This is a genomic window from Pseudomonas sp. NPDC077186, assembly GCF_044543505.1.
In the GTDB taxonomy this organism is placed as follows: Bacteria; Pseudomonadota; Gammaproteobacteria; order Pseudomonadales; family Pseudomonadaceae; genus Aquipseudomonas.
The window spans coordinates 1-56241 of sequence record NZ_JBITWE010000005.1 but is presented as its reverse complement, the minus strand read 5'-3'; the positions used below and the strand labels follow the sequence as shown (position 1 = coordinate 56241).

The following is a 56241-nucleotide window of genomic DNA, read 5'->3' as shown; positions in this document are numbered from 1 at the left end:
GCGCCGTGAGCACCTGGGTTCGATAGTCGTTGTTCGCGGTGCGCACGGCGCACCCTACGACCCGCTTGATCCTACCGCCTGAGCTGTCCCGCGACACCCTATGGCGTGACCGCAGGCCGCTTGGGGTTCTATCCTTGCAGCGAACCCGCCTGCCCTCACCCGGCGCTGCGCGCCAGCTTCTCCCGCGGAAGAAGGACAGCAGGAAGGCGTCGCCTCGCGACTTTCAAATCCAAGGATGCCCCATGCGCCGCGTGCTGAACGACCTGAAGATCATGATCCTGGCCAACCTGTGGATAGTGCCGGTGGTGGCCGCGCTGGTCTGGGCGCTGTTCCAGTTCGTCGCCCCGCCGCCGCCGATGAGCGCCAGCATGGCCACCGGCACCCAGGGCGGCGCCTACCAGCAGTTCGCCGAACGGCTCAAGGAGGAACTGGCCAAGGAAGGCTTCGAGCTGCACCTGGTGCCCACCTCCGGCTCGCGCGACAACCTGCAGCAGTTGCTGGCCGACGCCCCCCAGGTGCAGATCGCCCTGGTGCAGAGCGGCCTGGAACGCCAGCTCGCGCCGGCCGAGCAGCAACGGCTGGAGAGCCTGGGGGCGATCTACCAGGAACCGCTGTGGCTGTTCTATCGGCGCGAGGCCAGCCTCGACCGCATCGCCGACCTGCTGCCGCTGCGCCTCGGCCTCGGCGGCGAAGGCAGCGGCACCCGCGCCGCCAGCGACGCCATTCTCGGCGCCAACGCCATCGCCCCAGAGCAATACCCCGCAACCTGGCAGAGCGTCGGCGGCGGCAAGGCGGCCCGCGCGCTGCTGGCCGGCGAGCTGGACGCGGCGTTCTTCGTCGGCCCAGCGGAGAACGCCCTGGTGCAGCAGCTGGCGGCCAGCCCCGACATCGCCCTGGCACACTTTCGCCGCGCCGCCGCCTACGAGGCGCGCCTGCCCTTCTTCAACCGCGTCACGGTCGGCGAAGGCCTGCTCGACCTGGCCAGCAACGCGCCGGATCGCGACATCGTCACCCTCGCCCCGGTGGCCACCCTGGTGGTCAACGAGGAGTTCAACCCCGGCCTGGTGCCGCTGTTTCTCGCCGCCAGCCGCGAGGTGATGAAGAACGGCACCCTGCTCGACGCCGCCGGCGCCTTCCCCAGCGCCGAGCCGCGCACCTTCGAGCTGCACCAGGATGCCGAGCACTACTACGCCAAGGGCCTGCCGATCCTGCAGCGCTACCTGCCGTTTCGCATCGCCTCGCTGGCCGACCGCTACATCATCCTGCTGATCCCGCTGATCGTGGTGATGATCCCGCTGGTCAAGGCGGTGGGGCCGATCTACCAGTGGCGCATCCGCGCGCGCATCTACCGCTGGTACAAGCACCTGCGCGAGATCGATCGCAAGCTGCACGCCGGCTCCCTGCCCGCCGAGCTGGACAGCGAGATCGAACGCCTGGAACGGCTGGAGGACGAACTGGCGGCGGTCGAGGTGCCGCTGTCCTACTCCAACGAGCTGTACGAGCTGCATATGCACCTGCGCTACGTGATCGAGCGCTTGCGCACCCTGCAACAGCGCCGGCAGGGCTGAGGTCGCCCTGCCGGATTACGCCTGCGGCTGGCTCACCCTGCGCAATGACGCTTTATCGCGGATAAATCCGCTCCTACGGTGCGGGTGGATCGCGCTTTATCGAAGCCCACGACATCCAGGCTACGCACGCTATCGGTGGGAGGGGCTTTAGCCGCGACCGTCGCCGCTGCAGCGCCTCCCACGGTTGCACTCCGCCTGCGGCCGCCACGGCGCAATCGTGGCCCCGGATGCAATTGCCCCGCTTCGGGTAAACTGCGCCCCTGTTCGACTTGCCCAACGAGACCGCCATGCCGATCCGCCACTGCATCGTCCACCTGATCGACAAGAAACCCGATGGCAGCCCCGCCGTGCTGCACGCCCGCGACAGCGAGCTGAGCGCCTCACCGGCCATGGAGAACCTGCTGGCCGACCTCAACGAGAGCTACAACGCCAAGCAGGGCAAGGCCTGGGGTCTGTTCCACGAGGAATCCGGCGCCTATCCCTTCAGCGGCTGGCTGAAGGCCTACCTCGACGGCGAACGGGACTTCACCGCCTTCAGCCGCCAGGCCGTGGAACAGCTGCAGAAGCTGATGGAAGAATCCAACCTGTCCACCGGCGGCCACGTGCTGCTGGCCCACTACCAGCAAGGCATGACCGACTACCTGGCCATCGCCCTGCTGCACCACAGCGAAGGCGTGGCGGTGACCGAGGCACTGGACGTGACCCCGGCCAAGCACCTGGATCTGGGCCAGCTGCACCTGGCCGCGCGCATCAACATCAGCGAGTGGCAGAACAACAAGCAGTCCAAGCAGTACATCTCCTTTATCAAGGGCAAGAACGGCAAGAAGGTCTCCGACTACTTCCGCGACTTCATCGGCTGCCAGGAAGGCGTCGACGGCCCGGGCGAGACCCGTACCCTGCTCAAGGCCTTCAGCGACTTCGTCGAGAGCGAGGATCTACCGGAGGAGCAGGCGCGCGAGAAGACCAAGACCCTGGTCGGCTACGCCACCAGCCAGGCCAAGCTGGGCGAGCCGATCACCCTCGACGAGCTCTCCGGACTGATCGACGAAGAGCGTCCGCGCGCCTTCTACGAGCATATCCGCAACAAGGATTACGGCATGGCCCCGGAATTTCCGGCGGACAAGCGCACCCTGAGCCAGTTCCAGCGCTTCACTGGTCGCGCCGAGGGCCTGTCGATCAGCTTCGAGGCGCACCTGCTGGGCTCGAAGGTCGAGTACGACGAGGGCCACGACATGCTGATCATCCGCCAGCTACCGACCCAGCTGAAGGATCAGCTCAAGCGCCGCCAGGACTGACGCGCGCCCCGGCTGGGCTAGACTGCAAGAACACGCCGCGAGGTGCGCCCATGCCCTCGTCCCCTGCCTTGCGCCGCCACTGCGCCGCCGCCCTGCTGGGCCTCGTCCTGCTGGCGGCCGACGCCTCCGAGGAGCCGCCGATCGAGGCGCTGCTCAGCGACGAGGAGCGCTTCATCAGTGCCAACGCCGAGTTCACCCTGCTCCACGAGATGGGCCACCTGCTGATCGCCGAGCTGGATCTGCCGGTACTCGGGCGCGAGGAGGACGCCGCCGACCAGTTGGGCTTCCTCAGCCTGTTCCTCAGCGCCGACCGGCAGCGCGACGCCGGCTTCTATGCCCGGCTGCTGGACATCGCCGACTACTGGCGCCTCGAATGGCAACGCCCCAAGCCCGACTACGAGGAGGTGCACGCCTGGGCCAGTCACGGCCTGGACGCGCAGCGCTTCTACAACCTGGCCTGCCTGATCTACGGCAGCGACCCGGATCGCCTGGAGTGGGTGCCCAAGGTCACCGGCCTGCCGATGGAGCGGGCGCTCTATTGCGACCAGGAATACCAGCAGGTCAGCCGGGCCCTGGCCTGGGTCAAGCGCCAGCACGGGCGCAGGCCAGGCGAGCCGCACGGCCATCGCATCCGGGTGATCTTCGATGCGCCCGCACAGCGCATCGCCAACGGCGCACGCCTGCTCGCGCTGCTGCAGGACAGCGGCGAGGTGGAGGCCATCGCCGCCCGCGCCAGCGCCGTTTATCGCCTGCCGCGCGACCTGATCCTGCGCGTGGTCAATTGCGGCGCCGCGGATGCCTGGTACAGTCGAGACGCTGGCGAGTTGGTGCTGTGCTACGAACGCCTGGCACATTTCCAGCTGCTCGCCGCCCAGTTGCCGCGCCTGCGCCTGAACGGCGCAGCCATGCTGTGCCCGGCCTGCCGGCCACCCCGCTGAAGGAACCCGCCCATGAGCCAGCGCCTGCCCAACGCCCTGCTCGACGCCTGTCTGTGCGACGTGCGGGCGCCGCTGGCGGGCGATCCGGCGCGCACCTTCGGCCTCGACAAGGCCGCGGCCAAGGCCCGCCTGGAACGGCTCAAGCCCTGGCTGCAGGAGCAGCAGACGCGCCTCTGGGCCAACCGCCGCCAGGCCTTGCTGCTGGTGCTGCAAGGCCCCGATTGCAGCGGCAAGGACGGCGTCATTCGCCGCGTGCTAAGCGCCTGCAACCCGCAGGGACTGGTCGTGCACAGCTTCCAGGCGCCGAACGCGGCCGAGCGCGGCCAGCACTTCCTGCAGCGCTACCGCCAGCGCCTGCCTGCCCCCGGCCTGCTCGGCGTATTCAACCGCAGTCATTACGAGGCGCTGATCTGCGACCCGCTGGACGGCCTGTGCGGCGACGACGAGCTGCCGGCGCGCCTGGCCGCGGCGCTGGCATTCGAGCAGGGCCTGGCGGCGCAGGGCATCGTCGTGCTCAAGTGCTACCTGCAGATCGACCAGGCCGAGCAGTACCGCCGCCTGGTCGAGCGCCTGGAAAAACCCGAGAAACGCTGGAAGCTCAAGCTCAGCGACCTGCAGGCGCACCAGCAGTTCGGCGAACGCCAGCGGCGCTGGAGCGCGCTGCTCGCCGCCAGCCACAGCGGCGCCGCGCCCTGGTACCTGATCCCGGCGCACAAGCGCTGGCTGCGCGACCTGCTGGTGGCCAGCCTGCTGGCCCGCGAGCTGGAAAGATTGCAGCTGCAGTGGCCGGATCGCCCGGCACCCTTTACCCTGGCGCAACTGCAAGCCGCCACCACGCACAAGGACGCGCCCCGATGAAGAAAATCCTGCTGATCCTCGCCGCCCTGGCCCTGTGGCAGAACTGGGACAAGCTCGAGCGCTGGCTCGAGCCGGCGCAGGCCGGCAACGCCGGCGGCGAGGTCGTGCTCTACGCCACCAGCTGGTGCGGCTACTGCGCCAAGACCCGCGAACTGTTCGCCGCGGACGGCATCGCCTACCGCGAGGTGGATATCGAGAAGGACAGCGCCGGCAAGGCGAAGTACCAGGCCCTGGGCGGCCGCGGCGTACCGCTGATCGATATGCGCGGACGGATCATCCACGGCTACGACCAGCGCGCCATCCGCGCCGCCTACTGAGCGACGCGCTGACCATCCAGGCGGGCTAATCGCCTCGCGCTGCCGGGAACAGGCGCCTAGCGCGCCTCGATACGAAAACCCAGGCGCGGGAAATGCACGTGCACCAGGCCGGCCCGCGCGTCCTCGCGGCGCAGGATCAGCTCCTCGCGCCCGGCGAAGACCAGCTCGCCCGCCACCGGATCGACGCCATAGTCCACCGCGGCGATGCTCACCTGCTGGCCGTGGGCGAAGCCGTTGGGCTCGACGAAGTCCTCCTCCGGCAGCGCCGCCGGGGTCGCCTCGCACGCCACGGCGATGGCCTGCTCGGCGCTCATCTCGCTCAGCGAGCCGTGGCCGAAGCCCAGCACCCGGCCGAGCCAGGCGGCGACATCCGGGTAGTCGTCGACCAGCGGCGCGGTCACCGGGGTGCCACGCAGGAACCACAGGCAGTGGGCCACGGCGAAGTCGGCCAGCGACGGCTCGCCGAACAGGAAGTCGCCCGGCTCGCGCTGCAGTTGCTGCTGCAGGCGCCCCATCAGTACCGGCCAGTGGTGCTTGGCCTGCTCCAGCGGCAGGCGGTTGGCGCTGCCGCCGGAGAACAGCGCGCTGCGGTCGGCGACGAAGGCCTTGACGAACTCCGGCGGTAGCTTGGCGAAACGTAGGGCGATGGATTCGGGCTGGAACACCAGCGCCACGGCGTGCTGGAACAGCACCGAGTCGGCCCATTGCGCCAGCAGGCTGACGTTGAACTCCTGGCCTTCGGGCAACAACGCCGGGGTGGCCTTCTCCGCCTCCAGGCGGCGGGCGATCAGCGCGGTGTCGCAGTAGATATCGGCGCCCACCTGCAGCACCGGGGTCTTGCGGTAGCCGCCGGTCAACGCGGTCAGATCCGGCTTGGGCATCAGCGGCGGAATCGTCACCGAACGCCACGACAGCTGCTTGAAGCCCAGCATCAGGCGGGCCTTCTCGGCAAAGGGCGAGGTCGGGTAATGGTGCAGGATCAGCTCGTGCATGGCGCGCTCCGCGTCGGGGTCGAAAGGCCCAGCTTAACCGCCTGGCCCGGGCGCGCCCACCGCCTCAGGCGAATGGGGAAGCATCACCGGCGGCAATCAGCGCTTCCTTGGCGCGCTTGGGCAGGCGCTTGATCGCCCGCTCGCGGCGCAGCGCCTCGCCCTTGCCGGCGCAGGCCTCGACGTAGGCCAGCGCCTGCGCCGGGCTGGTGTGGAAGAAGCGCGCGCCCTTGCCCGCCTGGTGCTGGGCGAAGCGCCGCTGCGGGTCGTCGCTGATGCCGCAGTACAGCGCGCCGTTGGCGGCGCGTACCAGGTAGACGAACCAGGCCTTGTCGAGCGCCGCGTTCATCCGCGCTGCGGCCACCATTCCCGCGCGCTGCGCCACAGGCAGACGCCGACGAAATAGGCGCTGGCCAGCAGCCAGATGGCCAGCAACCAGGGCTGGTTGAGCGGGTACTGCAGGATCAGCAGGGCGCTGGCCAGCATCCACAGGCTGGTCACGGCGATGTTCAGCGGCATGAACTGGCGCACCCGAAACGGATGCAGGAACTTCATCTTGGTCAGGGTCAGGCCGGCCAGCAGGACGATGGTGCCCAGCGCCAGCCAGGGGTGGAAGTCGAGGAGGTAGAAGTACAGCACCACCACGTTCCACGCCGCCGGGAAGCCGACGAAGTAGTTGTCCTGGCTCTTCATGTTGAGGTTGCAGAAGCAGAACAGCGAGGACACCAGGATCAGCCCCACGGCGAACAGCGCGGTGAAATCGGGCAGCGGGATAAAGCGGTAGAGGAAGATCGCCGGGATGAACACGTAGGTGAGGTAGTCGATCACCAGATCCAGGGTCGAGCCGTCGAAATGCGGCAGCACGCCCTTGACGTCGTAGCGCCGCGCCAGCGAGCCGTCGAGGCCATCGACCAGCAGCGCCAGGCCGAGCCACAGCAAGCACTGCTTGGGCTGGCTGTCGAGCACGGCGAGCAGGGCCAGCAAGGCGAGTATCACCCCGCTGGCGGTGACGGCATGGACGCCCCAGGCCTTGGCCTGTTTCACGGCTACGAGCAATTCGGTCACGGCAGGATCTCGGCTGAGGGTGGCTGGGGGCGGCAACAGGCGCCCGCATCCCTAATTGAAGGCTATGACCGGCAAGCCTACCACTGCGTTCAGCCGCACGCTTCAGCCGGCCGCCTGGCGCCCCTGGCGAAACTGCGCCAGGCCCTTGGCCGCCTGCCGGCGGATCGCCCCCTGCACCGGCGGCGCCCAGCCCAGCAGCAGGCCCTTGGCACCGAGCGCCTGGCCGGCCCAGCGCCACAGGTCGAACTGGTCACGGTGCTCGACTATCAGTCCGCCCTCGAAGCGAAACTGCGCCTGGATGCGGTTGACCACCTGGCGCCCGGTGGCGCTGAAGCGGTAGCGGGCGACCCAATGGGCGCTGCCCTGGCGGTCGTCGGCCTGCACCGCATCGAAGCTCAGCGAAAAGCCTTCGGCGCGGCTGCACAGCATGCGCCACATATCGCCGGCCGCGGCGCCACGCAGGTCGGTGAACACCGGGTCGGAGAATTGAATGTCCGCGGCGTAGCAGGCCGCCATGGCCTCGGCATCCAGACGCTGGAAGGCCGTATAGAAACGCTGGATCAGTTCGGCATTGGGGTGGTTCATAAGTGCTCCAGGGCTGTAGGGTGTCGCGGGGCCGCCTAGGCCATGCGCACCGACGAACGACGGGGTTGCTGTGCGCTGCGCGCGGCGCACCCTACTTGCGAAAAAGGGAGCCCAAAGGCTCCCTTGTCGTTTAACGCACCCGCCTCAGTGCAGGATCTGGCTGAGGAACAGCTTGGTGCGCTCGTTCTGCGGGTTGGTGAAGAAGGTGTTGGGCTCGGCTTCTTCGACGATCTCGCCCTTGTCCATGAAGATCACCCGGTTCGCCACGGTGCGGGCGAAGCCCATTTCGTGGGTCACGCAGAGCATGGTCATGCCGTCTTCGGCCAGGCCGATCATGGTGTCGAGCACCTCTTTCACCATCTCCGGGTCGAGGGCCGAGGTCGGCTCGTCGAACAGCATGATCTTCGGCTTCATGCACAGCGCACGGGCGATCGCCACGCGCTGCTGCTGGCCGCCGGAGAGCTGGCCCGGGTACTTGTGCGCCTGCTCGGGGATGCGCACGCGCTCGAGAAAGTGCATGGCGACTTCCTCGGCCTGGCGCTTGGGCATCTTGCGTACCCACATCGGCGCCAGGGTGCAGTTCTGCAGCACGGTCAGGTGCGGGAACAGGTTGAAGTGCTGGAACACCATGCCCACTTCGCGGCGGATCGCCTCGATGTGCTTGAGATCGCTGGTCAGCTCGGTGCCGTCGACCACGATGCGCCCCTGCTGGTGCTCTTCCAGGCGGTTGAGGCAGCGGATGGTGGTGGACTTGCCCGAACCGGACGGGCCGCAGAGGACGATGCGCTCGCCCTGCTGCACGCTGAGGTTGATGTCCTTGAGCACGTGGAACTGGCCGTACCACTTGTGCACGGCCTGCATGAGGATCATCGGCTCGGCGCTGGAAGACTTCTTGATGGCTTCACTCATAACTCACTCCTTCGAGCTGATTCAGGGGCTAGCGAGCTAGAGCCAGGCAAGGCGAAAACGGTCGAGGAAGCGCAGTTTACGAGTAGTAAATGAGCATTCCGAGAGTGTTTTCAACGCCGCCTGGCCGACGCGCAGCAGGTCCTGAACAGCTCCTAACGTTTGTGACCGGTATCCAGCTTTCTCTCCAGATGCAGGGAGTAGCGGGACATGCCGAAACAGAAAATCCAGAAAATCAGCGCGGCGAACACGTAGCCCTCGGTGGCCATGCCCAGCCAGGCCGGGTCGGTGGTCGCCTGCTTGATGCTGTTGAGCAGGTCGAACAGGCCGATGATGATCACCAGGCTGGTGTCCTTGAACAGCGCGATAAAGGTGTTGACGATGCCGGGGATCACCAGCTTGAGCGCCTGCGGCAGGATCACCAGGCCCATCATCCGCCAGTAGCCCAGGCCCATGGCCGCAGCCGCCTCGTACTGGCCCTTGGGGATGGCCTGCAGACCGCCGCGCACCACCTCGGCGATGTAGGCGGACTGGAACAGGATCACCCCGATCAGTGCGCGCATCAGCTTGTCGAAGTGCATGCCCTCGGGGAGGAACAGCGGCAGCATCACCGAGGACATGAACAGCACGGTGATCAGCGGCACGCCGCGCCAGAACTCGATGAAGGTGACGCAGATGACCTTGATCGCCGGCATGTCCGAACGCCGTCCCAGCGCCAGCAGGATACCCAGCGGCAGCGCGCCAGTGATGCCGACCGCGGCGATCACCAGGGTCAGCATCAGGCCGCCCCACTGGCTGGTGGAGACCACGCCGAGGCCGAACACGCCGCCGTGCAGCAGACACCAGGCGATGATCGGGTAGATCACCAGGAAGGCCAGGCCGTACAGCGCCTTGCGCGGCATCTGCGGCACGAACAGCGGCGCCGCGCCGATGATCGCCAGCCACAGGGTGGTATCGACCCGCCAACGCAGTTCGCTCGGGTAGAAACCGTACATGAACTGGCCGAAGCGCTGCTGGATGAACACCCAGCAGGCGCCGTCGCCGGTGCAGTCGGCGCGGGTGGTGCCGCTCCAGGTGGCGTCGATGAAGGCCCACTGCAGCAGCGGCGGCACGATCAGCCAGATCAGGTAGAGGGCGAACAGGGTCAACAGGCTGTTGAACCAGTTGGAGAACAGGTTGGCCTTGAGCCAACCCAGCGCGCCGACGCTCATGCGCGGCGGCGGCAGGTCCGGTTTGAAGGTATGGGTCTGCATGGCTGCTCCTTACCGCTCGATCAGCGCAATGCGCTTGTTGTACCAGTTCATCAGCAAGGAAATGCTGATGCTGATGGCCAGGTACACGCTCATGGTGATGGCGATCACCTCGATGGCCTGACCGGTCTGGTTGAGCACCGTGCCGGCGAACAGCGAGACCATGTCCGGGTAGCCGATGCCGGCCGCCAGCGAGGAGTTCTTCGCCAGGTTGAGGTACTGGCTGGTCAGCGGCGGAATGATCACGCGCAGGGCCTGCGGGATGATCACCAGGCGCAGGGTGATACTGGGGCGCAGGCCCAGGGAGCGCGCCGCCTCGGTCTGGCCGTGGCTCACCGCCATGATCCCGGAGCGCACGTTCTCGGCGATGAAGGCCGCGGTGTAGATGGTCAGCGCCAGGGTCAGGGCCATCAGCTCGGGGATCATCACCCAGCCGCCGCGGAAGTTGAAACCGGTCAGTTCCGGCACGCTCCACTGCAGCGGGTTGCCGCCGATCAGCACCGCCAGGCCGGGGATCACCAGGATCATCGCCAGCGACGCCCAGAAGGCGTGAAACACCTTGCCGGTGGCCTCGCGCCGCGCCTTGGCCCAGCGCCCCATCACGACGATGGCGACGATGGTCGCCAGCAGCACGCCGACGAACAGGCCGAAGCTCTCCGACGGACTCGGCGCCGGCAGGTACAGGCCGCGGCTATTGAGGAAGAAGGTCTCGCCGATCTCCAGGCTCTGCCGTGGCCCCGGCAGGGTGAGGAACACCGCGAAGTACCAGAACAGGATCTGCAGCAGCGGCGGGATGTTGCGGAAGATCTCGATATAGACGGTGGCCAGCTTGCTGATCAGCCAGTTCGGCGACAGCCGCGCCACGCCGAGGATGAAGCCGAGGATGGTGGCCAGGACGATGCCGATCACCGACACCAGCAGGGTGTTGAGCAGGCCGATGACGAACACCCGTCCGTAGGTGTCGCTTTCGGTGTAGTCGATCAGGTGTTGGGCAATGCCGAATCCGGCACTGTTACCCAGGAAGCTGAAGCCGGAAATGATCCCGCGCTTCTCGAGGTTGGCCTGGGTGTTCTGGAACAGGAACCAGCCGAGCGCCACGACGGCGACCACGGCGATGATCTGGAATAGCCACGCGCGCACCTGGGGGTCGGTCCAGACCGATCCTCGCGGGCGCGGGGCATTAGCAGTAGTTTGCATAACAGCCCTCTTGGAAGCCCCACACCCGCGGACGCAGGCATGGGGTTCACGTCATCAGGAACGACCGGCGCGCCGAGCTGGCGCGCCGGTACAGACGATCAACGCACCGGCGGTGCGTACTGCAGACCACCTTTGTTCCACAGGGCATTGAGGCCGCGTTCGATCTTCAGCTCGCTGCCGGCACCGACGTTGCGGTCGAAGCTCTCGCCGTAGTTACCGACTTGCTTGACGATCTGCACCGCCCAGTCCTTCGGCAGCTTCAGGTCCTTGCCGAACTCGCCTTCGGCGCCGAGCAGACGGGCGACGTCGGGGTTCTTGGTGCTCTTGGACATTTCCTCGACGTTGGCCGAAGTCACGCCCAGTTCCTCGGCGTTGAGCATGGCGAACAGGCTCCAGCGCACGATGTCGAACCACTCCTCGTCACCCTGGCGCACCACCGGGCCCAGCGGTTCCTTGGAGATGACTTCCGGCAGCACCACGTAGTCGTCCGGGTTGGCCAGCTTGATGCGCTGCGCGTACAGCTGCGACTGGTCGGAGGTCAGCACGTCGCAACGGCCGGCTTCGACCGACTTGGCGCTCTCGTCGGAGGTATCGTAGGTGATGGGGGTGTACTTCATGCCGTTGGCACGGAAGTAGTCGGAGAGGTTCAGCTCGGTGGTGGTACCGGCCTGGATGCACACGGTGGCGCCGTCCAGTTCCTTGGCGCTGGAAACGCCCAGCTTCTTGTTCACCAGGAAGCCCTGACCGTCGTAGTAGTTGGTGCCGGTGAAGTTCAGGCCCAGGGCCGCGTCGCGCGAGCTGGTCCAGGTGGTGTTGCGCGAGAGGATGTCGACTTCGCCGGACTGCAGCGCGGTGAAGCGCTCCTTGGCGGTCAGCGGACTGTATTTGACCTTGGTCGCATCGCCGAACACCGCAGCCGCTACGGCGCGGCAGACGTCGACGTCCAGACCCAGGTAATTGCCTTTCTCGTCGGCGTAGGAGAAGCCCGGCAGACCATCGCTGATCCCGCACTGCACGAAGCCCTTCTTCTGCACCGCATCCAGGGTGGCGCCCGCCTGCGCGAAGCCGCTGACACCGAGTACAGCTGCGGTGGTCAGCACAGCCAGGGTGGATTTCACCATCTTCATTAAAACCTCCAGTTGCTCTTGTTGTGTTGGAGTCTCGGTCCTGCTTCCCCACCCTTATGAGGCACGCGATCCGCTGGCAGCAGCGGTATCGACGGGAAGGTCGGACCTAAGGCGTGAGTCTAGTCGGCATTTCCCTCTGCTGGCCAACTGCCCCCGCCCTGCCCATTGGTCGAACGGGCCAGAGACGGATCGTCATCCGTCGGCGCGAAGGTTCGCGCCGGCGAACTGCTAAGGAACCCCACACAGCAGATTCCTGCCTGTTGAGCGTGCGGCGATGGCACAGTGTTACCGTTACCACACGCGTCGTCAGTTCGAGTCAGCTATAGCAAGCCCCGTACCAGCGCCTTGCAAAAAGCAGCATACGGACTGGTCAAGAGCAAAAGTTGCACCCGTGCGACAACTTATTCACAGATTAGCCAAGCCTCGAAAAGGGCGCCGCCCCAATTTGAAGCGCACGCACCACACCGGAGCTACCAATGACCGCACCCATGATCCTGCAGCCCCCACAACCCGCCAACGCCAGCGTGATCTGGCTGCACGGCCTGGGTGCCGACCGCTACGACTTCCTGCCGGTCGCCGAAGCCCTGCAGGAACGGCTGCCCAGCACCCGCTTCGTCCTGCCGCAGGCGCCGACCCGCCCCGTCACCATCAACGGCGGCTGGAGCATGCCGAGCTGGTACGACATCCTCGCCATGAGCCCGGCGCGCGCCATCGACCAGGCGCAGTTGGAAGAGTCGGCGCAGCAGGTGATCGAGTTGATCGAAACCGAGCTTGCCGACGGCATCGAGCCGGCGCGCATCGTCCTCGCCGGTTTCTCCCAGGGCGGCGCGGTGGTGCTGCACACCGCCTTTCTGCGCTATGCCGAGGCGCTCGGCGGGGTGCTGGCGCTGTCCACCTACGCCCCGACCTTCGGCGACGACATGCCGCTGACGGATACAAAAAGACAACTGCCGGTGCTGTGTTTGCATGGCAGATTCGACGACGTGGTGACCCCCGACATGGGCCGCGCCGCGTTCGACCGCCTGCAGGCTCAGTCCGTACCGGTACAGTGGCGCGACTATCCGATGGCCCACGAGGTCATTCCGGAAGAGATTCGCGACATCGGCGAATGGTTGAGCCAACGGCTCGCCGCCTGATCGGTAGGGTGCGCCGTGCGCACCAGAACCGGCGATGGCGGCGAGCTGCTGCGCACGGCGCACCCTACCCGGTTTCACCTTGAACAGGCCCCGATACGGAGAGATGCACCAATGAGCACAGCGCCGCTGATCCGCACCCTGCAGGATATCGAGCAGATCGAGAAAACCCCGCTCAGTGCTCGCGACCTGCCCGCCAGCACCTACGAGCTGATCCGCCGCACGGCCGTCGCCCAGCCGGACGCCCCGGCGCTGTCGTTCATCCTCCAGGGCGACGGCGAGGAAGCGCCGCTGCGCCTGAGCTACGCCGAGCTGCTGGGCAAAATCACCCAGACCGCCAACGCCTTCCACCGCCTCGGCCTGCGCCCGGGCAAGGCGGTGTCCTTCCTGCTGCCCAACCTGCCGCAGACCCACTTCACCATCTGGGGCGGCGAGGCGGCCGGCATCGTCAACGCGATCAACCCGCTGCTCGAGCCCGAGCATATCGCCGAGCTGATCCACGCCTCGGACTCCGAGCTGCTGGTCACCCTGGCGCCCTTCCCCGGCAGCGACCTGTGGGCCAAGGTCGAGGCCCTGCGCGGCCAGTTGCCGGCGCTCAAGGCGGTGCTCTGCGTGGATCTCGCCAACCTGCTGCCGGAGCCGCAGCGCAGCGCGCTCAAGGCCCAGCGCGGACCGTTGCCGGACGGCGTGCTGGATTTCGACGAGACCATCGCCGCCTGCCCGAGCGACCGCCTGGAAAGCGGGCGGGTCATCCAGCCCGAGGACATCGCCAGCTACTTCCACACCGGCGGCACCACCGGCACGCCCAAGCTGGCGCCGCACAGCCACGGCAACGAGGTGGCGATGGCCTACTGCATGAACCTGGTGACCCGCTTCACCCCCGGCGACGTGACCCTCTGCGGCCTACCGCTGTTTCACGTCAACGGCGTGATCGTCACCGGCCTGACCGCCTTCATCGGCGGCGCCGAGGTGCTGCTGGCCACCCCGCAGGGCTACCGCAACCCCAAGCTGATCGGCAATTTCTGGAAGATCATCGAGCGCCACAAGGTCAGCTTCTTCAGCGGCGTGCCGACCATCTATGCCGGCCTGCTGCAGATACCCAGCGAGGGGTTCGACCTCAGCTCGCTGAAATACGCCCTGTGCGGCGCCGCGCCGATGCCGGTGGAACTGATCCGCCAGTTCGAGGCCAAGACCGGGCTGTGCCTGATCGAAGGCTACGGCCTCACCGAAGGCACCTGCGGCAGCTGCGCCAACCCGCCGGCCGGCGAACGCCGCCCCGGCTCCATCGGCCTGCGCATGCCCTACTGCGAGGTGCGCATCAAGCTGCTCGACGAGCAGGGCCAGTACCTGCGCGAGGCCGCGCCCAACGAGATCGGCAACCTGTGCATCCGCGGCGCCACGGTGTTCAGGGGCTACCTGCAGGCGAGCAAGAACGCCGGCATCTGGGTCGACGGCGACTGGTTCAACACCGGCGACCTCGGCCGCATGGACGAAGACGGCTACATCTGGCTGACCGGGCGCAGCAAGGACCTGATCATCCGCGGCGGCCACAATATCGACCCGCAACTGATCGAGGAAGCCCTGCACAAGCACCCGGCCGTGGCCATGGCCGCCGCCGTCGGCAAGCCGGACGAGAAGGCCGGCGAATTGCCGGTGGTCTACGTCCAGCTCAAGCCGGGCGCGCAGACCAGCGAAGCCGAGTTGCTGGAACATGCCGCCGCACATATTCCCGAGCGCGCCGCGGTGCCCAAGGACGCCTGGATCATCGAGGTCATCCCGCTTACCGCGGTGGGCAAGACCTTCAAGCCGGCGCTGCGCTTCGACGCCATCGCCCGCGTCTACCAGGCGGCGCTGGCCGAGCTGGCGCCGGCGATCCGGGTCGAGGTGCTCGGCGACGACCAGGCCGGCCAGCTCGCCCATGTCCACCTGCCGCGCCACGACCCGGCGCTGGCCGCGGCCGTGGGCGAACGCCTGGCCGGCTTCGCCGTCGGCCACCGCCTCCACCTACCCGACTGAAGTCGCCGCGCAGGGACGCGCGCCAATCGACAGCCTGGCACCAACGTACAACCGCTGGTCGGCCGAACTTTGGCCGAGCATTGCCAGGGGCCCGACCCGGGAATAATGTCGAGACGCTGTTGCACCACGACAAGGAGCGTTTGCGATGCCATCCGGCCTCGACGCCCCGCCAGGCCCGGCAACACCGCGATGAAACCGGCGCACTGGCAGGCAGACCTGCAGCAAATCCAACGACTGCGACTGTTCCACAAGGTCGCCGCCAGCAGCCTCGACCAGTTGCTGCGGGAATTTCGCGCCTGCGAACTGGAGGCCGGCGAAGTCCTGCTGTCCCCGTTCAACCGCAACCAGCACCTCTATTTGCTGATCGAGGGCCAGCTGCGCGTCTACCTCGGCTCGCTGGACAACCAGGCGGTCGGCACCCTGGAAGTCGGCGACTGCGCCGGCGAGATCAGCTTCATCGACAACGAGCACCCCAGCGCCTACGTGGTCGCCGAGCGCCCCTCCACCGTGCTGCGCCTGCACCGCGAGTCGCTGATCGCGCTGTTCCAGCAATCGCCGCAGCTGATGCAGAACCTCCTGGAGCTGCTCTGCGAACGGGTGCGCCAGGGCAACCGGCTGATCCTCGACAGCGAGCAGAACGCCAATATCGACACCCTCACCGGCAGCTTCAACCGGCGCTGGCTGGAGCACGTGTTCGAGCGCGAAAGCACCCGCTGCGCCTTCAACGGCGAGCCGCTGTCGCTGCTGATGCTGGATGTCGATCACTTCAAGGCCTACAACGACCAGCACGGCCACCTGGCCGGCGACTACGCCCTGTGCCTGGTGGCGCATACCCTGCGCAACCAGCTGCGGCCGAAGGACAGCCTGGTGCGCTTCGGCGGCGAGGAGTTCGTCATCCTCCTGCCGGAGATCGCCGACCAGGAGGCGCGCGGCATCGGCGAGCGTCTGCGCCAGAGCCTGGAACGCGTCGGCTCCTTCTATTCGCCGGTCGGCGTGCTGCCGGGGGTGACCATCTCCATCGGCCTGGCGCAGATGCGCCACCAGGACAGCCTGCAGAGCCTGATCGCCCGCGCCGACGCCGCGCTGTACCAGGCCAAGCAGCAAGGGCGTAACTGCCTCTGCGGCTGATAATTTGCGTCATTGGTGCGCTAGGCGTTGTGGGAGGGGCTTTAGCCGCGACCGAATCGCCGCTGAAGCGCCTCCCACGGAGCTGCCACGCACCGCCGCCCCTTCCCCCTGCTAGAGTGCCGACTATAACAACACGCCTGGATGGCCACCCTTTATGCGCAAACTGCTGATCGCCCTGCTGCTGCTCGCCCCGCTTTCCGCCCTGGCCTTTTTCGGCCTGCCCCAGGTGCTCGATGCGCAGATGAACAGCGTCGCCTCGCCGCCGCCCTACCCGGCCAGCGCCAGCGCTCGCCAATTGCATCAGGGCCTGTTCGTCGCCGACCTGCACGACGACGCCCTGCTCTGGGAGCGCGACCTGCTCAAACGCTACGACTATGGCCACTCCGACCTGCCGCGCATGCTCGAAGGGCGCCTCGGCCTGCAGGTGTTCTCCACCGTGACCAAGACCCCGCGCGGGCTGAACATGGAAAGCAACGCCGCCGACAGCGACAACATCACCCTGCTGGCCATGGCCCAGCGCTGGCCGCGCGCGACCTGGGACAGCCTGCTGCAGCGCGCGCTGTACCAGGCCGAGAAACTGCGCGAGGCCGCCGACGCCAGCGACGGGCGCCTGGTGCTGGTGCGCAACCGCGCCGAGCTGGCCCGCTTCGTCGAGGCCTGGCGGCAGGATCCGCAGCGAGTCGCCGCACTGCTCGCCACCGAGGGCCTGCAGCCCATCGAGGGCAAACTGGAGAACGTCGATGCGCTGTACGACGCCGGTTTCCGCATCGCCGGTCTGACCCACTTCTTCGACAACGAGGTGGGCGGCTCGGCCCATGGCCTGGAAAAGGGCGGCCTGACCCCGCTGGGTCGCCAGGTGATCGAACGCCTGGAAGAGAAAGCCATGCTGGTCGACCTGGCCCACGCCTCACGGCCGCTGATCGACGACGTGCTGGCCATGGCCACGCGCCCGGTGCTGGTCTCGCACACCGGCGTCGAGGGCACCTGCCCCGGCACGCGCAACCTCAGCGACAAGCACCTGCAGGCCATCGCCGCCAGCGGCGGGGTGATCGGCATCGGCTACTGGAGCACCGCGGTGTGCGACACCTCGGTCGCCGCCATCGTCCGCGCCATCCGTTATACGGCGGACAAGGTCGGCGTCGCGCACGTGGCCCTGGGCTCGGACTTCAACGGCACCGTGCACACGCCGTTCGACGTCACCGGCCTGGCCCAGCTCACCGAAGGCCTGCAGGGCGCCGGCTTCTCCGCCGAGGAGATCGCCGCGATCATGGGCGGCAACGTGCAGCGCCTGCTGCTGGCCAGCCTGCCGGCGAAATAAGCCGCACCGCGCGTTCGCCCCTTGACAGGGGCGAGCGAAGCACTTCGCCGCGCCCGCGTCTTGCATTACACTGGCGGCCGTTCATTCCTTAACCAATCGATGAGAAGCCCGTGCTCAAAGCACTCAAGAAAATGTTCGGCAAAGCCGAAGGCGAACTGCCCCAACCGGCCACCGCGCCCGTAGCGCCCGCCCAGACCCAGGCCGGCGATCAGGAAAAACCCAGCCGCAAGCCCAAGCCTGCGCGCCAGCCCGAAGCCGCTGCCGCCAGTGCGGCAACCAGCGCGGAACGCCCCGCCCGTCCGGCCAAGGCCGACAAGCCGCGCCGCGAGCGCCCGGCCAAGCCGGTGGACACCTGGAAACTGGAAGACTTCGTGGTCGAGCCGGTCGAAGGCAAGACCCGCTTCCACGACTTCAAGCTGGCCCCCGAGCTGATGCACGCCATCCACGACCTCGGCTTCCCCTACTGCACGCCGATCCAGGCCGGCGTGCTGGGCTACACCCTCAAGGGCCAGGACGCCATCGGCCGCGCCCAGACCGGCACCGGCAAGACCGCCGCCTTCCTTATTTCGATCATCACCCAGCTGCTGCAGACGCCGCCGCCGAAGGAACGCTACATGGGCGAGCCGCGCGCGCTGATCATCGCGCCGACCCGCGAGCTGGTGGTGCAGATCGCCAAGGACGCCGCCGCCCTGACCAAGTACACCGGCCTCAACGTCATGCAGTTCGTCGGTGGCATGGACTTCGACAAGCAGCTCAAGCAGCTCGAATCGCGCTTCTGCGACATCCTGGTGGCCACCCCCGGCCGCCTGCTGGACTTCAACCAGCGCGGCGAGGTGCACCTGGACATGGTCGAGGTGATGGTGCTCGACGAAGCCGACCGCATGCTCGACATGGGCTTCATCCCCCAGGTGCGCCAGATCATCCGCCAGACCCCGATGAAGGGCGAGCGCCAGACCCTGCTGTTCTCCGCCACCTTCACCGACGACGTGATGAACCTGGCCAAGCAGTGGACGGTGAACCCGGCCATCGTCGAGATCGAGCCGGAGAACGTCGCCAGCGACACGGTGGAGCAGCACGTCTATGCCGTCGCCTCCAGCGACAAGTACAAGCTGCTGTACAACCTGATCACGCAGAACGACTGGAACCGGGTGATGGTGTTCGCCAACCGCAAGGACGAGGTGCGCCGCATCGAGGAACGCCTGACCCGCGACGGCGTCAGCGCCGTGCAGATGTCCGGCGACGTGCCGCAGCACAAGCGCATCCGCGCCCTGGAGGGCTTCCGCGAGGGCAAGATCCGCGTCATGGTCGCCACCGACGTGGCCGGCCGCGGCATCCACGTCGACGCCATCAGCCACGTGATCAACTTCACCCTGCCGGAAGACCCGGACGACTACGTGCACCGCATCGGCCGTACCGGCCGCGCCGGCAGCAGCGGCACCTCGATCAGCTTCGCCGGCGAGGACGACGCCTTCGCCCTGCCGCCGATCGAGGCGCTGATCGGGCGCAAGATCCAGTGCGAGATGCCGCCGGACGAACTGCTCAAGCCGGTGCCACGCAAGCATCACTGAGCAACTGCGCTGCAAGACGAGAAGGCGAAGCCATGAGGCTTCGCCTTTTTTGTGGCTATGTTCCAGTTAAGCGTTGCATAGATGCCTGGAAGAACACTGCGTTACTGGCAAAGGCCGCCATCTGTAGGGTGCGCCGTGTGTACCAACCCAGACGACGAATTGCTGGTGCGCACAGCGCACCCTGCGGCCCTGCGCCTTCTCATACTCGGTAGCGAGAGCGTGCTGCCCGAAGCCGAAGCTCTTCGTAGAAGCCAACTTGCTGGCGATCCTGCACCCCGGCAATGCTTCTCGCTGTGACCCGGCGATATCGCTTACCCCTAACAGGCCGTTGAAAAACGTAGGCGAGGCCGCCTGCTTTTAACGCAGCGATGGCAACGCAGGTAGTTTTTCAACAGCCTGCTAAGCCCATGCGACATCCACGGACAGGTGTTGGCCATGCCCCTTGTCGAGCAGATACCAATAAGTCCAGAATGGACAAATAAGTTCACTCTGGATGCCGCCGCCATGCCCAGCACCCCGCCCTATCTGATCCATCGGGCCGAAGCCGCCCAACTCCTCGCCCGCGTCGATGTCGTGCAGGCCATGCGCGAGCTGTTTTGCAGCCTGGCGCGCGGCCAGGCGGTGCAGCCGGCGCAGCAGCTGGTAGAATTTCCCGGCGGCGGCGACTTCATCAACTACCTCGGCGTGCTGGCCGAGCAGCGCGTCTACGGGGTCAAGACCTCGCCCTACATCCCCGGCGAGCGCGGCGCCATCGTCACCGCCTGGACCCTGCTGATGTCGATGGACGACGGCCAGCCGCTGCTGCTGTGCGATGCCGGCGAACTCACCACCGCCCGCACCGCGGCCACCACCGCGGTGGCGGTCGACGCCCTGGCGCCGGCCGCGGCCAACCGCCTGGCGGTGATCGGCAGCGGCCCGGTGGCGCGTGCCCATGTGCGTTACGCGCAGGGCCTGCGCGACTGGCAGAGCATCCGCCTGTACTCGCCGAGCCTGGCCGGCAAGCCGGCCGCCGCGCAGCAGCAGCTGCTGCAGCTCGACCCGCGCCTGCAGCTGTGCGCCAGCCAGGCCGAGGCCTGCGCCGATGCCGAGGTGATCATGCTGTGCACCTCCTCGGCCGGCCCGGTGTTCGACCCCGCCACGCTCGAGCGACCGGCGCTGATCACCTCGATCAGCACCAACGCGCCGCGCGCCCATGAGGTGCCGCCGGCCAGCCTGGCGCAGATGGACGTCTACTGCGACTACCGCGCCACCACCCCGGCCAGCGCCGGCGAGATGCGCCTAGCCAGCGAGCAGCACCTGTGGGACCGCGCGCTGATCCGCGGCGACCTGGCCGAGCTGCTCGACGGCTCGGCGCCCGTGCCCGACTACCGCCGCCCGGTGTTCTTCCGCTCCATCGGCCTGGGTCTGGAAGACGTCGCCCTGGCCCAGGCGCTCCACCAACTCAAGCAGGCCGCGGAGGGCTGAGCATGCAACACGCCGACTACCTGATCGTCGGCGCCGGTATCGCCGGCGCCTCCACCGGCTACTTCCTCGCCAGCCAGGGCAAGACCATCGTCCTCGAACGCGAGCGCCAGCCCGGCTACCACAGCACCGGCCGTTCCGCGGCGCTGTACACCGTGGCCTACGGCACGCCGCAGGTGCGCGCGCTGACCGCCGCCAGCCGCGCCTTCTACGACGCACCGCCGCCCGGCTTCGCAGAGCACCCGCTGCTCAGCCCGCGCGGCGAACTGGTGGTGGACTTCAGCGGCGATGCCGCCGAGCTGCAGCGCCAGTTCGCCGAAGCCCGCGCCCAGGTGCCCGAGGCCCGCCTGCTCGATGCCGACCAGGCCTGCGCGCTGGTGCCGGTGCTGCGCCGCGACAAGGTCCAAGGCGCCCTGTTCGACCCCAGCGCCGCCGACATCGACACCGATGCCCTGCACCAGGGCTACCTGCGCGGCATTCGCCAGCAGGGCGGGGAGATCCACAACGATCGCGAGGTGCAGGCCATCGCCCGCGACGGCGACGCCTGGCTGGTCGACTGCGGCGCCGAGCAGTACCGCGCGCCGGTGCTGGTCAACGCCGCCGGCGCCTGGTGCGACGAGCTCGCCCGGCTGGCCGGGGTCGCCCCCATCGGCCTGCTGCCCAAGCGCCGCGCCGCCTTCACCTTCCACGGCCCGGAGGGCGTCGACTGCCACGCCTGGCCCTGCGTGGTGGACCTGCACGAGGCCTTCTACTTCAAACCCGACGCCGGCCAGCTGCTCGGCTCGCCGGCCAACGCCGACCCGGTGGCGCCGCACGACGTGCAGCCGGAGGAGCTGGACATCGCCATGGGCATCTACCAGATCGAGGAGCACACCAGCCTGAGCATCCGCCGCCCGGCGCACACCTGGGCCGGGCTGCGCAGCTTCGTCGCCGACGGCGACCTGGTGGCCGGCTACGACGGCCAGGCCGAGGGCTTCTTCTGGGTCGCCGCCCAGGGCGGCTACGGCATCCAGACCAGCGCGGCGATGGGCCAGGCCAGCGCCGCGCTGATCCGCCGCCAGCCGCTGCCCGAGGCGCTGACCCGCTTCGGCCTCGACGAGGCCATGCTCAGTCCCGCACGCCTGGGTCGCCCGGATGCAATCGGGGAATAAACCCGACGACCGCCCCGGATTGCATCCGGGCTACGGTGGCGCTGCAGCGCGGGGCGCCTGGATGACGCCCCCGGCGCTTTGCGGCACACTCGTCGCGCCGACCCAGGAGCCCACCGCATGACGCCCCGCCCCGCCGCCGACCTCGACAACTACCGCGCCATCGCCGACGCCATCGCCACCCTGTTCTTCCCCCACGCCGAGGTGGTGCTGCACGACCTGCGCACGCAGAAGATCGACCATATCGCCAACAACATCTCCAAGCGCGCGGTGGGCGATGACGCCGCCCTGGAGGACATGCTCGACGACGCCGACGACGCACGCAGCATCGGCCCCTACGAGAAGCTCAACTGGGACGGGCAGAAGATCCGCTCGGTCAGCAGCGTGCTGCGCGACGCCGGCGGCAAGCCGGTCGCGGTGCTGTGCATCAACCTCAATATCTCGCTGTTCGAGAGCGCCCGTCAGGCGCTCGACCTGTTCCTCTCGGCGAACAAGTTGATCCCCCAGCCCGACGCGCTGTTTCGCGACGACTGGCAGGAACGCATCAACACCTTCCTCCACGCCTGGCTGCGCCAGCGCCAGCTCGGCCTCAACCTGCTGACCCGCGAGCACAAGCGCGAACTGGTCGAGGCGCTGCACGCCGAAGGCGCGTTCAAGGGCAAGAGCGCCGCCAACTACGTGGCCAACGTGCTGAACATGGGCCGGGCGACGGTGTACAAGCACCTCAAGGAAATCAAGGGCGAAAGCTGAGAGCCCGCCCGCCGGCGGGCTCGCCGCGTCACTTCTGGCTGTAACTCTGGATCAGGTTGGCGTAGGCCGGAAGGTGGCCGCCGAGGATGCCGCCGAAGCCTTCGATGTCGTTGCGCCAGTCGCGGTGCAGTTCGCAACCGACGCTGAACCAGTTGAGCATCTGCGCCCCGGCGTGGGCCATGCGCATCAGCGCGGCGTCGCGCACGCTGGTGTTGAAGGTGCCCGAGGCGTCGGTGACGACGAATACCTCGTAGCCGGCCTGCAGCGCCGACAGGGTCGGGAAGGCCACGCAGACGTCGGTGACCACCCCGGCGATGATCAGTTGCTTGCGCCCGGTGGCCTCGATGGCCTTGACGAAATCGGCGTTGTCCCAGGCGTTGATCTGCCCCGGCCGGGCGATATAGGGCGCATCGGGGAACAGGGCCTTGAGCTCGGGCACGATCGGCCCGTTGGGGCCGTTCTCGAAGCTGGTGGTGAGGATGGTCGGCAGGTTGAAGAACTTGGCGATGTCGGCCAGCGCCAGCACGTTGTTCTTGAACTCGTCCGGCGTGTAGTCGCGCACCAGCGAGAGCAGGCCGGCCTGGTGGTCGACCAGCAGCACGACGGCATCGTCCTTGTTCAGGCGGTTATAGGTGAAAGACATGGCGCAGTCTCCTGTGGCGGTGAGGGAGCCCGGTTGCGGGCGTGAACCCAAAGCCTAGCCGCTCTGCCGGGCACCGACGTCCCGCCGCGACAGGTGACTCAGGTTTCCACGCCCGGCTCGAAGCCTTCGCCCGCGGCCGCATCCGGCTCGGCCTCGGGCTGTTCGGCCGGCTCTTCCTGCGCGGGCTTGCCGAGCGCCTGGCTGGCCGACTCCTGCAGCTTGTCGACCTGCTTGTTCAGTTGCTCCACCGCCTCGCCGACGGCGTCGTCGAGCAGGGCCTGGGCCTGCTTCTCGGTTTCCTCGACGAGCTTCTGGGCGGACTGCTCGGCCGCCTCGCAGCCGGCCAGCACGACCAGCGCCAGGCCGAGCGCGGAAAGGGAAAGGCTGCGTAACGGGTTATGCATACAAGGTCCTCTGGGGCGACGCCTGCGCGTCGGTCGATGGGTAATGGAGCGCTCAGTCCGCGAGCGATTTCGGCGCACTCGCCGGCGCCTGGCCACGGGTCTTGTACAGCGACAGCAGCACGCCGCCGAGCAGCAGGCCGAGGGTCACGCTCAGCGACACCGCCGCCGGAATCTTGCCGATGATGCCGACCAGGAAGATCTTGCCGCCGATGAACACCAGCACCAGGGCCAGGGCGTACTTGAGGTAGGCGAAGCGGTGGATCAGCGCCGCCAGGGCGAAATACAGGGCACGCAGGCCGAGGATGGCGAAGATGTTCGAGGTGTAGACGATGAACGGATCCTGGGTGATGGCGAAGATCGCCGGCACGCTGTCGATGGCGAATACCAGGTCGGCACACTCGATCAGAATCAGCGCCAGGAACAGCGGCGTCGCCCACAGCACCTGGCGCCCGCTGCCGTCGTCCTGGCGGACGAAGAAACGCTGGCCGTGCAGGCTGTCGGTCACGCGCAGACGTTTGCGCAGGAACTTCACCAGCGGGTTGTTTTCCAGATCGGGCGCATCGTCCAGCTTGGAAAACAGCATCTTCACCCCGGTGAGCAGGAGGAAGATGCCGAACAGGTAGAGAATCCAGCTGAACTGATGGATCAGCGCGGCGCCCAGGCCAATCATGATGGCGCGCAACACCAGCACGCCCATGATCCCCCAGAACAGCACCTTGTGCTGGTACTGCCGCGGGATCGCCAGGAAGCTGAAGATCATCGCCATGAGGAACACGTTGTCCATCGACAGCGATTTTTCGATCAGAAAGCCGGTGAGGTAATCCATGCTGGCGTCGCCGCCTTTCTGGAACAACACCCAGACGCCGAACAGCAGGCCGGCACTGATGTAGCCAGCGGACAGCAGCAGGCTCTCGCGCACGCCGATTTCGCGGTTGTCGCGATGCAGCACGCCCAGGTCGAAGGCCAGCAGGGAGATGACGACGGCGATGAAGACCAGCCACAACCAGGTGGCGGTGCCGAGGAACTCGGCGAAGAGGAACGGTTCTAGGGCAGTCATGGAGCCCCTCCTACAGTCAGATTGAACAGACTGTGATTCCGACATCGCGGTGTTAACCGCCAGAGGGGCCCGGCATCACGGGCGCAAACATTACTCGCGCTGCCAGGTCCTCTCAACCGGGCAGAGTTTGCAAAGTATTTCCCGTTTGCCGCCGCCCCAGAGCCCGCTGCCGTCTTGTAGGAGTCGGCTTGCCGGCGATCGGCCGGGCAGCGCTTGGCTCGCCCGCAAGCGGGCGCCTACGGGGTTCGCCGTTGCACTGAAGCGGGGCGAAGGCTTCAGAACAACCCCAGCTGCCCGTCCACCAGGCGTTCGAAATCGCCGCCGACGAAGGGCAGGATGGCGTCGGCCACCGGTTTCAGCTGGCGGCTCAGGTAGTGCTCGTAGTCGATGGGCGATTGCAGGCGCTCCAGCGGCTGCGGGCCGGCAGTGGTGATCAGGTAGCCGATCCAGCCGCCACGCTGGTACTGCAGCGGCCGACCGAGGCGCTGGTTGTGCTCATCGGCACTGCGCGCGGCGCGTACGTGCGGCGGCACGTTGCGCTGGTAGTCGTCGAGGCGCCGGCGCAGACGCTTGCGATAGACCAGCAGCTCGTCCAGCTCGCCGGCCAGGGTGCGTTTGACGTAGTCGCGCACGTAGTCCTCATAGGGCAGCCCGGCGAATACCAGGCGGTACAGCTCCTGCTGGAAGCGCTGGGCCAGCGGCGACCAGTCGCTGCGCACCGTCTCCAGACCCTTGAACACCAGGCGTTCGTTGCCATCGGCTTCGCGTACCAGGCCGGCGTAACGCTTCTTGCTGCCCTCCTCGGTGCCGCGAATAGTGGGCATGAGAAAGCGCCGGTAATGGGTCTCGAACTGCAACTCCAGCGCGCTGCTCAGGCCGTACTCGCGTTGCAGATGCTCGCGCCACCAGGCGTTGACCCTTGATACCAAGGCGCGGCCGATCTGCGCCGCCTCGTCTTCGCCATGGGCGCGGCCGAGCCAGACGAAGGTGGAGTCGGTGTCGCCGTAGATCACCGCATGGCCCTCGGCTTCGATCAGCTCGCGGGTACGCTTCATGATCTGGTGCCCGCGCAGGGTGATGGACGACGCCAGGCGCGGGTCGAAGAAGCGGCAGCCACTGGAGCCGAGCACGCCGTAGAAGGCGTTCATGATGATCTTCAGCGCCTGCGACAGTGCCGCGTTGCCCTCGCGCTTGGCCGCCTCGCGCCCCTGCCAGACCCGCTCGACTATGGCCGGCAGGCAGTGCCGGCTGCGCGAGAAGCGCGCACCGCGAAAACCCTCCACCGAATGCGCATCGTCCGGCTGCTGCAGCCCTTCCACCAGCCCCACCGGGTCGATCAGGAAACTGCGGATGATCGACGGATACAGGCTCTTGTAGTCCAGCACCAGCACCGAGTCGTACAGGCCGGGGCGCGAATCCATGACGAAGCCGCCGGGGCTGTTCTCGCCGCGGATGTCGCCGAGGTTCGGCGCGACGAAGCCCAGGCGGTGCATCGGCGGCAGGTACAGGTGGGTGAAGGCCGCCACCGAGCCGCCGCTGCGATCGGCGGCCAGGCCGGTGACACTGGAGCGCTCGAGCAGGAAGGCGAGCAGGTCGGTGTGGACGAAGATCCGCGTGACCAGCTCGCAGTCCTTGAGGTTGTAGCGCGCCAGCGCCGGCTTGTCCTCGTCGAACATGCGCTGGATCTCGTCCATCCGCGCGTAGGGGGTGTCGATGGCCTTGCCTTCGCCGAGCAGGGTCTGCGCCACCGACTCCAGGCTGAACGAGGGGAAGCTCCAGGTCGCCGAACGCAGCGCCTCGATGCCGTCGATGATCAGCCGCCCGGCGGCCTCGGCGAAGTAGTGCTGGCTGCTGTTGTGCTGGCGCCAGCCCAGCACGTCGCCGCCGCGCCCTAGGCGCAGCGGCACATTGAGCTGCTCGGCGTGTTCGCGCAGCACGCGCAGGTCGAACTGCACCAGGTTCCAGCCGATGATGGCGTCGGGGTCGTGCCGCGCCAGCCACTGGTTGAGCCGCTCCAGCAGCTCGGCGCGGCTGGCGCAGTATTCCAGCTCGAAATCCACGGCGCCGGCATCGCCATTGGCCGGGCCGAGCATATACACCTGGCGCTGGCCGCAGCCCTCCAGGGCGATGGAATACAGCTCGCCGCGGGCGCTGGTCTCGATATCCAGCGACACCAGGCGCAGCGCCGGGCGGTAATCGGCGGCGGGCTTGAGCGACGTGCAGAGCAGGCTGCCGTCTTCCCGGGCAGTGCCGGCGAAGCTGACGGAGGCGGTGATAAAACGCTCCATCAGGTAGCGCTCCGGCGGACGGATATCGGCCTCGTAGACGTCCAGGCCGACCTGGCGCAGCTTCTTCTCCAGCTGCAGCAACTGGCGGTACTGGCGGCAATACAGGCCCAGCACCGGGCGCTGCTTGAAGTCGCGCAGGGCCAGCTCGCGCAGCTCGACGCCCTGTTCATCGCGCAGCAGCGGCTCGGCCCAGGCGCGCTGCTCGGCCGGGATAAAGGCCACCGATTCCTGCCGCGGCAGGCGCACCTGGCGCGGGCCGCCATCGGTGGCCAGCCAGAAGGCCACCTCGGTGCCTTCCGGCGTATCGCGCCAATGGCGGCTGAGCACGAAGCCTTGCTGGGGTTGCGTCATCGGGATTGGGTCACGGATTCGAACTCGGTGCGTACGAGCTCCTTGTAGGAGCGGCTTTAGCCGCGATAGTCGCCGCTAAAGCGCCTCCCACTGGGGCGTGTGCTTCAAACTGGCCGACCATTCTACGCCAGCGGTTACAATGGCGCCTTTTCCGCGGAGCGCTTCGATGAGCAGCCATCCTCCCTACGGCACCGGCGATGCCTCCTACCAGGCCGCCGGCGGCATCGACGGCCTGCGTCGCCTGGTCGACGACTTCTACCGGCTGATGGATGAACGCCCCGAGGCCGCCGCCCTGCGCGCCCTGCATCCAGCTGACCTGAGCGCCTCGCGCGACAAGCTGGCCTGTTTCCTCAGCGGCTGGCTGGGCGGGCCGCGGTTGTTCGCCGAGAAGTACGGCAGCATCAGCATCCCCAGCTTTCACGCGCAGTGGCCGATCGATGCGGCCCTGGCCGAGAGCTGGCTGAGCTGCATGGCCGGCGCCATCGCCCTGCAACACTATGAACCGGCCTTCGCCGACTACCTGCTGGCCCAGTTGCACGTGCCCGCCGAACGCGCCGTGCAGGCCAGCCAGAACCGACACAAGAGTGGAAACCCGAAATGAACAGCGAACTGATCATCGAAGACCTGCAAGCGGGCGACGGCAAGGCCGTGGTCAAGGGGGCGCTGATCACCACCCAGTACCGCGGGTGGCTGGAAGACGGCAGCGAGTTCGACTCCTCCTACTCGCGCGGCAAGCCCTTCCAGTGCGTGATCGGCAGCGGCCGGGTGATCAAGGGCTGGGACCAGGGCCTGATGGGCATGCAGGTGGGCGGCAAGCGCAAGCTGCTGGTGCCGGCGCACCTGGGTTATGGCGAGCACAGCGTCGGCGCGATTCCGCCGAACGCCAACCTGATCTTCGAGATCGAGCTGCTGGAAGTGCTGACCCGCGATGACTGACGCCGCCCTCGTCACCCTGCGCGAGCATTTGTTGAATGCGCTGGAGCACCATCCGGGCGCCGAAACCCGCCGCCTGTTCCACGGCCGTGGCCGCTGCTGGCCGGCTCTGGAGCAGATCAGCGTCGACTGGCTGTCCGGCATCGTCCTGGTGATGCTGTTTCGCGAACCGTCGCCGGCGCTGCGGCCGCTGCTGCTGGAGCTCTTGGAAACGCCGCAATGGCAGGCCAGCGGCGCCCGCGGCCTGCTGCTGCAGCACCGCTACGTGCAGGGCAGCGAGAGCGAATGGCTGGCCGGCGAGGCGCAGGCGCAATGGCCGATCATCGAGGACGGCCTGCATTATTTGCTCGACCTGGGCAGCAAGCAGAACAGCGGGCTGTTTCTCGATATGCGCCTGGGCCGTCGGTGGGTGCGCGAGCAGGCCGCCGGCAAGCGCGTGCTGAATCTGTTCGCCTACACCTGCGGCTTCTCGGTTGCGGCCATCGCCGGCGGCGCCGAGCGGGTGGTCAACCTCGATATGTCACGCGCGGCACTGTCGCGCGGGCGCGACAACCATCGCCTGAACGAGCATGACCTCACCCGGGTGGAGTTTCTCGGCCACGAGCTGTTCAAGTCCTGGGGCAAGGTGCGCAAGGGCGGGCCCTATGACCTGGTGATCATCGACCCGCCGAGCTTCCAGAAAGGCAGCTTCGCCCTGCCCCAGGACTACCGCAAGATCCTCCGCCGCCTGCCCGAGCTGCTCGGCGAGCGCGGCACCGTGCTGGCCTGCGTCAACGACCCGGACATCGGCCCGGACTTTCTCATCGACGGCATGGCCGAGGAGGCGCCGCAGCTGCATTTTGCCCGGCGCCTGGACAACCCGCCGGAGTTTCCCGACATCTCGGCCGAGAGCGGCCTGAAGGCGCTGGTGTTCCAGCTGTAGCCCGGATGCCATCCGGGCTGCGGGGCGTCCGCTCCGCAGGATGCGCCGTGCGCACCGGCCGGGGGCCCGGCGCGGTGCGCCTCGCTCAGTCGCCGTAGATATCGAAGCTGAAGTAGCGCTGCTGGATCTGCTGGTACTCGCCGTTGGCGCGGATCGCGGCGATGGCGGCGTTGAGCTTGCCGAGCAGCTCGCTGTCGCCCTTGCGCACGGCGATGCCGGCGCCCTCGCCGAAGTAGGCCGGGTCGGTGAAGGACGGGCCGACGAAGGCGAAACCCTTGCCGTTGTCAGTCTTGAGGAAGCCCTCCTCTACCGGAATGGCGTCGGCCAGGGTGCCGTCCAGGCGCCCGGAGATCAGGTCCAGGTAGATTTCGTTCTGCGAGCTGTAGCGCACCACCTGCACGCCCTGGGCGGCCATCACCTCGCTGGCGAAACGGTCGGTGGTGGTGGCGCGCTGCACGCCGATGCGCTTGCCCTTGAGGTTGGCGAAGTCGGCGTCGACCGTGCTGCCTTCCTTCATCACCAGGCGCGCCGGGCTGTAGTAGTACTTGCCGGTGAAGTCCACCGACTTGCGCCGCTCGTCGGTGATGGTCATGGACGAGAGAATGGCGTCGACCTTCTTCACCTTGAGCGAGGGGATCAGGCCGTCGAACTCCTGCTCGACCCACTGGCACTGTACCTTCATCTCGGCGCACAGGGCGTTGCCGATGTCCACGTCGAAGCCGGCGATCTCGCCGCTGGCCTCCTTGTAGGCGAACGGCGGGTAGGCCGCCTCGATGCCCAGGCGCAGTGGCTTGTCGGCGGCGAACGGGCTGGAAGCCATCAGGCTCAGGGCGATGGCGCCCAGCCAGGCGATTTTCTTCATGGACGTGTCTCCTGCTGCGGAATGAACGAGCCCGCCGCGCGCGAAAAGGCAGCGGAACCCGGTGGAAAGGCGAAGGGGCAGAAGCAAGGCGCGCCGGCCCACGACGAGTCGAAGGGCACGCGGCACGCGGAGGGGAATGGGGAGGACTGCATGGGTCGCTCTCACTTTGTACATTAAAGTCCACTCTGGACTTTAATGTACAACGCGTCAACCCCTGCGCTCAAAGCCTGTTCAAAGTCTCGCGAGCCAGAGCAATGCAATACCGATGGCGGCCCCGCAAAAACAGGCGAGGATCGCTCGGAGTCGCGGGCGACTTTACGAGTTGTAAATGAGCATTACTCGCCGCGCTCGTCCTGCGGACGTTCAGTGACAAGTCACTGCCCGAGCCTGTTTTTAACGCGGCAGTGCCGACGCGCAGCAGACTTTGGACAAACGCTCAGCGCAACCCGAGGCGCTTCGCCAATCTACTGAGATTGGCCCGATCGATCCCCAGCTCGCGCGCGGCGTCGGCCCACTTGCCCTGGTGGCGCGCCAGGCACTGCTCGATCAGCCGGCGCTGATAGGCATCCAGCGCGCCGCGCAGGTCCTGCCCCACCGGCAGCGCGTCGGGTGCGCTCTCGCCCGGCGCCTCTGCGGCCGCCACGCTCGCGGGCAGATCCAGGTCCTGCAGCTCCAGGCTGAGAATCCGCGGACGTTCGCCGTGGCGCGCCAGCGCCTTGAGCGCCGCGCGGCCGATCAGGTGCTCCAGCTCACGCACGTTGCCCGGCCAGTCGTGGCCCAGCAGCGCCTTCTGCGCCTCGCTACTCAGGCGCAGGCTGCGTAGCCCGAGACGGGCGCGATTGTCTTCGAGGAAGTAGCCGGCCAGCAGCAGCACGTCGCGGCCACGCTCGCGCAGCGGCGGCACCGGCAGCGGGTAGACGCTCAGGCGGTGATAGAGGTCGGCGCGAAAGCGCCCGGCGCGCACCTCGGCCGCCAGGTCGCGGTTGGTGGCGGCGATCACCCGCACGTCGACGCGGTGCTCGCGGTCAGAGCCGAGCCGTTGCAGCTGGCCGCTCTGCAGCACGCGCAGCAACTTGGCCTGCACCGCCAGCGGCAGCTCGCCCACCTCGTCGAGAAACAGGCTGCCGCCGTCGGCCAGCTCGAACTTGCCGCTGCGCTCGCTGAGCGCGCCGGAGAAGGCGCCGCGCACGTGACCGAACAGCTCGCTCTCCACCAGCGCCTCGGGCAGCGCCGCGCAGTTGAGGCTAACCAGCGGCCGTTGCGCGCGCGGCGAGGCGGCGTGGATGGCCTCGGCCACCAGCTCCTTGCCGACCCCGGTTTCACCGGTGATCAGTACCGTCAGCGGGCTGTCGCCGACCAGGCGAATCTCGCCCTGCAGCTTGCGCAGCGCGGCACTCTGACCGATCAGCTCGCGCGGCTGCTGGCGCGCCTGCTTGTACAGCTCGGTGAGCTGACGCTCGGTCTCCACCCGCCGGGCCAGGCCGCTGATCCGTTCGCTGGCCTTGACCGTGGCCGCCGCCAGGCTGGCGAAGGCCTCCAGGCTGTCCAGGTCGGCGCGGCCGAAGCTGGCCGGGTCCAGCGCATCCAGGGTCAGCAGGCCCCACAGCTGGTCGTCCAGGTACAGCGGGCAGCCCAGGCAGTCGTGTACCTCCAGGTGGCCGTGCAGCCCCTCGACCAAGCCGTCGTAGGGGTCGGGCAGGCCGCAGTCGGCGGCGAAGCGGGTCGGCCCGCGGTGCTCGAGCAACGCCGCCAGGCGCGGGTGCTCGCCGATCTTGAAGCGCCGCCCCAGGGTGTCGGCGCTCAGCCCCTCCACCGCCAGCGGCACCAGTTGCTCGCCGTCGAGCTTGAGCAACGCCACCGCATCGCAGGGGAGCAGTTGGCGCAGGGCGGCTAGCAGGCGGCGGTAGCGCTCGCCGTCGTTCAGCTCGCGGGACAGGTCGGCGACCAGCGGGATCAGCGTCTGCAGCAACGGATTAGCGGTCATTTCGACAACCTAAAGTCTTTATGACTCATATCGGCCGCGAGTCATTTTCACAACAACAAAAATAAGCCATTGAATTTAAACGACAAATTAAATGGCACGATTCATGAGAGGCATACAGCGTTAACGCTAGCACGCCAGATGCGGCCAGACGAGCCGGGCCGGCGCCTTTTCATGCCTTGCAGGAGTTACCCATGCTGTCCAACGCCCAACGCGACCTGATCAAAGCCACCGTGCCGCTCCTGGAAAGCGGCGGCGAGGCGCTGACCACGCATTTCTACCGGATGATGCTGAGCGAGTTTCCCGAGGTGCGCCCCCTGTTCAACCAGGCCCACCAGGCCAGCGGCGACCAGCCGCGCGCCCTGGCGGGCGGCGTGCTGATGTACGCCAAGCATATCGACCGCCTCGAGGCGCTCGGCCCGCTGGTGGCGCAGATCGTCAGCAAGCACGTGTCGCTGCAGATCCTCCCCGAGCATTACCCCATAGTCGGCGGCTGCCTGCTGCGCGCAATCCGCGAAGTATTGGGCGCCGAGATCGCCACCGATGAAGTGATCGAGGCCTGGGCCGCCGCCTACCAGCAACTGGCCGATATCCTCATCGGCGCCGAGGAAAGCCAGTACGCGCACAATGCCGCCGCCCCTGGCGGCTGGCGTGGCGCTCGCGCCTTCCGCGTGGCGCGCAAGGTAACCGAGAGCGCCGAGATCACCTCCTTCTACCTGGTGCCGGCCGACGGCGGCGCCCTGCTCGACTTCCAGCCCGGCCAGTACATCGGCCTGCGCCTGCTGCTGGACGGCGAGGAAGTACGGCGCAACTACTCGTTGTCGGCCCCGGCCAACGGCCGCGAGTACCGCATCAGCGTCAAGCGCGAGGCTGGCGGGCGGGTATCCAACCACCTGCACGACAAGGTCCAGGTCGGCGACCAGCTGGAGCTGTTCCCGCCGGCCGGCGAGTTCGTCCTGCGCGACTCGGCCAAGCCGCTGGCGCTGATCAGCGCCGGCGTCGGCATCACCCCGGCGCTGAGCATGCTCGACGCGGCGCGCCACTCGGGGCGACCGATCCACTTTATCCACTGCGCCCGTCACGGCGAGGTGCACGCCTTCCGCGACTGGGTCGAGGCCCGCGCCGCCGAGCATCCGCAGATCCGTCACTACGTGTGCTACAGCGAGCCACGCGCAGGCGATCAGGCCGACGCCGAGGGTTTCCTCAGCCGCGAGCTGCTGGCGCAGTGGCTGCCGGCCGAACGCGACCTGGACGCCTACTTCCTCGGCCCGAAGCCTTTCATGGCCCAGGTCAAGCGCCACCTGCAGGAACTGGGCGTGCCGCCCGAGCAGAGCCGCTACGAATTCTTCGGCCCGGCTGCGGCGCTGGATAGCTGATCTAGCAGGCCGTTGAAAAACCTAGGCGAGGCAGGCAAGACAAGGCAAAAACGGCCGAAAAAGCGGAGTTTACATGCTGTAAATGAGCATTTTGAGGCCGTTTTTAACGCAGGATTGCCAACGCAGGTAGTTTTTCAACAGCCTGCTATCAGGAGGTGCATCATGTTCCCGCTCACCCCGCAGCAGCTGCTGCGTCTGTCCAGCCAACTGCTGCTGGCCGGCCTCGGCCTGCTGCTGCTCGGCCTGCTGGCGGCCTATGGCCTGGAGTCCAGGTTGAACCTGGCCAGCCTGGTGCTGGCGCATAGCCTGACCATAGTCGGCCCCGGCCTGCTCAAGCTCGGTTATGTGCTGCGCCTGGCGGCGCAGCACGGCCTGCGGCGAGGGGAGCGGCGTCATGCAACTGCTTGATCGCAACCGCGCGCTGGCGATTGCTCCGCTCTGGCGCCTGGGCTTTCGCCCGTTCTTTCTCGCCGGCGCGCTGCTGGCCCTGCTCGCCGTCGCCCTCTGGGCGGCGGTGTTGCAGGGGTTGCTCAGCGCGCCGAAGGTGCCCGGCGGCCTGCTCGCCTGGCACCGCCACGAGATGCCGTTCGGCTTCGCCCTGGCGATCATCGCCGGCTTCCTGCTCACCGCGGTGCAGAACTGGACCGGCCGCCCCGGCTTGAGCGGGCGGCCACTGATCGCGCTGCTGGCCCTGTGGCTGACGGCGCGCCTGGCCTGGTTCGCGCCTGTGCCGCAGGGGGTGCTGATCGCCGCCCAGCTGGCCTTTGTCGCCCTGCTGATCGCGCAGCTGGCGCGCCAGCTGATCGCCGCCCGCCAGCGCAACAACTACCCCATCCTGCTGGTGCTGAGCCTGCTCGGCCTGTGCCAGGGCCTGACCCTCGCCGGCCTGGCCCAGGGCGACGAGGCGCTGCAACGGCGCGGCGCCCTGGCGGCGCTGTGGTTGATCGCGGTGCTGCTGAGCCTGATCGGCGGACGGGTGATTCCCTTCTTCACCCAGCGCGGCCTGGGCCGGGTCGAGGCCTTCACCGCCCATCCCTGGCGCGATCGCTTGCTGCTGGCTGGCGGTCTGCTGGTCGCCGCGCTGTTCGCCAGCGGGCATAACCTGCAGGCGCAGCCCTGGCTGGCCCTGCCCTTCGCCGTGCTGGCGGCGCTGCACGGCCTGCGCCTGTGGCGCTGGCACCTGCCGGGCATCTGGCGCGTGCCGCTGCTGTGGTCGCTGCACCTGGCCTACGCCTGGCTGCTGCTCGCCAGCCTGGGCATGGCCGCCTGGCACCTGGGCTGGCTGGCGCAACCCAGCCTGGCCAGCCATGCACTGGCGGTGGGCGCAATGGGCGGACTGATTCTGGCGATGATGGCGCGGGTCAGCCTCGGCCATACCGGGCGGCCGTTGCAACCGCCGAAGGCCATGGCCTGGGCCTTCGCCTTGCTCAACCTGGGCGCCTTGATCCGGGTCGCGGCGGGTGGCGTCTGGCTGTGGCTGGCGGCCCTTTGCTGGGGACTGGCCTTCGCCCTGTTCGTCGTCCACTACGCGCCGATGCTGTGCCGGGCGCGGGTCGATGGCCATCCGGGGTGATTGGCGGAAATCCCGGTGCGCACGGCGCACCCTGCGGGTAGGGTGGATGTCGCTTTTCACATCCACCACAGCGGTGGATCGATAAAACGTGATCCACCCTACGCGCCCCGCCGACCGGGGACAGGCCCTCACCAGCACACATTCACGCGCCACCGAACGACGTAGGGTGCGCCGCGCGCACCAATCCAGACGGCGATGGATCAGTCCACCAGCGTGCAGGCCATCACCAGCGCATCCTCGCGCCCGCCCACCGCCGGGTAATAGTCGCGGCGCCGGCCGACTTCGTTGAAGCCATAACGCTCGTACAGGCGGTAAGCGCTCTGGTTGCTGGCGCGCACCTCGAGGAAGCACTCGCGCCCGCCCAGCTCATGGGCCTCCTTCATCAGGTGTTCGAGCAGGCGCAAACCGAGGCCGCGGCCCTGGCTCTCCGGCTTGACGGTGATATTGAGCAGGTGCGCCTCGTCAAGGATCAGGTTGATCACGCCGTGGCCGACCTGCTGGCCGCCCTCGAACATCAGCCAGCAGTTATAGGACTTGAGGCTGTCGGTGAAGATGCCGCGGGTCCAGGGGTGGCTGAAGGCGGCGTACTCGATCTTCAGCACGGCATCGAGATCCGCCTCGGTCATGGGGCGGAAGGAAATCGCATCGGTCATTCGCTAGAACTCGGCGGCAGGTGGCACTCAGGCGTCGGGGGTTTTCAGCCAGCGCCGACGAACGCGCTGCATGGCCTGCCACAGCTCGCGCTTGCGCGCCGGCTCTTCCATCAGCAGCTCCAGGCCCGGCAACGCCCAGCAGGCGCCGAGGCCGTCGATCTGCAGCTCGCGGTTGTAGCTGTGCTCGTCGCCCTCGCCGGCGAAGCGAATGGCCGGCAGGCCGACCAGCCACAGGCAGGTGCTGGGCTGCTCTTCCAGGCGCGCGGCGACGAAGCTCTGCACGAACTCCAGCGCCGCCTGCGGGCCCTGATCCAGATTGCCGCGCACCAGCAGCGGCCAGCGCACCGGCTCGCCGAGCAGTTGCGGGCTGTCCGGCAGGCCGGCGGCGCGCAGCAGGTCCTTGAGCAGGATGTAGGCCGGGTCGCGGCTCTGGAACGGCTCGCCGGTGGGCAGCTCCACCAGCAGCGCGCAGTCGCCGGCGCGCAGCAGTTGCAGGGCGAAACGCGGCGGCGGCGCGGCGACGCGGGCCGGCTTTTCCTCAACCGGCGCCGGCTCCTCGACCACCGCGGCGGCCTGGCGCGGCTGGGCACCGGGACGCGGCACCTCGATCTTCGGTCGCTCGACGGGCGCCGGCGCAACCTCGCGCGCCACCGTCGGGGCCGCGACCGGCTCGACCGGCATTTCGGCCTCTACTTCCGCCTGCGGCGGCTCCAGCAGCTCGGGCCGCGAGGGCGCGGCGAAGGGCAGTACGGTGCGCGGCAGCCAGCTGGCCACCTGCATGGCGCCCAGGTAGGCACGCCGACGGAGCTCGGGGATCACACGCCCTCCACTTGCGGATGCGCCTTCTGCCCGACCTGCATCAGGTTCAGCGCGTTGATATAGGCCTTGGCCGAGGCCACCAGGATATCGGTGTCGGCGCCGTTACCGTTGACGATGCGCCCGCCCTTCTCCAGGCGCACGGTGACCTCGCCCTGCGAATCGGTGCCCTGGGTGATGGCGTTGACCGAATACAGCAGCAGCGTGGCCTCGGAGGCGGCTATGGCCTCGATGGCCTTGAAGGTGGCGTCCACCGGGCCGGAGCCCTGGGCATTGGCGGGCTGCTCGCGGCCCTCGACGCTGACCACGACCTGCGCCTGCGGCACCTCGCCGGTCTTGCTCGCCACCTCCAGGGTGACCAGCTTGTAGTGCTCCGGCGCCTCCTCGGCCAGGGTGTCGGAGACCAGCGCCTGCAGGTCCTCGTCGAAGATCTCGTGCTTCTTGTCGGCCAGCTCCTTGAAGCGGGCGAAGGCGGCGTTCAGCTCGGCCTCGCCGGCCAGGACGATGCCCAGCTCGTCCAGGCGCGAGCGGAAGGCGGCGCGCCCGGAGTGCTTGCCCATCACCATCTTGTTGGTGTTCCAGCCCACCGACTGGGCGGACATGATCTCGTAGGTCTCGCGGTGCTTGAGCACGCCGTCCTGGTGGATGCCGGACTCGTGGGCGAAGGCGTTGGCGCCGACTATGGCCTTGTTCGGCTGCACCGGGAAGCCGGTGATGCCGGAGACCATGCGCGAGGTGCTGAGGATGTGCGGCGTGTCGATGTTGGTGTGCACGCCGAGCAGGTCCTGGCGGGTCTTGATCGCCATGACGATCTCTTCCAGCGCGGCGTTGCCGGCGCGTTCGCCGAGGCCGTTGATGGTGCACTCGACCTGACGCGCACCGGCCACCACGGCGGCCAGGGAGTTGGCCACGGCCAGGCCCAGGTCGTTGTGGCAGTGCACCGAGAAGATCGCCTTGTCGGCGTTGGGAATGCGTTCGAGCAACTGGCGGATGGTGTCGGCGTACTGGTGCGGGATGGCGTAGCCGACGGTGTCGGGGATGTTGATGGTGCGCGCGCCGGCGTCGATGGCCGCCTCGATGATGCGGCAGAGGAAGTCGATCTCCGAACGCCCGGCGTCCTCACAGGAGAACTCCACGTCGCTGCACAGGTTGCGTGCCTTCTTCACCGCCTTGACCGCCTGCGCCACCACGTCGTCCGGCTGCATGCGCAGCTTGTACTGCATATGGATCGGGCTGGTGGCGATAAAGGTGTGGATGCGCCCGGAGTTGGCCCCGGCCAGCGCCTCGGCGGCGCGCTCGATATCGGCGTCCACCGCGCGCGACAGGCTGCACACGGTGCTGTCCTTGATGTTGTCGGCGATCGCCTTGACCGCGGCGAAGTCGCCCGGGCTGGCGATGGCGAAGCCGGCCTCGATCACGTCCACCCGCAGGCGCTCCAGGGCCTTGGCGATGCGCAGCTTCTCCTCGCCGGTCATGGAGGCGCCGGGGCTCTGCTCGCCGTCGCGCAGGGTGGTGTCGAAGATGATGACGCGATCGTTGCTGCTCATAGGGGGTTCCTCACGGCTGCCGGGGCGCCCTTCGTGGGGGCGTCTGTAATCGGCCGATTGTCGCGTGAAATGGGCGGGGCGGGAAGCGCAGGTATCGCCGGGTGGGTTTATCGCGTAGGGCGGACATGCCGAAGGCTTGTCCGCCGCGTTACCGGTCACGGTGGACAAGGCTGCGCCATGTCCACCCTACGCCAGACGGCAAAACGCCCGCCAAAATGGCGGGCGCTTTGCCGATCAGGTGCACGGGGCGCAGTCGATCAGAGCGGCTGATCCCAGGGACGGTCGCCGTGCTCGTCCTTGATGCGGGTGGGCAGGCCCATCACGTCCAGCAGCTTGAGGAAGGGCTCGGCCGGCAGCTGTTCGACGTTGACCATGCGCCGTGCATCCCACTCGCCACGCGCCACCAGCAGGGCGGCGGCAACCGGCGGTACGCCGGCGGTGTAGGAGATGCCCTGGCTGTCGGTCTCGGCGAAGGCTTCTTCGTGGTCGGCGACGTTGTAGATAAACAGCTCGCGCGGCTGGCCATCCTTGGTGCCCTTGACCAGGTCGCCGATGCAGGTCTTGCCACTGTAGCCCGGCGCCAGCGAGGCGGGATCGGGCAGCACGGCCTTGACCACTTTCAGCGGTACCACTTCGAGACCTTCAGCGGTCTTGACCGGCTGCTCGGAGAGCAGGCCGAGGTTCTTCAGCACGGTGAACACGTTGATGTAGTGGTCGCCGAAGCTCATCCAGAAGCGCACGTTCGGTACGTCGAGGTGCTTGGACAGCGAGTGCACCTCGTCATGGCCGGTCAGGTACAGGTTCTGCTCGCCCACCACCGGCAGATCGTCGGTGCGTTTGACTTCGAACATGCGGTTGCTCACCCACTGGCTGTTCTGCCAGCTGTAGACCGTGCCGGTGAATTCGCGGAAATTGATTTCCGGGTCGAAATTGGTGGCGAAGTACTTGCCGTGCGAACCGGCGTTGACGTCGAGGATGTCGATCGACTCGATCTTGTCGAAGTACTGTTGTTGCGCCAGGGCGGCATAGGAGTTGACCACGCCCGGGTCGAAACCGACGCCGAGGATGGCGGTCACGCCCTTTTCCTGGCATTCGGCCAGGTGCTTCCACTCGTAGTTGCCGTACCACGGCGGGGTTTCACAGATCTTGCTCGGATCTTCGTGGATGGCGGTGTCCAGATAGGCGACGCCGGTGTCGATACAGGCGCGCAGCACGGACATGTTGAGGAACGCCGAACCGACGTTGATGACGATCTGCGATTCGGTTTCGCGGATCAGTGCCTTGGTCGCTTCCACGTCCAGGGCGTTCAGCGCATAGGCCTTGATCTCGCCGGGCTGCTTGAGGCCGCCCTTGGCCTGCACGCTGTCGATGATGGCCTGGCATTTGGAGATGTTGCGCGACGCAATTGCAATGCGACCTAACTCGTCATTGTGTTGCGCGCACTTATGGGCCACCACCTTGGCAACACCTCCTGCACCAATGATCAGGACATTCTTCTTCAATTGTTCCACCTCCTAGTACTGCGTTATTGAAAGCGTTTGATGAGGTGGGCTGAAGCGGATCGCCGCCCGGCCCACCCTACGGGTCAAGACTGGGTGTAGGGTGGGCTTCAGCCCACCGCAGCAATGTCAGGACAGGCTCGACAGGTAGTCGTCGAACTCGAACTGGCGCACCACCTCGACGCTACCGTCGAGTTGTTTCACCACGATGGATGGCATCTTCAGGCCATTGAACCAGTTCTTCTTGACCATGGTGTAACCGGCTGCGTCGATGAACGACAGGCGATCGCCGATCTGCAGCGGCTGGTCGAACTGGTATTCGCCGAAGATATCGCCGGCCAGGCAGGATTTGCCGCAGACCATGTAGCTGTGCTCGCCATCGTTCGGCGCCATCTTGGCGTTAAGGCGGTAGATCAACAGGTCGAGCATGTGCGCTTCGATGGAGCTGTCGACCACCGCCAGGTGCTTGCCGTTGTACAGGGTGTCGAGCACGGTCACTTCCAGCGAGGCGCTCAGGGTGATCGCCGCTTCGCCCGGCTCCAGGTAGACCTGCACGCCGTATTTTTCCGAGAAGGCCTTCAGCCGCGCGCAGAAGGCGTCGATGGGATAGCCCTCGCCAGTGAAGTGGATGCCGCCGCCGAGGCTGACCCACTCGACCTGGGCGATCAGGTGGCCGAAACGCTCCTCGATGCGGGTCAGCATCTGGTCGAACAGCTCGAAGCTGCCGTTCTCGCAGTTGTTGTGGAACATGAAGCCGCTGATCTGGCCCATGACCTTGGCGATCTTCTCCGGGTCCCACTCGCCGAGGCGGCTGAACGGGCGCGCCGGGTCGGCCAGCAGGTAGTCGGAGCTGCTCACCTGCGGGTTGACGCGCAGGCCGCGGATGGTGCCGGAGGTACGCTCGGCGAAGCGCTCGAGCTGGCCGATGGAGTTGAAGATGATCTTGTCGCAGTTGGCGACCATCTCTTCGATCTCGTCGTCGGCCCAGGCCACGCTGTAGGCGTGGGTCTCGCCGGCGAACTTCTGTCGGCCGAGCTTGAGCTCGTAGAGCGAGGACGAGGTGGTGCCGTCCATGTACTGCTGCATCAGGTCGAACACCGACCAGGTGGCGAAGCACTTCAGCGCCAGCAGCGCCTTGGCCCCGGAGTTCTCGCGCACGTAGGCGATCCTCTCCAGGTTGACCAGCAGCTTCTGTTTGTCGATGAGGTAGTACGGCGTTTGGATCATCTCGTAGCCCCCGCAAGGTCGGCCGATGAGGGGCCTTGCGGCCCCCCAGAAAAAAGTGGAGGCGAATTGTGCCGATTACCGACAAATATCGAAAGGGCATTGGAGATTTTTTGTACAACGGGCGATTACCGGTTGCTCCGCCAGCGAGTAGGGTGCGCTGTGCGCACCACCGGTGTACGAAGCGTTGGTGCGCATAGCGCACCCTACGAGTCGTCAATTACAAAGGCGTGACCACCGCCTTCAGTTGATCGGCGTAGCGGTCAGGTTGGCGCGGATATCGGCGTTCTGCAGCTTCATGCCGTACATGGAGGTGACCGCGCCGCCGCTGGGATGGACGTTCTGGATGCGGTCGATGTTGATTTCCTTGAAGTGCACCCGGCCGTTGACGGCGAAGCCCAGCGGGTCGGGCGTCACCGGCGGGCAGCCGCTGGCGCCCTTGTCGCAGACCTTGGTCGGCGCAACGTCGAGGTTGAGGTCGACGCGCACGCCGTAGCTGTTGGCATTGGCGTCGGCCGGATTGGCGTCGGAGGTGTGGAAGTTGTCCACCACCAGCTGCGCGCCGCTGCCGTTGACGCCACCCACCCGGTCCGTCTCGATGATCAGCTGGTTGCGCTTCTCGCTGGCCGAGACGCTGCCCGCCGGGTTGCCCGAGGTGTCGCGGACGAAGACGTTCTTCAGCCCGGCGCTCAGGCCCTCGTTGCCGCGGTCTTCCCAGCGCCCGCCGCTGGCCGAGCAGGCCGAGGCATTGGCGCCGCTGCCGCCGACGCACAGCGCGCCGGCGCCGCCGGAGCTGAGGCTGAGGGTGGAGCCCTGCTCGTAGCGGCGCAGCACGATGCGACCGAGGCTGTGGCCGGTGCTGCGGTCGCCCCAGCGCAGGTCATTGACGTCCAGGGTCGACCAGTAGGTGCCCTTGTTCAATTGCACGCCGTCCTGGGTCACGTCCAGCGAACCGTCGCGAAAGTGCATGTCGTAGCGCGTGCCGGACAGCCACAGGCCCTTGCCGCTCTCGTCGACGGTGATCGCCGCGTTGGCGTCGCTGATCAGAAAGTCGGCGTTGTAGCGCAGACCGTCGCCGCTGGCGCCGCCGGGGCGGATGGTCAGTTGGCCGTTGAGGGTGAAATCGTAGGCCGGGAAGATTTCCAGCAGCACCAGCAGTTCGGTGCCGCCCTGCAGCGGCGCATCGGCCGTGCCGACGCGCAGGCCGTCGAAGCTGTAGCTGCCGACCACATTCTTCAGGCCCAGGCGCAGGCCGTCGAAGTGGCCGTCGTAGCCGCCGCTGCCCGGCTGGGTATTGGCGCTGCCGGCGTAGCAGCCGGCGCTGACGCCGCCGGCGCAGCTCTTGGTCAGATCCAGGCTGAGCTGGCCGCTGCCATGGGTGCGCAGGCCGCTGAACCACAGGCTGTTGCCGTTATCGGTGAGCGAGACCGAACTGCTGATCATGTTCCACGAGACATCGGCGCTGATGCCCTTGAGCCCGGAATTGGCATCGCCGCCGGGGCGCAGCCTGAACCAGTTCTGCCGCGCGCCCTGATCCTGGAAATTGAGGTCCAGGGCCAGGCTGCCGATCTTCTGGTTGCTCGGGTTGCCGATGATCAGGCCGCCGAGGCTGGCGTTGAGCTTGAGGTCCTGAAAGGCCAGTTGCGCATAGCGGCCGCTGCCGTCCTCGCCCAGGTCGAGGGTGATGCCGTTCTGGCTGCTGAGCACGCCGGCGAAGTTCTCCGCGCGCAGCACGCCGTCGTCCCGGTACTGGAACAGGCTGTTGGCAATGGTGATCTGCGGGATCAGGCGCAGCCCCTCGCCAGTGGCGCCGCCGCCGGCGATGCGGACGCTGCCGCCCAGGCGCAGGTCCATGTCCAGCTGGCCGAAGCTGCGCCCGTGCTCGGGATGGCGGGTATCCGGCGCGCCGGGAGTGACCGCCACGCCCGGCACGGGGTCGCCATGGGCCAGGTCGAGGTTGATCGCGCCGATATGGCCGACGAAGCGCGAGTCGCCCAGGTCGAGGCGGATCGCCGAACCGTCGCCTCCGCCGACTATGTCCAGGTAGGCGTTGTTCAAATAGGTGTCGAAGGACAGGTCGCGCACGATCAGGTCGAGGCCGTTGTCGCGGTAATAGAAGGTCACCGCATCCAGGCTCAGGCGGCTGTCGTCGAGGCTGAAACCGGCAACCCCGCTGGCGCCGCCACCACGCAGCTTGAGGCTGGCGCCCAGGCTATAGAAGGCGCGGAAGGCGCCGAAGCTCTTGTCGCTGCCGGCGAAGCCAACATTGCTGATCGCCAGCTGGTTGGGCCGGCCCTGATGCTCGATCTGCAGCCGCTCGTCGACCACGTCGAGCTGCGTGGTGGAAACGCTATCAGCCTGCTGGGGGCGACTGGAAACACCCTCAAGGCGCAGACTCTGGCCGTCATCGCGATACTCGACGCTGCCTGCCGACCAGCCGCCACCGGCGGTTTCGATGCTGATGCCGCCGCGGCCGCTGACGCCGGCCAGGCTGTCGTCGTCCAGCGCCTGCATGGCCCAGACCGGTGAGCTGCCAAGCAGGAGCGCTGAAAGCCAAGCGTGACGCTGCATGATGCGGCTCCTCAATTGGTCGGGAAGATCAGTACGCTGCCCTGCATGCGGATGCTGCCGTCGATCTTGGCCGAGAAGATATTGGTCTGCTGATAGCTCGGATCGCCACCGTTGGCGGCGCTCAGCGCCTTGTTCTTCCAGCCGCCCTGACTGGCCACGCCGAAGGCGAAGTTGCCGTCCTTGAAGCGAATCTCGTTGGGCAGGCCAAGCGCCAGCACCTCCTGCTCGCCGCCCGCGCCGGTCAGGGTGCGGGTATCCAGGGTCAGGCCCTCGAAGCTGAAGATGCCCTTGAGGTTGTCCAGCACGTACCAGCCGGCGTTGGCGCCGGAGCGGATGGCCAGGCGCAGGCCGCAGCTCTCGGGGCTGGCCGCGCCGGCCAGGGCGCAGCTGCGCTGGTTGGCCGTCCACTGCGCCGGGTCGTTGCCGGCCGGCGTGCCCCAGAGCACGCCGCCGTCCTTGTTGATGCTGAATTCGCCGGACAGGTAGACCCCGCCCTGCCCGCTCAGCTCACTGAGCGCGTCGTCGTCCAGCGCCTGCAGCTCGGCCAGGGCCAGCGCCGGCAACAGGGCAAGGGCGGCGGCGATTCGGCTAGCGCAGGTCATAGCTGCTCACCTTGAGGTAGTTGAAGCTGAGCCCGGAAATCTCGTTGCGGCCGAAGTTGTAGCCGCCGGCGGGAATCGCGGTCGGGCTGCTGCGCGTGCCGCCGACGGTCAGGTTGTCGAACAGCAGATTGGTGCGCGGCGCGTTGGCGTAGAAATCGGTCGCCAGGGCCTGGCGTTGTGCCGCGCTGGTGCCAGCGGCGGTGGGGTTCTGCAGTTCCAGCACGAACTGGCCGTCGGCGCTGGAGCGCAGGCGTAACGGCTGCGACTTGCCATAGCCCAGGGCGATATTGGCGTAGCCGTTGGTGATATAGAGGGTACGCGCGCCGCGCTGGGCGGCGGTCTCGCCGGCGGTATCGCAGTTGGCCTGGGCGCAGGACATGATCTCCAGGGTCTTGGCGAAGATATTCACCCGCGCCTCGCCGACCAGCTCGCCGTTGCCGTTCTGCCCGGGGTCGCCCCACAGGCGCAGGTAGGAGCCGTCCATCACCAGTTGGTGGAAGTCCAGGGCGAGCATCTCGGTACGCCCGGCCGCCACCTGGAAGTCGAAGCGCATGCCCAGATCGGCGCGCCCGCTGGCACCGGTGGAGCAATTGGAGCCGGCGCCGGCGTAGCTGGCGATACAGGGGTTGCCGCCGGCCTGCAGACGCTCGGGGAAGTTGAACGACAGCACGGCGACATTGCTGGGCGTGGTCTGCACCCACTGACCGTCGTCGCGCAGGGTGCGCAGCTCTTCGCCCTTGGCCAGTTCCAGCTCGAAGGGATGGTCGAGGCTGCCGATGGTCACCGGGTTGAGATTGCTGCCCTTGTTGCTGCCGGCGGCGCCCAGGTAGAGGTTCTTCAACGAAATGGGCACGTTCTGCCCCTGATCGTTGGTGATGTCGTTGATCACGATCTGCGCGCCGGAGCCATCCAGCAGCACCTGATCCAGCACGAAGCCCAGACCGGCGCCCTGCACGTCGGAGAGTTCCTGATCACTCAGCGGCTCCATGGCCGACGCCAGCGACCAGCTCGACACGCAGACAATCAGCAACAGGCGGCGTTTCATCGTCAGCACCCCTTCATGGCACTACCCAGGCAGGTGTCCTGCCGCGGGATACCGTTGAACGCCTGCTCGAAATCGAACTTGATGCCCGCCACCAGGTTGCCGTTGGCGTCGCGGTACTTGGGGATATTGAGGAAAGCGCCGGCCACGGTATTGATCAGGGCGGAGGTGTCCATATCGCGCCACTGCATGTCCTTGAGCTGCAGGGAGATAAACACGCCCTTGGCCGCCTGTTCCATGCCCGGTGCGCTGACGTTGCCGACGTCCAGCGACTGGAACTGATTCAACGGGAAGCAGGTCTGGATCCCCAGCAAGGCGCAGTTACTCGAGCTGAACCAACTCAACGCACCGCTGAACAGCCCGCAGTTACTGATGCAGGTCAGTTGCCTGCCATTCGGTAGGCCCGCCGTGTTCGCCCGGATCGGATCGGGAGCGCCGCCACTGGTCACCAACATGGCCTCGGAACCCACGATGGTGTTGTCGCCAACCCCGGCTATATCCATCAGAAGGCGCGTCCCCCACCCCGCTGCGTCACGAATGGGCTTGGCACGCCCCTCAAGCTGCACCGGAATATTGCCGGTCAGGTGCGAGATATCCCCGGACAGCACGCCTTTGGCCTCGCCGAAGCCGATGCGCACGCCGACCACCTGATTGCCCTCGTAGGCCAGCTCCAGGTAGGGATCGACAATCTGGAAGGGGTTGATCGTATCGTTGGGACCGACCGTGCCCAGGGCGAAGTTGTTGATCAGGATGTCCGAGGCGCGGGTCTCGCCCGCGCGCGGATAGCCGCCCAGTTCCAGTTTCTTGATATTGAGCTGGGTGTCCACCTTGAGGCCGAAGTTGACCCGGGTGTAGTTGACCTGCCCGGCGGTGTCGGTGGTGAGGTTGATAAAGGCCTGCCCGGTGATATCGGAGAGTTCCTCATCCGCCAGCTCCTCCAGCTTGGCCTGAGCCACCGGCGCGACCAGCAGCGAGGCGCACAGCAACGCCAGAGCAGGTTTGGCGAAACGGCAGGACTGGCGCATGGCGGAACCCCTTTTCTTATGGTGGCGGTCGAGCGCTCCGACTCGAACCCTTATGGCCACTATAAGGAGGCCTGCGCCAGGACGGCCCGACCCATAGTCGAGAAAAGGACGTCAAATAGCCGCCTGCCGCGGCGCGCTCAGGGCGGCGGTGTTACCGCCGGCAACAGCGGCGTAACACCCGCCCGTCAGCCCTGGCGGAACAACGCCAGCAGGTGCTCGGCAATAGTGCCGCGGATGGCGTCGATGCTCAGCTGCGAGCAGTGCGCCAGCTTGTGCGGGTTGATCCGGTGCAGGTGCAGCGACGGCATGCGCGCCTCGTACTCGCGCAGATCGCCCTTCACCAGCACCGGCAGGAAATGCTCGCCGCGTGCGCGATAACGCTCGATCAGCAGGCGCAGGCCGTCCTGGAACGGCAGCTCGCGCGAGGCCACCAGGCGAAACTCGCCGGGCACCTTGAGGTACAGCCCGGTCTCGCCCACCGCCTCGCCCGGCAGGATATGCACCCCGGTGGCCTCCACGGCGTCGGCCGGGATATCGTGGAAGGTGTCGTGCCAGGCCAGCTCGTCCGGCAGGATGGTGATGCTGCCCGCCTCCTGCGGCACCACGAAGCTGTAGTTGCTGTAGAGCTTTTCCACGTAGCTGGAATAGATACACAGGCGGTTTTCGAAGCGCTTGAGAAAGGCGATGGCCTCGCTGCGGTCGGTGATGGCGTCCAGCTCCCAGTCCAGGTCGCGCTGGTGCTGCAACTCTTGCCAACAGGCGTCGATACTCAGGGCGGTGGCGGGCATGGGCGAACTCTGGCGGCAAGGCTATGCGCAGCTCTTTGCAGAAAGTGCGCCAGCCGCCAGGCAGCGCTTTTTCCACCCATATCAAGGACTTGTCCGGCACCTCCGGGCCCGCCGCGTCCCAATGTGCCGCAACGCGTCACCTGCCTCTGATCGACTCGCGCTCAAACCCGGCACCCGCCTTGCAGTACAATCGCCTCTTTTCACTTGCCTGGACCCGGCGCCTCGATGATCGATCCCAAGCGCGTATTGCGCGCCCTCGCCGAACACTGGACGTTGCTCGAACCGCTCTGCGAGCGTTTCGACGCCGGCACCCTGAGCCTGGTGGAGCTGCGCGGCCAGCTCGCCGCGCAGCTGCCCGACGCCACGCCCAGCGACACCACCGCCCTGCTCGACACCTGGATTCGCCTGGACATCCTGGTGCCGGTGGCCAAGAGCCCCAACCGTTTCGAGCTCAACGCGCAGATCCACGATTTTCTCGCCTACCTGCGCCGCGAGCACCGCCTCGGCCTGTGCCTGGAGATCGAAGCCTACCTGCGCCACCTGGAGCGCCTGGCCGGCTATATCCAGGACGCCTTCGAAGTGCGCGACGCCAACGACCTGGCGCGTCAGTTGCGTCTGCTCGATATGCGCGTACGCGACGTGCTGAAGAAGCTGGCCAACGATGAACAGGCGCTGGTCGGCGTGGCCGACCGGGCCAAGACCAGCGACCGGCAGATTCCCCTGCGCCAGCGCTACGCCGAGGTGCTGGCCACCTGGGACGAATACGTCGAGCCGATGATCCAACTGGTCGCCGCCGACGGCGCCTTCGAGCAGGGCGTGCGCCGCGTCGAACAGGTGCTGCTGCGCCTGCTCGGCGACCAGCAGCGCCTCGGCCAACTGGTCGACGACGACCTGCTGCTGCGCACCCACGCACGCATCCTGGAAATGCAGACCACCGCCCAGCTGACCCTGCGCAAGGCTCGCGAGCTGCTGCTGCCGCTGCGCGAGGAAGCCCGCCGGCACAACGCCGTGACCCGTGGCGCCGCACTGGCGCTATCGGTGATCCGCAAGAAGGGCATCGACGCCGTGCCGCAGGCGGCCATGCCGCTGTTCACCCGGCCGCAGAGCAACTTCCTCGGCTCAGCCAGCCAGGTCGAGGCCTACGTCTATGCCCTGGCGCGCTTCGAAGCCAAGCCGGCGCACTTCCCCAAGGCCAGCGGCAGCCGCAAGGGCGGCGCGCCCAAGGCGCCGAAGACCGCGCGGGAAATGATCGAGCGCTGCGAGCAGGCCCTGCCGCTGCCGGACCTGATGGCCTGGCTGCTGGAGCAGGAGCCGGAAGGCGCCACCGACGAGTTGCTCTACTGGTTCTCGCGCCTGTCGCGCGAGTCGCGCTTCCAGCGTGAACGCCTGGAGCGCCGCCAGTACCTGACGCGCGAACACGAGGTCAGCCTCAGCTCCTATGCCCTGCTCAAGACTCCGTAGGGTGCGCCGTGCGCACCATAACCGACGACCCGGTGCGCACGGCGCACCCTACTCGGCTCCACTAGCCAACGGATTGCCATGAACATCGATCTAAAAGAAATGACCCAGCTCGCGGCCGCCTTCCGCGACCTGTTCAAGGGTTACCACATCTCGCGCAGCGAGCCGGAGTGCTACGCCCAGCTGTCCAGCATGCAGGACCAGTACCGCGCGCTGTTCCGCGCTCTCGGCTTCGAGCTGGTGTGCGACCCGCGCGGCTTCTACTACTTCGTCCCCGAGCAGGTCGCCCCACAGGTGAACAAGACCGCCCAGCGCCTGGCGCTGTTCACCTTCATTCTGGTCGAACACCTCGCCGACCAGGGACGCGACCCGCTCTCCGTGCTCGACGGCGGCAGCATCGGCCGTGACGAGCTGCCGGCGCTGCTGGAGAAATACCGCGACCTGTTCCTGCAGGCCGAAGTCACCACCTTCGAGGAGCTGGAAGACAAGATCATCCGCCGCCTCACCCAGCTCGGCTTCGCCGAGGACAGCAACGGCGTGTACCGCTTCCTGCCGCCGATGCACCGTTTCCTCGACGTCTGCCTGTCGGTGCAGCATGACCGCGACCTGGCCGCCAGCCTGCACAGCAGCGACCTGCCGCTACCGGCGCCGGTGCTGCTGGACGATGATGGCGATGCCGATCCAGTCGAAGCCGTGGACGGTGAAGAATCCGAGGAAGACGCCCTGGCCCGCGCCATGGCCGAAGAACGCGCTGCACAGGAGATGGACGCATGAGCCAGGAACGCTACGGCATCCGCCGCTTCGCCCTGCTGAACACCGCCGGCTACAGCCTCGGCCTGTTCCCGCTGGAAAACCCGCTGTCGGTATACGGCGCCAACAACCTGGGCAAATCCGCCTCGATCAACGCCCTGCAGTTCCCGATCCTGGCGCGCATGTCGGACATGAGCTTCGGCAAGTACAGCCTGGAAGCCTCGCGCAAGTTCTACTTCGCCAGCGACACCAGCTACATCCTCGTCGAAGTCGCCCTGCCCCATGGCCCGCACGTGATCGGCGTGGCCGGTCGCGGCCCGGGTGGCGGCTTCGGCCACCAGTTCTTCGCCTACGCCGGCGAGCTGGATCTGGAGCATTACCAGCAGAACGGCACCTGCCTGCGCCAGCGCGAACTGTTCAAGAACCTCGGCCAGGCCGGCATCACCGCCTATGAGCTCAAGCCCGACGAACTGCGTCGCCTGCTGGTCGGCGGCCACACCAGCATCCCGCTGGACCTGACCCTGATCCCGCTGCGCTCGACCAGCGAGCAGAGCCTGAAGACCTTCCGCGCGCTGTTTATCAACCTGCTGCATATGCGCGAGATCACCGCCGCCAAGCTCAAGCAGCTGTTCCTCGACGCCTTCGAGCACAGCCTGCGTTCGGGTAGCGTCGACTATATCGCCGCCACCGAGGAAGCCTTCCGTGACGTGCGCCGCATGGAGCAGGACTACCAGGCGCTGGTCACCGCCGGCCCGCTGATCGAGGCGCTGGCCTCGGGTGTGGCCCAGCGCGAAGTGCTGCGCGGCAAGCTGCACCGCCTCTCGCCGCTGCTCGACAACCTGCTGGGCACCTGGCACGACTACGCCGATGCGCGCAAGGAAGAGCTGGTGATCCAGGCCGAGCACTACAAGGGCGAGCAGGACGGCCTGCAGAACGAACAGCGCGGCGGCACCGCCGAGCTGATGCGCCTGGAGCGCGAGATCAGCGAAATCCAGCGCTGGCTGGGTGAGCTGTCGGTACTGAAGAACCGCTTCGCCCTGGTGGAAAACGCCAAGGTGCTGGAAGAGCAACTGCTCGCCGCCAAGGACGCCCACGACGAATTGGCCGGCGCCCTGGCTCAGTCGCGGCAGTTCTCCAGCGAAGACCTGGACGAGCGCCTGCGCGACCTGGAGAAGCGCCTCAAGTCAGTCAAGCAGCAGCTCGATCACGCCGACAACAACAGCTACTCGCGCCTACGCGAGGAATTCAGCCAGCAAGATGTGGATAGGCTAATGCGCCTATTTAACGGCCAGCTGTTCAGTCTGCCGCTGGGCGAGAAAGGCATCCAGGCCGAGGGCGACGACTGGGTCAAAGCGGTCGAGGCGGTACTGGATCGCTTCAAGGGCGACACCTTCGCCGTGCCGGGCCTGTCCATCGACCTCAGCCATATCGAGCCGCCGGCGCTGCAGGCACTGGCCGACCGCGCCGCCCTGCGCGATCAGAAGGATCGCCTGGAGCGCGAGCTCAAGCAGCTCAAGAGCCAGCAGTCGGTAGCCGCCGACCGCGCCGCCAGCAAGGCCCAGGCCGAAACCCTGTACCAGGCCGTGCTGGATGCGCAGAAAGCGCTGGAAGACTTCCGCAAGAGCCAGACCTTGGCCGCCGAGGAGCCGCAGAAGCTGGAGCGTCTGGCCGAGCTGGAAGGCGCCCAGGACGAACTCAAGCGCGCCAGCGATGCCTTCGCCGAACGCGTGCAGCAGCTGTCCGCCAAGCTGCAACTGGTCGGCCGGCAACTGGCCGACCTGGAAGCCAAGGAGCGCACTCTGGAAGACGCCCTGCGCCGCCGCCAGTTGCTGCCGGCCGACCTGCCGTTCGGCACGCCGTTTATGGAGCCCGTCGACGACAGCCTGGACAACCTGCTGCCGCTGCTCAACGACTACCAGGACACCTGGCAGGCGCTACAACGCATCGACGGCCAGATCGAGGCGCTCTATGCCCAGGTACGCCTCAAGGGCGTGGCCAAGTTCGATAGCGAAGACGACGTCGAGCGTCGCCTGCAACTGCTGGTCAACGCCTACGCCCACCGCCAGGACGAGGCCCTGACCCTGGCCAAGGCACGCCGTGCGGCGGTGACCGATATCGCCCGTACCCTGCGCAATATCCGCAGCGACTACGACAACCTCGAGCATCAACTGGCGCTGTTCAACCGCGAGATCAACAAGCGCCAGGTGTCCAACCTGCAGAGCTTCCGCATCGTCCTGGCGCCGAACAAGGAAGCCCTGCGCCATATCGACCAGATCATCCACAGCGCCGGTCAGTACGAAGAAGGCGAGACCCTGTCGGTGTTCGACCTGTCGCAATCGGCCGACCAGGACGCCAAGAACGAGGAGGCCAAGGACTACCTGTCGCGCCTGGTCGCCGCCAACGGCAACCAGCTGGGCCTCAAGGACCTGTTCGAGCTGGCCTTCGAGATCACCAAGGTGCATGGCCAGCCGGTCATCCACACGGATATCGATGGTGCCGCCTCCAACGGCACCACCATGACCATCAAGGCGCTGACCAACATGTATCTGTTGCTGCACCTGATGGACCGCGAGCAGGCCGGGCGCGTACGCCTGCCCTACTACCTCGACGAGGCGGCGGACATCGACGAACGCAACCAGCAGGCGCTGATCGAGACCAGCCTGCAGCTCGGCTTCGTACCAATCCTGGCCTCGGTCAAGCCGCAGGTCTCGGCCCATGTGGCCATCGACCTGGAAGGCGGCAGCGGCCCCAACGGCATCTATATCGACGAGGCGGACTGGAAGTTCATCAAGCCGCGCGAAAGTGCCAAGGTCCAAGCACCGCAGCAGGAAGAAGCGGTCGAGCCGGCTTGACGGCCTATCGCGGCTAAAGCCCCTCCCACGCGGCAGGAGACTGTGGGAGGGGCTTTAGCCGCGAGCTATATGGCGATGGGGTAAAGGTTGCGGCCTAGGCTGGATGGCGCTTTTCACCGGCACCAACGCGCAAGGCCAATTATCGTAGGAGCGGCTTCAGCCGCGAACGCCTGCCATCGGCACTTCGCGGCTAAAGCCGCTCCTACGCCACATCAGGGTGCCGCTCACTGCTCCAGCACGATCTTCGGCGCCCACTGCATCCAGACATCCTGCGGCTCGTCGAACAGTGCAAAGGTCTGCCCCGGCTGCGCCGGCCCGCCCATCTCCGGATTGTTCGGCGTGGCGAAGGCGATACCACCCTCGATCAACGCCTCCAGCGACTCGGTGCGCACCTTCACGCCCTTGAACAGCCCGGCATCCACGCCGATGCCGCTGGCATTCCAGAAGCGGCTGCCGCTGCGCACCAGCGGTGCGTAACGCGGCTCGATCAGCACATGGATCAGCACCCGATCCGAGGTCGGCCCCAGTTCGAAGTTCACCACCTTGCCCACCGGGATCTCACGATAGCTGACCAGTACGCCGGGCTTGATCGAGCCGCGCCGCGCCGCGCTAAGCACCAGGCGCAGGCCCTCTTCGCGCGCACTCTGACTGGGCGGGCTGCCCAACGCGGTGAACTCCAGCCGCCGCGCGCCCGGCTTGGCTGCCGGCTGCACTTCCAGATACTGACCGCTGACCAGGGTACCCAGGTTGGCGGCGCGGGTCAGACTCAGTTCCGGCTTGATCACCCAGAACTGCGTGCCCTCGCGGGCGATACGCTCGGCTGCCTCGGTGATGCGCACGCCCAGCACCACGGCCTGCAGGTCGTCGGTGAGGCTCATGCTCTCCACCTTGCCGACCTCCAGGCCCTTGTAGCGGATCGCCGTGCCGGGCTGCAGGCCGTCGCCATTGGCGACGCGGATGCTGATCGCTTGCCCAGGCTGCAGGGCGCTGTCGCGATCGGCGTACAGGCTGAAACGCTGCACCCGCCGGTCGCTCCTGGCCGCTTGCGGCTCGGGCGTCTCGAAGGCGATGCCGCCGGCCAGCAGGGTCTGCAGCGACTCGCTCTTCACCTCCACCCCCGACAACCCGCCCTTGAGGGTGATGCCACTGGCATTCCAGAAACGGGTCGAGGTGTTGATCAGATGGCTGTACTCCGGCTCGATGTGCACGCCCAGCACCACTTGGCGGTCGTCGCGCGACAACTGGAAGCTCTGCACCGAGCCCACCTTGATCTGCCGATAGAGGATCGGGCTGCCCACCTCCATCGACCCCAGGTTGTCGCTGAACAGCACCAGGTGCAGCCCCGGCGCGCCCAGATCCAGCGGCGGCGCCTTGGGCCGCGCCACGAACTCGCGCAGCGGCGGATTGCCGCTTTCGCCGGGACGAATGGCGATGTAGTTGCCCTTGACCAGCGCCTCCAGACCAGTGATGCCGGCCAGCGAGATCGACGGCCTGACCACCCAGAAATCGGTGCCCTCGACTAGGTAGTCTTCGGTACGCGGGTCAAGCATCAGCTCCACCTGGGCACCGCCCAGGTCGGCATCGACCTTGAACGTCTTCATGTGGCCGACCTGGATGCCCTTGTACATCACCGGCGTGCGGCCCGGCTCCAGGCCTTCGAAGTCGTGCAGCTTCAGCGCGACGCGGATACCGGCCTGCGCCGCGTCGTAGTCCTCGTAGAGGCGGAAGGGAATGCTCGGATCGGTGGCCGGACTGTCCTTGCGGTGCTCCGGCGTGGCGAAGGCGATTCCGCCGGCGACTATGCTGGCCAGCGACTCGGTACGCAGCTTGACTCCGGTCAGGCCGGCGTCGATGGACACACCGCTGGCGTTCCAGAAGCGCGTGTGCTTGCGCACCAGGCTGGCGTACTGCGGCTCGATGAACAGCTTCACCTCGACCGTGCTCTGATCCGCGCCCAACACGTAGCTCTTCACCCGACCGACCTGGATCTGCTTGTAGAACACCGGACTGTCCTTGCTCAAGGAGCCTAGGCGTTCGGCATTCAGGGTCAGGTGCAGACCGGGTACGTCGTCCGCCAGCGGCGGCGCCTCGGGCAGCGCGGTGAACGAGCGCGCCGGCTCCCCCTCCCCCGGACTGACGGCGATGTAGTTGCCGGACACCAGCGTCTCCAGTCCGGTAATGCCGGCCAGGGTCACGCTGGGCTTGACCAGCCAGAAACGCGTGCCGCTGAGCAGATGGGGCTCGGTTTCCTTGTCCATCTCCAGCGTGGCGATCACCCCGCGCCGCTCGCCACTGCGATCGAGCGCCAGTTCGGTGACCTTGCCGATGGCGATGCCCTTGAAGATCACCTCGGTCTTGCCGACCTGGATACCGGAGCCGTTCTCGAACAGCACCTGAATCTCGATGCCGGCCTGCGAATAGGCGCGCCAGGCCAGCCAGGCCCCTATCGCCAGGGCGAGCAGGGGCAACACCCAAATGGCGGACCAGTTCGAAGCGGGTCGAGTCTTGGCCGTAGGCAGATCAGTCATGGTCAGGTTCCGTGTTATCCCAGATCAGGCGGGGGTCAAAGGTGAGGGCGGCAAGCATGGTCAGAATCACCACGCTGGCGAAAGCGGCGGCACCGGCGCCGGGCTCGATACTGGCCAGGCTGCCGAAGTTCACCAGCGCCACCAGAATGGCAATGACGAAGATATCCAGCATGGACCAGCGGCCGATCCACTCGATGAAGCGATACATGAGGATGCGCTGGCGCGCCGACATCGGCTGATGACGCTGCACCGAATACAGCAGCAGCGCGATGCCGACCAGCTTGAAGGTCGGCACCAGGATGCTGGCGACGAACACCACCGCGGCAATCGGCAGCATGCCGTACTGGATCAGCTCGATCACCCCGCCCATGATGGTCGACGGCGCCCCCTTGCCCAGGCTGTTGACCGTCATGATCGGCAGCAGGTTGGCCGGAATATAGAGAATCGCCGCGGTCAGCAGCAACGCCCAGGTGCGTACCAGACTGTCGGGCCTGCGTGCATGCACCTGCGCGCCGCAGCGACTGCAATACTGCTGCTTGACGCCAGGGTCGACGGGGTTGAGCTGATGGCACTCATGGCAAACCAGCAATCCCGCATCAATCGCCCGCATGCACATCCTCCCCGGACAAGGCTTCCCAGATCTGATGCGGCGACATGGTCACCTCCAGCCATACCTGCACCAACAGCAGCGCGACGAAACAGGACAATCCCAAACCTAGGCTCAGGTCTGCCAGATCCAGCAGCTTGACTATCGCCACCAGGATGCCCATCAGATAGACCTCGAGCATGCCCCATTCGCGCATATGGTGATAAATGCGATATAGCAGCAAACCATAGCTGCGTCCGCAATCCAGGCGAATGCTCAGCAGCACCAACAACTGGCACAGCAGCTTGAGCAGAGGCACCGCCATGCTACTGAGAAAGACCACCAGGGCGATGCCCTGCATGCCGCTGTCGTAGAGCCCTACGACCCCGCTCCAGACGGTATCCTCGGTGGTCTGCCCCAACAGATTGAGCTGCATGATCGGCAGAAAGTTGGCCGGTATATAGAGCAGCAAGGCCGCGATCACCAGTGCCAGACTGCGCCTGATCACACGGTGGCGGTGGCGGAACAACTCATAGCCACAGCGCGGGCACTCGGCACTCTCGCCATCGCCCAAGCTCGGCTTGCGCATCAGCAGATCGCACTCATGGCAAGCGACCAACGCCTCCAGCGGAAGCGCCGCTAACTGCTGCTCGGTAGCCAAATCAGACATGAAGCCCCCCAGTGATATGGGCCTATTCTAGACGAGCCGCAGCAACGGACATACACAGGCGATCGGTGTCTCTTACGGCACAAGATGTGCCACGATTTTCCGACGCACAAAGAAGAAACCCCAGACCGCGTTGGCGATCTGGGGTTTCGTATAGGAGCTTGACGATGACCTACTCTCACATGGGGAAGCCCCACACTACCATCGGCGATGCGTCGTTTCACTGCTGAGTTCGGGATGGGATCAGGTGGTTCCAACGCTCTATGGTCGTCAAGCAATTTGTTGCTGTCGCGGGGTTAACCGTTACAGCGAATTGGGTATGTGACAGTCGTTTGGCTTGGCCCTGGGGCCTGTAGCTCTCGTGCAAATCTTCGGCATTCAGTCGACTTCACTATCGACACCCTCTGCTTCGCAGCAGATTGTTTGGGTGTTATATGGTCAAGCCTCACGGGCAATTAGTATGGGTTAGCTCAACGCCTCACAGCGCTTACACACCCCACCTATCAACGTCGTAGTCTTCGACGGCCCTTCAGGGAGCTCAAGGCTCCAGTGAGATCTCATCTTGAGGCAAGTTTCCCGCTTAGATGCTTTCAGCGGTTATCTTTTCCGAACATAGCTACCCGGCA

At 66.8% G+C, this 56241-nt stretch carries 49 protein-coding genes and 2 rRNA genes; 22 read left to right on the top strand and 29 right to left on the bottom strand.

What is annotated here, in order from left to right:
* The first annotated feature begins 242 nt into the window (after positions 1–242).
* The 5 genes from ACIGKL_RS18470 (at position 243) to ACIGKL_RS18450 (ending at position 4976) form a co-directional block, all read left to right on the top strand.
* Positions 243–1568 (top strand): TAXI family TRAP transporter solute-binding subunit, encoded by a 1326-nt coding sequence (locus ACIGKL_RS18470; protein ID WP_397487930.1) that lies wholly within the window; start codon positions 243–245, stop codon positions 1566–1568.
* A 287-nt stretch (positions 1569–1855) separates the two neighbouring features.
* Positions 1856–2863, top strand: coding sequence for a nucleoid-associated protein YejK (gene yejK, locus ACIGKL_RS18465; protein WP_397487929.1), 1008 nt, complete (start codon positions 1856–1858; stop codon positions 2861–2863).
* Between the two features lie 50 nt (positions 2864–2913).
* Positions 2914–3801 carry a DUF4344 domain-containing metallopeptidase gene (locus tag ACIGKL_RS18460; protein WP_021445743.1) on the top strand — a complete coding sequence of 296 codons (888 nt, stop codon included), beginning with the start codon at positions 2914–2916 and terminating at the stop codon, positions 3799–3801.
* Between the two features lie 12 nt (positions 3802–3813).
* On the top strand, positions 3814–4659 hold the full coding sequence (locus tag ACIGKL_RS18455) for a polyphosphate kinase 2 family protein (protein WP_397487928.1): 846 nt from the start codon (positions 3814–3816) through the stop codon (positions 4657–4659).
* The gene (locus ACIGKL_RS18450) at positions 4656–4976 is read left to right on the top strand and encodes a glutaredoxin family protein (protein WP_397487927.1); all 321 of its coding nucleotides are present in this window, start codon (positions 4656–4658) and stop codon (positions 4974–4976) included. Before ACIGKL_RS18455 ends, ACIGKL_RS18450 begins: the two co-directional genes overlap by 4 nt.
* A 56-nt stretch (positions 4977–5032) precedes the next feature.
* Here the strand turns inward: ACIGKL_RS18450 and ACIGKL_RS18445 are convergent, their stop codons facing one another.
* The 8 genes from ACIGKL_RS18445 to ACIGKL_RS18410 all read right to left on the bottom strand — a co-directional run bounded on the left by ACIGKL_RS18445 (position 5033) and on the right by ACIGKL_RS18410 (position 12095).
* The gene (locus ACIGKL_RS18445) at positions 5033–5968 is read right to left on the bottom strand and encodes a glutathione S-transferase family protein (protein ID WP_397487926.1); all 936 of its coding nucleotides are present in this window, start codon (positions 5966–5968) and stop codon (positions 5033–5035) included.
* Between the two features lie 64 nt (positions 5969–6032).
* Positions 6033–6314 (bottom strand): GIY-YIG nuclease family protein, encoded by a 282-nt coding sequence (locus tag ACIGKL_RS18440; protein WP_397487925.1) that lies wholly within the window; start codon positions 6312–6314, stop codon positions 6033–6035.
* Complete coding sequence (gene pcsA, locus ACIGKL_RS18435; protein ID WP_397487924.1) at positions 6311–7030, bottom strand: phosphatidylcholine synthase; 720 nt, start codon at positions 7028–7030, stop codon at positions 6311–6313. The genes ACIGKL_RS18440 and pcsA overlap by 4 nt, the downstream gene beginning before the upstream one ends.
* 102 nt (positions 7031–7132) lie before the next feature.
* Positions 7133–7615: a nuclear transport factor 2 family protein gene (locus ACIGKL_RS18430; RefSeq protein WP_397487923.1), complete on the bottom strand. Its 483-nt coding sequence runs from the start codon at positions 7613–7615 to the stop codon at positions 7133–7135.
* A gap of 144 nt (positions 7616–7759) precedes the next feature.
* Positions 7760–8524: an amino acid ABC transporter ATP-binding protein gene (locus ACIGKL_RS18425; RefSeq protein ID WP_021445750.1), complete on the bottom strand. Its 765-nt coding sequence runs from the start codon at positions 8522–8524 to the stop codon at positions 7760–7762.
* Positions 8525–8676: 152 nt separating this feature from the next.
* Positions 8677–9774, bottom strand: coding sequence for an amino acid ABC transporter permease (locus ACIGKL_RS18420; RefSeq protein ID WP_397487922.1), 1098 nt, complete (start codon positions 9772–9774; stop codon positions 8677–8679).
* Positions 9775–9783: 9 nt separating this feature from the next.
* The gene (locus tag ACIGKL_RS18415) at positions 9784–10968 is read right to left on the bottom strand and encodes an amino acid ABC transporter permease (RefSeq protein WP_397487921.1); all 1185 of its coding nucleotides are present in this window, start codon (positions 10966–10968) and stop codon (positions 9784–9786) included.
* A 98-nt stretch (positions 10969–11066) separates the two neighbouring features.
* Positions 11067–12095, bottom strand: a complete 1029-nt coding sequence (locus tag ACIGKL_RS18410; RefSeq protein WP_397487920.1) for an amino acid ABC transporter substrate-binding protein — start codon at positions 12093–12095, stop codon at positions 11067–11069.
* 476 nt (positions 12096–12571) lie between these two features.
* Between ACIGKL_RS18410 and ACIGKL_RS18405 the strand changes: the two genes are divergently transcribed.
* From ACIGKL_RS18405 to ACIGKL_RS18370, 8 genes are all read left to right on the top strand, one after another.
* Positions 12572–13231, top strand: a complete 660-nt coding sequence (locus tag ACIGKL_RS18405) for an alpha/beta hydrolase (protein WP_397487919.1) — start codon at positions 12572–12574, stop codon at positions 13229–13231.
* A gap of 111 nt (positions 13232–13342) precedes the next feature.
* Positions 13343–15244, top strand: a complete 1902-nt coding sequence (locus ACIGKL_RS18400) for an acyl-CoA synthetase (RefSeq protein ID WP_397487918.1) — start codon at positions 13343–13345, stop codon at positions 15242–15244.
* Positions 15245–15433: 189 nt separating this feature from the next.
* Positions 15434–16372 carry a GGDEF domain-containing protein gene (locus ACIGKL_RS18395; protein ID WP_397487917.1) on the top strand — a complete coding sequence of 313 codons (939 nt, stop codon included), beginning with the start codon at positions 15434–15436 and terminating at the stop codon, positions 16370–16372.
* Positions 16373–16526: 154 nt separating this feature from the next.
* Entirely contained in the window at positions 16527–17690 is a 1164-nt protein-coding gene (locus ACIGKL_RS18390) for a dipeptidase (RefSeq protein WP_397487916.1), read from the top strand.
* 110 nt (positions 17691–17800) lie between these two features.
* Positions 17801–19258, top strand: a complete 1458-nt coding sequence (rhlB, locus tag ACIGKL_RS18385; protein WP_397487915.1) for an ATP-dependent RNA helicase RhlB — start codon at positions 17801–17803, stop codon at positions 19256–19258.
* 504 nt (positions 19259–19762) lie between these two features.
* On the top strand, positions 19763–20722 hold the full coding sequence (locus ACIGKL_RS18380; protein ID WP_397487914.1) for an ornithine cyclodeaminase family protein: 960 nt from the start codon (positions 19763–19765) through the stop codon (positions 20720–20722).
* Between the two features lie 2 nt (positions 20723–20724).
* Positions 20725–21870 carry an NAD(P)/FAD-dependent oxidoreductase gene (locus ACIGKL_RS18375; protein ID WP_397487913.1) on the top strand — a complete coding sequence of 382 codons (1146 nt, stop codon included), beginning with the start codon at positions 20725–20727 and terminating at the stop codon, positions 21868–21870.
* A gap of 117 nt (positions 21871–21987) precedes the next feature.
* Positions 21988–22617, top strand: a complete 630-nt coding sequence (locus tag ACIGKL_RS18370; RefSeq protein ID WP_397487912.1) for a transcriptional regulator — start codon at positions 21988–21990, stop codon at positions 22615–22617.
* Between the two features lie 28 nt (positions 22618–22645).
* Here ACIGKL_RS18370 and ycaC read toward each other — a convergent pair whose 3' ends face one another.
* From ycaC to ACIGKL_RS18350, 4 genes are all read right to left on the bottom strand, one after another.
* Complete coding sequence (gene ycaC / locus ACIGKL_RS18365; protein ID WP_397487911.1) at positions 22646–23260, bottom strand: isochorismate family cysteine hydrolase YcaC; 615 nt, start codon at positions 23258–23260, stop codon at positions 22646–22648.
* A gap of 98 nt (positions 23261–23358) precedes the next feature.
* Positions 23359–23664, bottom strand: coding sequence for a hypothetical protein (locus ACIGKL_RS18360; protein WP_397487910.1), 306 nt, complete (start codon positions 23662–23664; stop codon positions 23359–23361).
* Between the two features lie 52 nt (positions 23665–23716).
* A complete protein-coding gene (locus ACIGKL_RS18355; RefSeq protein ID WP_397487909.1) occupies positions 23717–24721 on the bottom strand; it encodes a TerC family protein in 1005 nt (334 codons plus the stop codon).
* 275 nt (positions 24722–24996) lie between these two features.
* Positions 24997–27360, bottom strand: a complete 2364-nt coding sequence (locus tag ACIGKL_RS18350; RefSeq protein ID WP_397487908.1) for a DNA polymerase II — start codon at positions 27358–27360, stop codon at positions 24997–24999.
* Between the two features lie 166 nt (positions 27361–27526).
* Here ACIGKL_RS18350 and ACIGKL_RS18345 point away from each other — a divergent pair, with 166 nt between their 5' ends.
* Genes ACIGKL_RS18345 through ACIGKL_RS18335 form a run of 3 tightly spaced genes read left to right on the top strand, consistent with a single transcriptional unit; the run spans position 27527 to position 29215 of the window.
* Positions 27527–27961, top strand: coding sequence for a group II truncated hemoglobin (locus tag ACIGKL_RS18345; protein ID WP_397487907.1), 435 nt, complete (start codon positions 27527–27529; stop codon positions 27959–27961).
* Complete coding sequence (locus ACIGKL_RS18340; RefSeq protein WP_397487906.1) at positions 27958–28296, top strand: FKBP-type peptidyl-prolyl cis-trans isomerase; 339 nt, start codon at positions 27958–27960, stop codon at positions 28294–28296. The genes ACIGKL_RS18345 and ACIGKL_RS18340 overlap by 4 nt, the downstream gene beginning before the upstream one ends.
* A complete protein-coding gene (locus ACIGKL_RS18335) occupies positions 28289–29215 on the top strand; it encodes a class I SAM-dependent methyltransferase (RefSeq protein ID WP_397487905.1) in 927 nt (308 codons plus the stop codon). Before ACIGKL_RS18340 ends, ACIGKL_RS18335 begins: the two co-directional genes overlap by 8 nt.
* An 85-nt stretch (positions 29216–29300) precedes the next feature.
* On the opposite strand, the gene ACIGKL_RS18330 is transcribed toward ACIGKL_RS18335, so the two are convergent.
* Together ACIGKL_RS18330 and norR are read right to left on the bottom strand one after the other, a co-directional pair.
* Entirely contained in the window at positions 29301–30077 is a 777-nt protein-coding gene (locus tag ACIGKL_RS18330) for an ABC transporter substrate-binding protein (RefSeq protein ID WP_397487904.1), read from the bottom strand.
* Positions 30078–30513: 436 nt separating this feature from the next.
* Positions 30514–32061 carry a nitric oxide reductase transcriptional regulator NorR gene (norR, locus tag ACIGKL_RS18325; RefSeq protein ID WP_397487903.1) on the bottom strand — a complete coding sequence of 516 codons (1548 nt, stop codon included), beginning with the start codon at positions 32059–32061 and terminating at the stop codon, positions 30514–30516.
* A 191-nt stretch (positions 32062–32252) separates the two neighbouring features.
* Here norR and hmpA point away from each other — a divergent pair, with 191 nt between their 5' ends.
* The 3 genes from hmpA to ACIGKL_RS18310 all read left to right on the top strand — a co-directional run bounded on the left by hmpA (position 32253) and on the right by ACIGKL_RS18310 (position 35007).
* The gene (gene hmpA, locus ACIGKL_RS18320; protein ID WP_397487902.1) at positions 32253–33434 is read left to right on the top strand and encodes an NO-inducible flavohemoprotein; all 1182 of its coding nucleotides are present in this window, start codon (positions 32253–32255) and stop codon (positions 33432–33434) included.
* A 162-nt stretch (positions 33435–33596) separates the two neighbouring features.
* Positions 33597–33842 carry a transmembrane sensor/regulator PpyR gene (locus ACIGKL_RS18315; protein WP_397487901.1) on the top strand — a complete coding sequence of 82 codons (246 nt, stop codon included), beginning with the start codon at positions 33597–33599 and terminating at the stop codon, positions 33840–33842.
* The gene (locus tag ACIGKL_RS18310; protein WP_397487900.1) at positions 33829–35007 is read left to right on the top strand and encodes an NnrS family protein; all 1179 of its coding nucleotides are present in this window, start codon (positions 33829–33831) and stop codon (positions 35005–35007) included. Before ACIGKL_RS18315 ends, ACIGKL_RS18310 begins: the two co-directional genes overlap by 14 nt.
* Before the next feature lie 200 nt (positions 35008–35207).
* Here the strand turns inward: ACIGKL_RS18310 and rimI are convergent, their stop codons facing one another.
* The 10 genes from rimI to ACIGKL_RS18260 all read right to left on the bottom strand — a co-directional run bounded on the left by rimI (position 35208) and on the right by ACIGKL_RS18260 (position 46774).
* On the bottom strand, positions 35208–35660 hold the full coding sequence (rimI, locus tag ACIGKL_RS18305) for a ribosomal protein S18-alanine N-acetyltransferase (RefSeq protein WP_397487899.1): 453 nt from the start codon (positions 35658–35660) through the stop codon (positions 35208–35210).
* Positions 35661–35687: 27 nt separating this feature from the next.
* Positions 35688–36479, bottom strand: a complete 792-nt coding sequence (locus ACIGKL_RS18300) for an energy transducer TonB (RefSeq protein ID WP_397487898.1) — start codon at positions 36477–36479, stop codon at positions 35688–35690.
* Positions 36476–38023, bottom strand: coding sequence for a 2-isopropylmalate synthase (locus tag ACIGKL_RS18295; protein WP_397487897.1), 1548 nt, complete (start codon positions 38021–38023; stop codon positions 36476–36478). The genes ACIGKL_RS18300 and ACIGKL_RS18295 overlap by 4 nt, the downstream gene beginning before the upstream one ends.
* Before the next feature lie 257 nt (positions 38024–38280).
* Positions 38281–39525 (bottom strand): saccharopine dehydrogenase family protein, encoded by a 1245-nt coding sequence (locus tag ACIGKL_RS18290; RefSeq protein ID WP_397487896.1) that lies wholly within the window; start codon positions 39523–39525, stop codon positions 38281–38283.
* A 126-nt stretch (positions 39526–39651) separates the two neighbouring features.
* Positions 39652–40749 carry a carboxynorspermidine decarboxylase gene (locus ACIGKL_RS18285; protein ID WP_397487895.1) on the bottom strand — a complete coding sequence of 366 codons (1098 nt, stop codon included), beginning with the start codon at positions 40747–40749 and terminating at the stop codon, positions 39652–39654.
* A gap of 240 nt (positions 40750–40989) precedes the next feature.
* Entirely contained in the window at positions 40990–43317 is a 2328-nt protein-coding gene (locus ACIGKL_RS18280; protein WP_397487894.1) for a DUF6160 family protein, read from the bottom strand.
* Between the two features lie 11 nt (positions 43318–43328).
* Positions 43329–43919, bottom strand: a complete 591-nt coding sequence (locus ACIGKL_RS18275; protein ID WP_397487893.1) for a DUF6160 family protein — start codon at positions 43917–43919, stop codon at positions 43329–43331.
* Positions 43906–44964 (bottom strand): hypothetical protein, encoded by a 1059-nt coding sequence (locus ACIGKL_RS18270; RefSeq protein ID WP_397487892.1) that lies wholly within the window; start codon positions 44962–44964, stop codon positions 43906–43908. Before ACIGKL_RS18270 ends, ACIGKL_RS18275 begins: the two co-directional genes overlap by 14 nt.
* Positions 44965–44966: 2 nt before the next feature.
* Entirely contained in the window at positions 44967–45986 is a 1020-nt protein-coding gene (locus tag ACIGKL_RS18265; RefSeq protein ID WP_397487891.1) for a DUF6160 family protein, read from the bottom strand.
* 185 nt (positions 45987–46171) lie between these two features.
* Positions 46172–46774 carry a hypothetical protein gene (locus ACIGKL_RS18260; RefSeq protein WP_021446240.1) on the bottom strand — a complete coding sequence of 201 codons (603 nt, stop codon included), beginning with the start codon at positions 46772–46774 and terminating at the stop codon, positions 46172–46174.
* A 225-nt stretch (positions 46775–46999) separates the two neighbouring features.
* Between ACIGKL_RS18260 and mksB the strand changes: the two genes are divergently transcribed.
* The 3 genes from mksB to mksF all read left to right on the top strand — a co-directional run bounded on the left by mksB (position 47000) and on the right by mksF (position 51834).
* Entirely contained in the window at positions 47000–48235 is a 1236-nt protein-coding gene (mksB, locus tag ACIGKL_RS18255) for an Mks condensin complex protein MksB (RefSeq protein ID WP_397487890.1), read from the top strand.
* Positions 48236–48313: 78 nt separating this feature from the next.
* On the top strand, positions 48314–49006 hold the full coding sequence (mksE, locus tag ACIGKL_RS18250; protein WP_072426137.1) for an Mks condensin complex protein MksE: 693 nt from the start codon (positions 48314–48316) through the stop codon (positions 49004–49006).
* Positions 49003–51834 carry an Mks condensin complex protein MksF gene (gene mksF / locus ACIGKL_RS18245; protein ID WP_397487889.1) on the top strand — a complete coding sequence of 944 codons (2832 nt, stop codon included), beginning with the start codon at positions 49003–49005 and terminating at the stop codon, positions 51832–51834. The genes mksE and mksF overlap by 4 nt, the downstream gene beginning before the upstream one ends.
* 224 nt (positions 51835–52058) lie before the next feature.
* Here mksF and ACIGKL_RS18240 read toward each other — a convergent pair whose 3' ends face one another.
* The 5 genes from ACIGKL_RS18240 to ACIGKL_RS18220 all read right to left on the bottom strand — a co-directional run.
* The gene (locus tag ACIGKL_RS18240) at positions 52059–54362 is read right to left on the bottom strand and encodes an MlaD family protein (RefSeq protein ID WP_397487888.1); all 2304 of its coding nucleotides are present in this window, start codon (positions 54360–54362) and stop codon (positions 52059–52061) included.
* A complete protein-coding gene (locus tag ACIGKL_RS18235; protein ID WP_397487887.1) occupies positions 54355–54972 on the bottom strand; it encodes a paraquat-inducible protein A in 618 nt (205 codons plus the stop codon). Before ACIGKL_RS18235 ends, ACIGKL_RS18240 begins: the two co-directional genes overlap by 8 nt.
* On the bottom strand, positions 54959–55618 hold the full coding sequence (locus ACIGKL_RS18230) for a paraquat-inducible protein A (protein ID WP_397487886.1): 660 nt from the start codon (positions 55616–55618) through the stop codon (positions 54959–54961). Before ACIGKL_RS18230 ends, ACIGKL_RS18235 begins: the two co-directional genes overlap by 14 nt.
* Positions 55619–55774: 156 nt before the next feature.
* A 5S ribosomal RNA gene (gene rrf / locus ACIGKL_RS18225) occupies positions 55775–55890 on the bottom strand.
* Between the two features lie 159 nt (positions 55891–56049).
* Positions 56050–56241: ribosomal RNA gene (locus tag ACIGKL_RS18220) — 23S ribosomal RNA — on the bottom strand; the annotation flags it as partial.

Excerpts from the sequence above, each read along its gene's own strand:
- rimI (WP_397487899.1), bottom strand. The coding sequence starts at position 35,660 with ATGACCGATGCGATTTCCTTCCGCCCCATGACCGAGGCGGATCTCGAT.
- ACIGKL_RS18295 (WP_397487897.1), bottom strand. The coding sequence starts at position 38,023 with ATGAGCAGCAACGATCGCGTCATCATCTTCGACACCACCCTGCGCGAC.
- ACIGKL_RS18430 (WP_397487923.1), bottom strand. The coding sequence starts at position 7,615 with ATGAACCACCCCAATGCCGAACTGATCCAGCGTTTCTATACGGCCTTC.
- ACIGKL_RS18370 (WP_397487912.1), top strand. The coding sequence starts at position 21,988 with ATGACGCCCCGCCCCGCCGCCGACCTCGACAACTACCGCGCCATCGCC.
- ACIGKL_RS18315 (WP_397487901.1), top strand. The coding sequence starts at position 33,597 with ATGTTCCCGCTCACCCCGCAGCAGCTGCTGCGTCTGTCCAGCCAACTG.
- ACIGKL_RS18410 (WP_397487920.1), bottom strand. The coding sequence starts at position 12,095 with ATGAAGATGGTGAAATCCACCCTGGCTGTGCTGACCACCGCAGCTGTA.
- ACIGKL_RS18345 (WP_397487907.1), top strand. The coding sequence starts at position 27,527 with ATGAGCAGCCATCCTCCCTACGGCACCGGCGATGCCTCCTACCAGGCC.
- ACIGKL_RS18415 (WP_397487921.1), bottom strand. The coding sequence starts at position 10,968 with ATGCAAACTACTGCTAATGCCCCGCGCCCGCGAGGATCGGTCTGGACC.
- mksF (WP_397487889.1), top strand. The coding sequence starts at position 49,003 with ATGAGCCAGGAACGCTACGGCATCCGCCGCTTCGCCCTGCTGAACACC.
- ACIGKL_RS18395 (WP_397487917.1), top strand. The coding sequence starts at position 15,434 with ATGAAACCGGCGCACTGGCAGGCAGACCTGCAGCAAATCCAACGACTG.
- mksB (WP_397487890.1), top strand. The coding sequence starts at position 47,000 with ATGATCGATCCCAAGCGCGTATTGCGCGCCCTCGCCGAACACTGGACG.
- ACIGKL_RS18390 (WP_397487916.1), top strand. The coding sequence starts at position 16,527 with ATGCGCAAACTGCTGATCGCCCTGCTGCTGCTCGCCCCGCTTTCCGCC.
- ACIGKL_RS18265 (WP_397487891.1), bottom strand. The coding sequence starts at position 45,986 with ATGCGCCAGTCCTGCCGTTTCGCCAAACCTGCTCTGGCGTTGCTGTGC.
- ACIGKL_RS18350 (WP_397487908.1), bottom strand. The coding sequence starts at position 27,360 with ATGACGCAACCCCAGCAAGGCTTCGTGCTCAGCCGCCATTGGCGCGAT.
- ACIGKL_RS18275 (WP_397487893.1), bottom strand. The coding sequence starts at position 43,919 with ATGACCTGCGCTAGCCGAATCGCCGCCGCCCTTGCCCTGTTGCCGGCG.
- ACIGKL_RS18240 (WP_397487888.1), bottom strand. The coding sequence starts at position 54,362 with ATGACTGATCTGCCTACGGCCAAGACTCGACCCGCTTCGAACTGGTCC.
- ACIGKL_RS18460 (WP_021445743.1), top strand. The coding sequence starts at position 2,914 with ATGCCCTCGTCCCCTGCCTTGCGCCGCCACTGCGCCGCCGCCCTGCTG.
- ACIGKL_RS18310 (WP_397487900.1), top strand. The coding sequence starts at position 33,829 with ATGCAACTGCTTGATCGCAACCGCGCGCTGGCGATTGCTCCGCTCTGG.
- ACIGKL_RS18455 (WP_397487928.1), top strand. The coding sequence starts at position 3,814 with ATGAGCCAGCGCCTGCCCAACGCCCTGCTCGACGCCTGTCTGTGCGAC.
- ACIGKL_RS18280 (WP_397487894.1), bottom strand. The coding sequence starts at position 43,317 with ATGCAGCGTCACGCTTGGCTTTCAGCGCTCCTGCTTGGCAGCTCACCG.
- ACIGKL_RS18230 (WP_397487886.1), bottom strand. The coding sequence starts at position 55,618 with ATGTCTGATTTGGCTACCGAGCAGCAGTTAGCGGCGCTTCCGCTGGAG.
- ACIGKL_RS18400 (WP_397487918.1), top strand. The coding sequence starts at position 13,343 with ATGAGCACAGCGCCGCTGATCCGCACCCTGCAGGATATCGAGCAGATC.
- ACIGKL_RS18405 (WP_397487919.1), top strand. The coding sequence starts at position 12,572 with ATGACCGCACCCATGATCCTGCAGCCCCCACAACCCGCCAACGCCAGC.
- ACIGKL_RS18425 (WP_021445750.1), bottom strand. The coding sequence starts at position 8,524 with ATGAGTGAAGCCATCAAGAAGTCTTCCAGCGCCGAGCCGATGATCCTC.
- yejK (WP_397487929.1), top strand. The coding sequence starts at position 1,856 with ATGCCGATCCGCCACTGCATCGTCCACCTGATCGACAAGAAACCCGAT.
- ACIGKL_RS18380 (WP_397487914.1), top strand. The coding sequence starts at position 19,763 with ATGCCCAGCACCCCGCCCTATCTGATCCATCGGGCCGAAGCCGCCCAA.
- norR (WP_397487903.1), bottom strand. The coding sequence starts at position 32,061 with ATGACCGCTAATCCGTTGCTGCAGACGCTGATCCCGCTGGTCGCCGAC.
- ACIGKL_RS18260 (WP_021446240.1), bottom strand. The coding sequence starts at position 46,774 with ATGCCCGCCACCGCCCTGAGTATCGACGCCTGTTGGCAAGAGTTGCAG.
- mksE (WP_072426137.1), top strand. The coding sequence starts at position 48,314 with ATGAACATCGATCTAAAAGAAATGACCCAGCTCGCGGCCGCCTTCCGC.
- ACIGKL_RS18235 (WP_397487887.1), bottom strand. The coding sequence starts at position 54,972 with ATGCGGGCGATTGATGCGGGATTGCTGGTTTGCCATGAGTGCCATCAG.
- ACIGKL_RS18285 (WP_397487895.1), bottom strand. The coding sequence starts at position 40,749 with ATGATCCAAACGCCGTACTACCTCATCGACAAACAGAAGCTGCTGGTC.
- hmpA (WP_397487902.1), top strand. The coding sequence starts at position 32,253 with ATGCTGTCCAACGCCCAACGCGACCTGATCAAAGCCACCGTGCCGCTC.
- ACIGKL_RS18270 (WP_397487892.1), bottom strand. The coding sequence starts at position 44,964 with ATGAAACGCCGCCTGTTGCTGATTGTCTGCGTGTCGAGCTGGTCGCTG.
- ACIGKL_RS18360 (WP_397487910.1), bottom strand. The coding sequence starts at position 23,664 with ATGCATAACCCGTTACGCAGCCTTTCCCTTTCCGCGCTCGGCCTGGCG.
- ACIGKL_RS18375 (WP_397487913.1), top strand. The coding sequence starts at position 20,725 with ATGCAACACGCCGACTACCTGATCGTCGGCGCCGGTATCGCCGGCGCC.
- ACIGKL_RS18335 (WP_397487905.1), top strand. The coding sequence starts at position 28,289 with ATGACTGACGCCGCCCTCGTCACCCTGCGCGAGCATTTGTTGAATGCG.
- ACIGKL_RS18445 (WP_397487926.1), bottom strand. The coding sequence starts at position 5,968 with ATGCACGAGCTGATCCTGCACCATTACCCGACCTCGCCCTTTGCCGAG.
- ACIGKL_RS18470 (WP_397487930.1), top strand. The coding sequence starts at position 243 with ATGCGCCGCGTGCTGAACGACCTGAAGATCATGATCCTGGCCAACCTG.
- ACIGKL_RS18330 (WP_397487904.1), bottom strand. The coding sequence starts at position 30,077 with ATGAAGAAAATCGCCTGGCTGGGCGCCATCGCCCTGAGCCTGATGGCT.
- ACIGKL_RS18355 (WP_397487909.1), bottom strand. The coding sequence starts at position 24,721 with ATGACTGCCCTAGAACCGTTCCTCTTCGCCGAGTTCCTCGGCACCGCC.
- ACIGKL_RS18440 (WP_397487925.1), bottom strand. The coding sequence starts at position 6,314 with ATGAACGCGGCGCTCGACAAGGCCTGGTTCGTCTACCTGGTACGCGCC.
- ACIGKL_RS18450 (WP_397487927.1), top strand. The coding sequence starts at position 4,656 with ATGAAGAAAATCCTGCTGATCCTCGCCGCCCTGGCCCTGTGGCAGAAC.
- ycaC (WP_397487911.1), bottom strand. The coding sequence starts at position 23,260 with ATGTCTTTCACCTATAACCGCCTGAACAAGGACGATGCCGTCGTGCTG.
- ACIGKL_RS18340 (WP_397487906.1), top strand. The coding sequence starts at position 27,958 with ATGAACAGCGAACTGATCATCGAAGACCTGCAAGCGGGCGACGGCAAG.
- ACIGKL_RS18420 (WP_397487922.1), bottom strand. The coding sequence starts at position 9,774 with ATGCAGACCCATACCTTCAAACCGGACCTGCCGCCGCCGCGCATGAGC.